At 60.1% G+C, this 57671-nt stretch carries 51 protein-coding genes (2 of these 51 cut by a window edge); 43 read left to right on the top strand and 8 right to left on the bottom strand.

All coding sequences use genetic code 11. The features are described 5' to 3' along the window. From ACYQ2T_RS15665 to ACYQ2T_RS15630, 8 genes are all read left to right on the top strand, one after another. Window positions 1–141, top strand: partial view of a DUF465 domain-containing protein gene (locus ACYQ2T_RS15665; RefSeq protein ID WP_459901844.1) — the 3' portion only. The gene continues 87 nt to the left of window position 1, outside the view; 141 of the gene's 228 nt are visible here — the last part of the coding sequence; its start codon lies off the left edge, out of view; it ends in the stop codon at window positions 139–141. 1 nt (window position 142) lies between these two features. Beyond that, a complete protein-coding gene (gene ilvB / locus ACYQ2T_RS15660; RefSeq protein WP_459901843.1) occupies window positions 143–1840 on the top strand; it encodes a biosynthetic-type acetolactate synthase large subunit in 1698 nt (565 codons plus the stop codon). Between the two features lie 9 nt (window positions 1841–1849). Continuing rightward, complete coding sequence (gene ilvN, locus ACYQ2T_RS15655; RefSeq protein ID WP_404845543.1) at window positions 1850–2329, top strand: acetolactate synthase small subunit; 480 nt, start codon at window positions 1850–1852, stop codon at window positions 2327–2329. Between the two features lie 132 nt (window positions 2330–2461). Beyond that, window positions 2462–3451, top strand: coding sequence for a ketol-acid reductoisomerase (gene ilvC, locus ACYQ2T_RS15650; protein WP_459901842.1), 990 nt, complete (start codon window positions 2462–2464; stop codon window positions 3449–3451). A 520-nt stretch (window positions 3452–3971) separates the two neighbouring features. Next, window positions 3972–4982, top strand: coding sequence for an IS30 family transposase (locus ACYQ2T_RS15645; protein ID WP_459899053.1), 1011 nt, complete (start codon window positions 3972–3974; stop codon window positions 4980–4982). 694 nt (window positions 4983–5676) lie between these two features. After that, window positions 5677–6528 (top strand): AraC family transcriptional regulator, encoded by an 852-nt coding sequence (locus ACYQ2T_RS15640; RefSeq protein ID WP_459901841.1) that lies wholly within the window; start codon window positions 5677–5679, stop codon window positions 6526–6528. A gap of 61 nt (window positions 6529–6589) precedes the next feature. After that, window positions 6590–7282 (top strand): AzlC family ABC transporter permease, encoded by a 693-nt coding sequence (locus ACYQ2T_RS15635; RefSeq protein WP_459901840.1) that lies wholly within the window; start codon window positions 6590–6592, stop codon window positions 7280–7282. Further along, entirely contained in the window at window positions 7269–7577 is a 309-nt protein-coding gene (locus ACYQ2T_RS15630) for an AzlD family protein (RefSeq protein ID WP_459901839.1), read from the top strand. Before ACYQ2T_RS15635 ends, ACYQ2T_RS15630 begins: the two co-directional genes overlap by 14 nt. Before the next feature lie 569 nt (window positions 7578–8146). On the opposite strand, the gene murI is transcribed toward ACYQ2T_RS15630, so the two are convergent. Then, on the bottom strand, window positions 8147–8965 hold the full coding sequence (gene murI, locus ACYQ2T_RS15625) for a glutamate racemase (protein ID WP_459901838.1): 819 nt from the start codon (window positions 8963–8965) through the stop codon (window positions 8147–8149). A 201-nt stretch (window positions 8966–9166) separates the two neighbouring features. Between murI and ACYQ2T_RS15620 the strand changes: the two genes are divergently transcribed. Then, window positions 9167–9787 (top strand): HD domain-containing protein, encoded by a 621-nt coding sequence (locus ACYQ2T_RS15620; protein WP_459901837.1) that lies wholly within the window; start codon window positions 9167–9169, stop codon window positions 9785–9787. 82 nt (window positions 9788–9869) lie between these two features. On the opposite strand, the gene ACYQ2T_RS15615 is transcribed toward ACYQ2T_RS15620, so the two are convergent. After that, window positions 9870–10106 carry a hypothetical protein gene (locus ACYQ2T_RS15615; RefSeq protein ID WP_404845550.1) on the bottom strand — a complete coding sequence of 79 codons (237 nt, stop codon included), beginning with the start codon at window positions 10104–10106 and terminating at the stop codon, window positions 9870–9872. Window positions 10107–10236: 130 nt separating this feature from the next. Between ACYQ2T_RS15615 and ACYQ2T_RS15610 the strand changes: the two genes are divergently transcribed. The 6 genes from ACYQ2T_RS15610 (at window position 10237) to ACYQ2T_RS15585 (ending at window position 14717) form a co-directional block, all read left to right on the top strand. Continuing rightward, a complete protein-coding gene (locus ACYQ2T_RS15610) occupies window positions 10237–11001 on the top strand; it encodes a dimethylarginine dimethylaminohydrolase family protein (RefSeq protein WP_459901836.1) in 765 nt (254 codons plus the stop codon). Between the two features lie 93 nt (window positions 11002–11094). Then, the gene (locus tag ACYQ2T_RS15605; protein ID WP_404845552.1) at window positions 11095–11259 is read left to right on the top strand and encodes a hypothetical protein; all 165 of its coding nucleotides are present in this window, start codon (window positions 11095–11097) and stop codon (window positions 11257–11259) included. A 71-nt stretch (window positions 11260–11330) separates the two neighbouring features. Continuing rightward, window positions 11331–12152 carry a transporter substrate-binding domain-containing protein gene (locus tag ACYQ2T_RS15600; protein WP_404845553.1) on the top strand — a complete coding sequence of 274 codons (822 nt, stop codon included), beginning with the start codon at window positions 11331–11333 and terminating at the stop codon, window positions 12150–12152. A 202-nt stretch (window positions 12153–12354) separates the two neighbouring features. Beyond that, on the top strand, window positions 12355–13362 hold the full coding sequence (locus ACYQ2T_RS15595) for an amino acid ABC transporter permease (protein WP_459901835.1): 1008 nt from the start codon (window positions 12355–12357) through the stop codon (window positions 13360–13362). Window positions 13363–13366: 4 nt separating this feature from the next. Beyond that, window positions 13367–14098: an amino acid ABC transporter ATP-binding protein gene (locus ACYQ2T_RS15590; protein WP_459901834.1), complete on the top strand. Its 732-nt coding sequence runs from the start codon at window positions 13367–13369 to the stop codon at window positions 14096–14098. Window positions 14099–14468: 370 nt separating this feature from the next. After that, window positions 14469–14717 (top strand): hypothetical protein, encoded by a 249-nt coding sequence (locus ACYQ2T_RS15585; protein ID WP_459901833.1) that lies wholly within the window; start codon window positions 14469–14471, stop codon window positions 14715–14717. An 87-nt stretch (window positions 14718–14804) separates the two neighbouring features. Here the strand turns inward: ACYQ2T_RS15585 and ACYQ2T_RS15580 are convergent, their stop codons facing one another. From ACYQ2T_RS15580 to ACYQ2T_RS15565, 4 genes are all read right to left on the bottom strand, one after another. Next, window positions 14805–15776, bottom strand: coding sequence for a GGDEF domain-containing protein (locus ACYQ2T_RS15580; protein WP_459901832.1), 972 nt, complete (start codon window positions 15774–15776; stop codon window positions 14805–14807). A 58-nt stretch (window positions 15777–15834) separates the two neighbouring features. Continuing rightward, window positions 15835–17085: a MalY/PatB family protein gene (locus ACYQ2T_RS15575; RefSeq protein ID WP_459901831.1), complete on the bottom strand. Its 1251-nt coding sequence runs from the start codon at window positions 17083–17085 to the stop codon at window positions 15835–15837. A 94-nt stretch (window positions 17086–17179) separates the two neighbouring features. Continuing rightward, complete coding sequence (locus tag ACYQ2T_RS15570; RefSeq protein ID WP_459901830.1) at window positions 17180–17623, bottom strand: thioredoxin family protein; 444 nt, start codon at window positions 17621–17623, stop codon at window positions 17180–17182. A 637-nt stretch (window positions 17624–18260) separates the two neighbouring features. Beyond that, window positions 18261–18650: a pancreas/duodenum homeobox protein 1 gene (locus ACYQ2T_RS15565; protein WP_459901829.1), complete on the bottom strand. Its 390-nt coding sequence runs from the start codon at window positions 18648–18650 to the stop codon at window positions 18261–18263. Window positions 18651–19188: 538 nt separating this feature from the next. Here ACYQ2T_RS15565 and ACYQ2T_RS15560 point away from each other — a divergent pair. From ACYQ2T_RS15560 to ACYQ2T_RS15550, 3 genes are read left to right on the top strand one after another with little or no spacing between them, the layout of a single operon-like run. Next, entirely contained in the window at window positions 19189–23322 is a 4134-nt protein-coding gene (locus tag ACYQ2T_RS15560) for a right-handed parallel beta-helix repeat-containing protein (RefSeq protein WP_459901828.1), read from the top strand. Beyond that, complete coding sequence (locus tag ACYQ2T_RS15555) at window positions 23319–24008, top strand: polyphosphate polymerase domain-containing protein (protein ID WP_459901827.1); 690 nt, start codon at window positions 23319–23321, stop codon at window positions 24006–24008. Before ACYQ2T_RS15560 ends, ACYQ2T_RS15555 begins: the two co-directional genes overlap by 4 nt. Before the next feature lie 9 nt (window positions 24009–24017). After that, entirely contained in the window at window positions 24018–24707 is a 690-nt protein-coding gene (locus ACYQ2T_RS15550; protein ID WP_459901826.1) for a DUF4956 domain-containing protein, read from the top strand. A 227-nt stretch (window positions 24708–24934) separates the two neighbouring features. Here ACYQ2T_RS15550 and ACYQ2T_RS15545 read toward each other — a convergent pair whose 3' ends face one another. Further along, the gene (locus ACYQ2T_RS15545) at window positions 24935–25873 is read right to left on the bottom strand and encodes a bifunctional helix-turn-helix transcriptional regulator/GNAT family N-acetyltransferase (RefSeq protein WP_459901825.1); all 939 of its coding nucleotides are present in this window, start codon (window positions 25871–25873) and stop codon (window positions 24935–24937) included. A 175-nt stretch (window positions 25874–26048) separates the two neighbouring features. Between ACYQ2T_RS15545 and ACYQ2T_RS15540 the strand changes: the two genes are divergently transcribed. The 18 genes from ACYQ2T_RS15540 (at window position 26049) to ACYQ2T_RS15455 (ending at window position 47725) form a co-directional block, all read left to right on the top strand. Next, entirely contained in the window at window positions 26049–27104 is a 1056-nt protein-coding gene (locus ACYQ2T_RS15540; protein WP_459901824.1) for a DUF6765 family protein, read from the top strand. Continuing rightward, the gene (locus ACYQ2T_RS15535; RefSeq protein ID WP_459901823.1) at window positions 27085–27435 is read left to right on the top strand and encodes a hypothetical protein; all 351 of its coding nucleotides are present in this window, start codon (window positions 27085–27087) and stop codon (window positions 27433–27435) included. The genes ACYQ2T_RS15540 and ACYQ2T_RS15535 overlap by 20 nt, the downstream gene beginning before the upstream one ends. A 545-nt stretch (window positions 27436–27980) precedes the next feature. Then, window positions 27981–28520, top strand: coding sequence for a hypothetical protein (locus ACYQ2T_RS15530; RefSeq protein ID WP_459901822.1), 540 nt, complete (start codon window positions 27981–27983; stop codon window positions 28518–28520). Between the two features lie 18 nt (window positions 28521–28538). Beyond that, on the top strand, window positions 28539–29936 hold the full coding sequence (gene tssK, locus ACYQ2T_RS15525) for a type VI secretion system baseplate subunit TssK (protein ID WP_459901821.1): 1398 nt from the start codon (window positions 28539–28541) through the stop codon (window positions 29934–29936). 27 nt (window positions 29937–29963) lie between these two features. Beyond that, window positions 29964–30659 (top strand): DotU family type IV/VI secretion system protein, encoded by a 696-nt coding sequence (locus ACYQ2T_RS15520; protein WP_459901820.1) that lies wholly within the window; start codon window positions 29964–29966, stop codon window positions 30657–30659. A 17-nt stretch (window positions 30660–30676) separates the two neighbouring features. Next, the gene (locus ACYQ2T_RS15515; protein ID WP_459901819.1) at window positions 30677–34789 is read left to right on the top strand and encodes a type VI secretion system protein; all 4113 of its coding nucleotides are present in this window, start codon (window positions 30677–30679) and stop codon (window positions 34787–34789) included. Window positions 34790–34847: 58 nt separating this feature from the next. Then, the gene (gene tssA / locus ACYQ2T_RS15510) at window positions 34848–35969 is read left to right on the top strand and encodes a type VI secretion system protein TssA (RefSeq protein WP_459901818.1); all 1122 of its coding nucleotides are present in this window, start codon (window positions 34848–34850) and stop codon (window positions 35967–35969) included. A 63-nt stretch (window positions 35970–36032) separates the two neighbouring features. Next, a complete protein-coding gene (gene tssB / locus ACYQ2T_RS15505) occupies window positions 36033–36605 on the top strand; it encodes a type VI secretion system contractile sheath small subunit (RefSeq protein WP_459901817.1) in 573 nt (190 codons plus the stop codon). Between the two features lie 33 nt (window positions 36606–36638). Continuing rightward, window positions 36639–38093 (top strand): type VI secretion system contractile sheath large subunit, encoded by a 1455-nt coding sequence (gene tssC / locus ACYQ2T_RS15500; protein ID WP_459901816.1) that lies wholly within the window; start codon window positions 36639–36641, stop codon window positions 38091–38093. A gap of 26 nt (window positions 38094–38119) precedes the next feature. Then, window positions 38120–38602 carry an Hcp family type VI secretion system effector gene (locus ACYQ2T_RS15495; protein WP_459901815.1) on the top strand — a complete coding sequence of 161 codons (483 nt, stop codon included), beginning with the start codon at window positions 38120–38122 and terminating at the stop codon, window positions 38600–38602. Window positions 38603–38608: 6 nt separating this feature from the next. Beyond that, window positions 38609–39205, top strand: a complete 597-nt coding sequence (gene tssE / locus ACYQ2T_RS15490; RefSeq protein ID WP_459901814.1) for a type VI secretion system baseplate subunit TssE — start codon at window positions 38609–38611, stop codon at window positions 39203–39205. Further along, window positions 39192–41006: a type VI secretion system baseplate subunit TssF gene (gene tssF, locus ACYQ2T_RS15485; RefSeq protein ID WP_459901813.1), complete on the top strand. Its 1815-nt coding sequence runs from the start codon at window positions 39192–39194 to the stop codon at window positions 41004–41006. Before tssE ends, tssF begins: the two co-directional genes overlap by 14 nt. Next, window positions 40970–42142 carry a type VI secretion system baseplate subunit TssG gene (tssG, locus tag ACYQ2T_RS15480; protein WP_459901812.1) on the top strand — a complete coding sequence of 391 codons (1173 nt, stop codon included), beginning with the start codon at window positions 40970–40972 and terminating at the stop codon, window positions 42140–42142. Before tssF ends, tssG begins: the two co-directional genes overlap by 37 nt. Before the next feature lie 17 nt (window positions 42143–42159). After that, the gene (locus ACYQ2T_RS15475; protein ID WP_459901810.1) at window positions 42160–42687 is read left to right on the top strand and encodes a hypothetical protein; all 528 of its coding nucleotides are present in this window, start codon (window positions 42160–42162) and stop codon (window positions 42685–42687) included. Window positions 42688–42704: 17 nt separating this feature from the next. Continuing rightward, on the top strand, window positions 42705–44621 hold the full coding sequence (locus ACYQ2T_RS15470) for a type VI secretion system Vgr family protein (protein WP_459901808.1): 1917 nt from the start codon (window positions 42705–42707) through the stop codon (window positions 44619–44621). 177 nt (window positions 44622–44798) lie between these two features. Beyond that, entirely contained in the window at window positions 44799–45185 is a 387-nt protein-coding gene (locus ACYQ2T_RS15465; protein WP_459901806.1) for a DUF4280 domain-containing protein, read from the top strand. Window positions 45186–45204: 19 nt separating this feature from the next. Next, window positions 45205–46017, top strand: a complete 813-nt coding sequence (locus ACYQ2T_RS15460) for an SPOR domain-containing protein (RefSeq protein ID WP_459901804.1) — start codon at window positions 45205–45207, stop codon at window positions 46015–46017. Window positions 46018–46258: 241 nt separating this feature from the next. Next, the gene (locus ACYQ2T_RS15455) at window positions 46259–47725 is read left to right on the top strand and encodes a S1C family serine protease (RefSeq protein ID WP_459901802.1); all 1467 of its coding nucleotides are present in this window, start codon (window positions 46259–46261) and stop codon (window positions 47723–47725) included. A 229-nt stretch (window positions 47726–47954) separates the two neighbouring features. On the opposite strand, the gene ACYQ2T_RS15450 is transcribed toward ACYQ2T_RS15455, so the two are convergent. Further along, the gene (locus ACYQ2T_RS15450; RefSeq protein ID WP_459901800.1) at window positions 47955–48320 is read right to left on the bottom strand and encodes a carboxymuconolactone decarboxylase family protein; all 366 of its coding nucleotides are present in this window, start codon (window positions 48318–48320) and stop codon (window positions 47955–47957) included. 407 nt (window positions 48321–48727) lie between these two features. Here ACYQ2T_RS15450 and ACYQ2T_RS15445 point away from each other — a divergent pair, with 407 nt between their 5' ends. The 7 genes from ACYQ2T_RS15445 to ACYQ2T_RS15415 all read left to right on the top strand — a co-directional run. After that, a complete protein-coding gene (locus ACYQ2T_RS15445) occupies window positions 48728–49588 on the top strand; it encodes a hypothetical protein (protein ID WP_459901798.1) in 861 nt (286 codons plus the stop codon). 519 nt (window positions 49589–50107) lie between these two features. Continuing rightward, the gene (locus ACYQ2T_RS15440; protein WP_459901796.1) at window positions 50108–50863 is read left to right on the top strand and encodes a DUF1538 family protein; all 756 of its coding nucleotides are present in this window, start codon (window positions 50108–50110) and stop codon (window positions 50861–50863) included. A 9-nt stretch (window positions 50864–50872) separates the two neighbouring features. Further along, entirely contained in the window at window positions 50873–51667 is a 795-nt protein-coding gene (locus ACYQ2T_RS15435; protein WP_404845576.1) for a DUF1538 domain-containing protein, read from the top strand. Beyond that, window positions 51657–52004: a P-II family nitrogen regulator gene (locus ACYQ2T_RS15430; protein ID WP_404845577.1), complete on the top strand. Its 348-nt coding sequence runs from the start codon at window positions 51657–51659 to the stop codon at window positions 52002–52004. The genes ACYQ2T_RS15435 and ACYQ2T_RS15430 overlap by 11 nt, the downstream gene beginning before the upstream one ends. 38 nt (window positions 52005–52042) lie before the next feature. Continuing rightward, window positions 52043–52435 (top strand): CBS domain-containing protein, encoded by a 393-nt coding sequence (locus ACYQ2T_RS15425; protein ID WP_459901794.1) that lies wholly within the window; start codon window positions 52043–52045, stop codon window positions 52433–52435. An 844-nt stretch (window positions 52436–53279) separates the two neighbouring features. Beyond that, window positions 53280–54380: a hypothetical protein gene (locus ACYQ2T_RS15420; RefSeq protein ID WP_459901793.1), complete on the top strand. Its 1101-nt coding sequence runs from the start codon at window positions 53280–53282 to the stop codon at window positions 54378–54380. A 3-nt stretch (window positions 54381–54383) separates the two neighbouring features. Then, window positions 54384–57671: the 5' portion of an ankyrin repeat domain-containing protein gene (locus ACYQ2T_RS15415; protein ID WP_459901791.1), read on the top strand. 81 nt of this gene lie beyond the right edge of the window; 3288 of the gene's 3369 nt are visible here — the first part of the coding sequence; the start codon lies at window positions 54384–54386; its stop codon lies beyond the right edge, outside the window.

Raw genomic sequence — 57671 nt, 5'->3', positions numbered from 1 at the left:
GAAAAGCAGCTCGAAAAGCTTGAGAAGAAAGCCTACCACTCACCCGAAGAAATGCGAGTTATAAAGGACCTGAAAAAGAAAAAGCTTGCTGGCAAGACCAAGTTGCAGAGCATCATAGACCGGGCCACAGCGGAGGGCTGATATGGAGCTGACCGGGGCGCAGATTCTGCTGGAGAGTATGAAACAGGAAAACGTGGAAAGCATTTTTGGCTTTCCCGGTGGGGCTGTCATCGACATTTACGATGAAATCCCTAACCATCCTGAAATCACGCACTATCTCGTCCGCCATGAGCAGGGCGCGATCCATGCCGCGGACGGCTACGCCCGTGCGACTGGCAAGGTCGGCGTGTGCCTCGTTACGTCCGGTCCCGGTGCCACCAACACCGTGACCGGCATCGCCAATGCCTATATGGACTCCATCCCCGTGGTTATCTTCACCGGGCAGGTTCCGTCCAACCTCATCGGTAACGACGCCTTTCAGGAAGTCGACATCGTGGGCATCACCCGCCCATGCACCAAGCATAACTACCTCGTCAAAGACGTCCGCGACCTTGCGCGCGTTATCAAAGAGGCCTTCTACCTCGCCCGTACCGGTCGTCCCGGTCCGGTGCTCGTCGACTTGCCCAAGGACGTGATGCAGGCCAAGACGGAATTCTCCTATCCCGAAACCTGCTGCATGCGGAGCTACAAGCCCACCGTCGAGCCAAACAGAAAACAGCTTGTGCGCGCCTTCGAGCTTGTGCGCGAGGCGCAGCGCCCGTTGTTGTACGTTGGCGGCGGTGTCATCAGCTCCAATGCGTACGAAGAGTTGACGTGGCTGGCGCGCAAAATGCGTATTCCGGTCACTACCACGCTGATGGGCCTTGGGGCGTTTCCCGGTGATGATGAGTTGTTCCTCGGCATGCTGGGCATGCACGGGACCTACGCCGCCAACCGTGCGGTGCAGGAATGCGACCTGCTCATCGCCGTGGGAGCGCGCTTTGATGACCGCGTAACAGGCAAGCTCTCCACATTCGCCTCGAATGCTAAGATTATCCATATCGACGTTGACCCAACGTCCATCCGCAAGAATGTGCTTGTGGATGTTCCCATCGTGGCCGACTGCGCCGCGACGCTGAATGCCCTGAAAAAAGAAGTTGAAGCCGGTATCATCGCCGAGGAGGTTCTGGAAGAGCACGTTCCATGGCTGGAGCGCGTCTCGGACTGGGCCAAACGGCATCCGCTGACCTACAACGGCAAGGATGGTGCAGACATCAAGCCGCAGCAGGTTGTGGAAACGCTGTATGACATTACCGGCGGCAACGCCATTGTCACCACAGAAGTGGGACAAAACCAGATGTGGGCGGCGCAGTTTTTCCGCTATCGCCGCCCGCGGACACTGCTCACATCCGGCGGCCTGGGCACTATGGGCTTCGGGTTTCCCGCAGCCATAGGCGCTCAGGTCGCCTTCCCCGGCGAACTCGTCCTCGATATTGCCGGTGACGGCTCCATCCAGATGAATATCCAAGAAATGGCAACCGCCGTCTGCTACGGACTGCCCATTAAGATCATCATCCTGAACAATGGTTATCTGGGTATGGTGCGGCAGTGGCAGGAACTCTTCTACGCCAAGAATTACTGCTCCACCTGCATGGACTACGCCCCGGACTTTGTGCGCCTTGCCGAGGCCTACGGTGCGTCGGGCTATCGCATCACCAAGCCGGGCGAGCTTCGCCCCATGCTTGAGGAAGCCCTCGCGCTGCCCAAGACCGTGGTTGTGGACATTGCCGTCTCCAAGGAGGAAAACGTGTATCCCATGGTTCCGGCGGGCGCATCGCTGAACGAAATGCTGTTGGTCTAGGGGGAACGGATGCGACACGTACTCAGTATTCTGGTGGAAAATGAACCCGGTGTGCTCTCCCGTGTGTCCGGGCTGTTCAGCGGCAGGGGCTTTAATATCGAGTCCCTCAACGTCGGCCCAACCCTTGAACCCGGCGTTTCGCTCATGACCATTGCCACCGTTGGCGAAGACGCCATCATTGAGCAAATCATCAAGCAACTGCGCAAGCTGGTCACCGTTATCAAAGTGGTGGATATGTCGGAGCACACCTCCGTCGAACGCGAAATGATCCTCCTCAAGGTCAACGCCGCCGAGTCCAGCCGCGCGGAGATACTACGAATTACCGACATATTCCGCTGCAAGGTCGTAGACGTCAGCCCCGACGAAATGACCATTGAGGCCACCGGCACCACGGACAAGGTTCGCGCCATCCTGAATATGCTCCAGCGATTTGGGATTAAGGAAATTGCCCGCACAGGAACGGTTGCCATGCGGCGGAGCATGCAGTAACCTCCCCACTTGGGCTGGGAGGACCAGCCCAACGTCCTTTGATTTTACGGAATCAGTCGCCGGGGGGTGCCGGTGGCTGATTTCTCGTCTCCGAATAGGGGAACAAACGCAAAACGGAAAAAGAGGATACCAATGCAGATCTACTACGAGCAGGACGCAAACCTTGAGCTCCTGAAAGGCAAAACCATCGCCGTCATCGGCTATGGCAGCCAGGGCCACGCACACGCCCAGAACCTCCGCGACTCCGGCCTTGATGTCATCATCGGCCAGCGTCCTGGTGGCGCCAACTACGAGCTTGCCAAAGAACACGGCTTCGAGCCCATGTCCGCCGCTGACGCCGCGGCCAAGGCCGACGTCATCATGATTCTTCTGCCCGATCAGGTGCAGGCCAAGGTTTACCAGAACGACATTCTGCCGAATCTCAAGCCCGGCAACGTCCTGTTCTTCGCCCATGGTTTCAACATCCATTACGGCCAGATTGTTCCGCCCGCAGACGTGGACGTCGTCATGGTCGCCCCCAAGGGCCCCGGCCATCTCGTCCGCCGCGTCTACACCGAAGGCGGCGGCGTTCCCTGCCTTTACGCCGTGCATCAGGATGCCTCCGGCAAAGCCAAGGACATCGCCCTCGCGTACGCCAAGGGCATCGGCGGCGCTCGCTCCGGCGTGATGGAAACTACCTTCAAGGAAGAGACCGAAACCGACCTCTTCGGTGAACAGGTCGTCCTGTGCGGCGGTCTGACCCAGCTCATTCAGAAGGGCTTCGAGACCCTCGTCGAGGCTGGCTATCAGCCCGAAGTTGCCTACTTCGAGTGCCTGCACGAAGTGAAGCTCATCGTCGACCTCATCTACGAGGGCGGCCTCGCCAACATGCGCCACTCCATTTCCGATACCGCCGAGTACGGCGACTTCACCCGCGGACCGCGCATCGTTACCGACGACACCAAAGTCGAGATGAAAAAGTGCCTCGCCGAAATTCAGGACGGCCGTTTCGCCAAGGAATTCATCCTTGAGAACCTCGCCGGACAGGCGCAGATGCATGCCATGCGCAAGCAGACCGCTGACCACGACATTGAAAAAGTTGGCGCAAAACTGCGCGACATGATGTCCTGGCTCAAGAAATAGCGACGCGCTACGCAATACGCCTCCCCGCATTGACTGACTCCGACTGCACCAAGGCCGCGCTTCGCACGAAGCGCGGCCTTTTTTCCTTTTGCGAGGCGGGAGGTCCTTGTGGCGGCGGACGGTGCTTGTGCGGGGCTTTTTTTGCCTTCGGCGACTTAAGGGAATGATTCCCTTAAGAATCCCCACATGGTGGGCGTTTTGGGGTGGTGTGCGAATGGTGTAGTGCCTCTCGCATGACTCCCGAGCGTTCCCCCCCCATAAGAGGATTTTTAAGGATGAAATCCTTAAACCACCGGAGGTAACAAAAGTGGCGCAGCACCACCACGGATGACTCGTCCTCGTGGCGGCGGACGGTGCTTGTGCGGGGCTTTTTTGCCTTCGGCGACTTAAGGGAATGAGGCAGATTGTAATCCAAAACTGAACACTTGGCAGGAAGCCGCCTTCTCAGACTTGAACAAATAAAAAAGCCCATGCTAGCTGCTGGTTACCAGACCAAAACTCCACAAGGGAGCGCAACTGCATGGGCAAAAAACACCTTACGTTAGAGAAGCGCGAAATACTAGCCCGATTACTTTCTGAGGGCATGAGCATCCGAAAGATCGCCCATATTCTTGGCTTTAGCCCCTCAGCGATTAGTCAGGAAGTACGGAGAAACAGCTTGAAGGATGGGCGATATGTTCCAAAGTCGGCGCAGGAAAAAGCGCGGATACGTAGGCTTCGAGCCAACAGAGACCGCCAGCCTGTAGATACGGCTTTGTATGCGTATATTAAGGAAAAACTCAGCTTCTGCTGGTCTCCAGAACAGATCGTTGGCCGTTTGAGAAAAGATTTCCCGACTGCTCATCGAATGCGAATCAGCTTTAAAACGATCTACAATAAGATTTGTCCAGCAAAGGGTGCGCCTCGAACAGATTTTGTCCACTACAAGCAATACCTTCGGCGGAAGCATGCACGCACAAGAAGTTTTAGACATGGCAAGAGCCGAAGCGCTGCAGAGGTGAATCGCACCTTGCCTTCCATTGAACAGCGTCCATCAGTAGTCGATGAAAGAGCTCGGTTCGGTGACTGGGAAGGCGACCTAATATCAGGAAAAAGAGGAACAGGTTTCATTGCCACGTTTGTAGAACGTCTTACCGGCCTTACTTTAGCGTATCGATGCAAGGACAAGTCAAAGGCTACAGTATCCCATGCTATGGAATGTTTTATGAAGGATGTTCCAGGTGACTTGAGACGGACTATGACCCTTGACAGAGGTACGGAGTTCTTTGGCTATGAAGCCCTACAGTTGAAATACGAGACTAAATTCTATTTCTGTCACCCGCAGTGTCCACAAGAACGTGGCCTGAATGAGAATACAAACGGATTACTTCGGCAGTTCTTCCCTCGCAAAATGGATTTCAGAAAAATAAGCGAATTTGAATTAAAACATAAACTCCGACTGCTTGCAGACAGGCCGCGCAAGAAGTTTGGGTATAGCTCGACAATTGAAAAACTGCAGCAGCTTGGGCTTGAGGGCTGTGTTCAGTTTTGAATTGCAATTCACCTGATTCCCTTAAGAATCCCCATATGGTGGGCGTTGTTGGGGTGGTGTGTGAGCGGTGCAGTGCCACTCGCATGACTCCCGACGTTCCCCCATGAGAGGATTTTTAAGGATGAAATCCTTAAACCACCGGAGGTAATACAAGTGGGGCAACGCCACCACGGATGGCTAGTCCTTGTGGCGGCGGGCGGTGCTTGTGCGGGGCTTTTTTGCCTTCGGCGACTTAAGGGAATGATTCCCTTAAGAATCCCCATATGGTGGGCGTTTTGGGGTGGTGTGCGAATGGTGCAGTGCCACTCGCATGACTCCCGAGCGTCCCCCCCCATAAGAGGATTTTTAAGGATGAAATCCTTAAACCACCGGAGGTAACAAAAGTGGCGCAACGCCACCACGGATGACTCGTCCTTGTGGCGGCGGGCGGTGCTTGTGCGGGGCTTTTTTTGCCTTCGGCGACTTAAGGGAATGATTCCCTTAAGAATCCCCATATGGTGGGCGTTTTGGGGGTGGTGTGCGAATGGTGCAGTGCCACTCGCATGACTTCCGAGCGTTTCCCCCATAAGAGGATTTTTAAGGATGAAATCCTTAAACCACCGGAGGTAATACAAGTGGAGCAACGCCACCACGGCCAGCCAGTCCATATGGCGGTGCTGGCCGATTGGCATATTTATAATGGTGGAGAGGAGCGATGGCGGGCGGAAAGACGGGGCAGCCAGCTGGCAAGGTAAACGACGCGCGGATGTTCTGGGTGCCGGGGTTCTCTGGTGTCCGGATGTTGCGGGCGACGTTTACATCGTACGCGTATGAGCGCCACACGCACGGGGAGTACGTGATTGGCGCTGTAGAGCGTGGCGTCCAGCGGTTTTTCCATAAGGGCGATAACCACTACGCCCAGCCGGGCAAGGTATTTTCGATTAACCCGGACGAAGTGCACGCGGGCGAGGCGGCGCTGGAGACGGGATACACCTACCGCGCGGTGTACGTTGGCGAGGATGTCCTCCGTGATGTTTTTGCGGACGTCCCGGGGGCGGAGCGGCCTCGGTATTTTCATGCGCCAGATGTGACGGACCCGGAGCTTGCGGCGCGCCTGACATCGGCGCTGCGGATGCTGGAGAATCCGGAAAGCGAGGCTTTGGAGGCGCAGTCGCGGTTTGTGTTGTGCTTGCGGGACCTGTTCAATCGCTACGCCGGGGCGGATGGCGCGGCGCGTATTGATGGTAGTGGCCGGATGGCGGCGACGCTGCGGGAGTACTTGGACGCCAACGCGGCGTCCGGGGTGAGCCTGGATGCGCTGGCCGAATACGCGGGGTTATCGAAATATTATGTGCTGCGGACGTTTAAGGCGGCGACGGGGATGGCTCCGCACGCGTACCTTGTGCAGCGGCGCGTTGAGCTGGCTCGGCGCGCGCTGGAGCGGGGCGCGGCCCCAGCCGAGGCCGCGCTTTTGGCTGGGTTCACGGACCAAAGCCATATGACGCGGCGCTTCAAGGCGATTCATGGCATCACACCGGGCGCATACCGGCGATTACTGAACGGGTAGAGCAATTTTGTACAAGAAACCCTTGGGCCGGCGGCGTAGCTTTGGTCCCAAGGAGGCAGTAATGCAGAATGGATTTATGCAGGGTATGCGCGCCACGCTCCCGGTGTCCGCCAGTGTGGCGGCATATGGCAGCGTGCTGGGTGTGCTTGCCGCGCAGAAGAGCGTTGCATGGGGCACGCTCATGGCGATGAATGTGTTTATATTCGCGGGCTCGTCGCAGTTCGTGATGATTGATATGTGGAACCAGCCGCTCCCCGTGCTGGAGATGGCCATTGCCGTGTTGGTCATCAACCTCCGCTATCTGTTGGCGGGGGCGTCCATGCAGCCGCTTCTGTACAGCACATCGCGTATTCGTCAGTTTTTGGCCGTGCACCTTGTCACCGACGAAAGTTGGGCCGTGACTATGACGGCGCTGCGCCGCGGCGAAGCTACCGTCAGTTATCTGGTCGGCGCGGGGCTGTGTGTGCTTGGCGCGTGGTGCGCGGGAACCATGGTGGGGATGGGCTTCGGCGCTGTGGTGTCCTCGCCGGAGGCCTTCGCGCTGGATTTTGCCTTTACGGCGGTCTTTACCGCGCTTGCCGTCAGTCTGTGGCGCGGAAACGAAGACGCCTTGCCATGGATTGTGGCCCTTGCTGTCTCCATCCTTGCCGCGGAAGTGTTGCCCGGGAAATGGTACATCGTCATCGGCGCAGTTTCCGGCGCGCTGACGGCGGCAATTGGTCAACCGCAGGAGGTCGCCCATGCTGCCCAATGATTGGCTGCCTTTGGCGGCCGTGCTGGCGGCGGCCATCGTGACCTACGCCCTGCGCGCGGGCGGGATGCTTCTTGCCGGGCGCTTGCCGCAGACCGGGCGCATGCGCCGCGTAATGGACGCGCTGCCCGGGACTATTCTCGTCTCCCTCGTCGGACCCTCCGTCTTTACCGCAGGCGTTGGCGGCGCCGCTGGCGCCGGTTTGACCGCCCTCGTGGCATGGCGCACCGGCAACGTCTTTGTGGCAATGCTCGTCGGCATGGCCGTTGTTGCCGGGCAACGCTACTTCCTCGCCTAAATACTATTTGGCTCCGGCCATCCCCCCCCCCAAAGCCGTATCGCGCGGCGGCCCCGTAGGGCTGACCGTGCGGTGCGGCTTTTGCGTGTGCCAACCCACCCGGTTTGCCAGAAGGACTGGCGAACCGTGGTGGTGTTGCGCCACTTTTGTTACCTCCGGTGGTTTAAGGATTTCATCCTTAAAAATCCTCTTATGGGGGACGCTCGGGAGTCATGCGAGTGGCACAGCACCATTCGCACACCACCCAGCAATGCCCACCATATGGGGATTGTAAGGGGAATCCTTCCCTTTGCTCGCCGAAGGCAAAAAAAGCACAGCCAACCCATCCGGTTTGCCAGAAGGACTGGCGAACCGTGGTGGTGTTGCGCCACTTTTGTTACCTCCGGTGGTTTAAGGATTTCATCCTTAAAAATCCTCTTATGGGGGACGCTCGTGAGTCATGCGAGTGGCACTGCACCATTCGCACACCACCCCAGCAATGCCCACCATATGGGGATTCTTAAGGGAATCATTCCCTTAAGTCGCCGAAGGCAAAAAAAGCCCCGCACAAGCACCACCCGGTTTGCCTGTTATAAATCCACAAGCTCCACATCAGTGGGATTGATGTCGTGTCCGAGGAAGAGGCCGCCAGTTCTGGCGAAGCGGTTGACGCTGTCGGTTGCGAGGAAGTGGTTGGAGCCGCAGCGTTCTTGGCGGCCGAGGCCGATACGCTGGAGTTCGGCGGCGACGGCGTCGGCGGTGGTGGCGGCGGAGTCGACGATGGCGACGCCGGGGCCGACCACATTGGCGATGGCGGCGCTGAGGAGCGGGAAGTGCGTACAGCCGAGAACGAGGCTGTCTGGCGCGGATTGGTTGGTGTTGAAGGTAGGGGCAAGGTAGCGCGCGGCGATGCCTTCGACGAGGGGGCCGTCGGTCCAGCCTTCTTCGGCGAGGGCGACGAACAGGGAACAGGGGATGCCGACAACGTCGGCGTCCGGGCGCAGGCGGGTGATGGCCTGCTGATAGGCTTGTCCGCGGATGGTGCGCTCCGTGGCGACGACGGCAATGTGCCCGGTGGCGGAGGCGTTGACGCTGGCACGCGCGCCGGGTTCGACAACGCCGATGACCGGGATGTCCGGATATTCGGCCCGCAGGGCGTCGAGGGCGACGGAACTTGCGGTGTTGCAGGCGATGACGAGGGCTTTGATGCCGCGTTCCACAAGGCGCGCCGAGGCTTGCAGGGCGTATTTGGTGATGGTGTCCGGGCCTTTGGTGCCATAGGGCAGGCGCGCGGTATCGCCGAGATATATGAGGTCTTCGCAGGGCATGCGGTTGCGCATGGCCTTGAGAACGGTCAATCCGCCCACGCCGGAGTCGAAAAGGCCGATGGGGAGTTCGCTACGGTTCATGTTGAGGCTCGTGTTGGAATGTCATGAAGGCCGAGGCCAACCCCCGGCGGTGGTGGCCGATAGTGCTCCGACGCGCGGCGGGAGTCAATGCCCGAGTGCGGCGCGGGGGCGCATGGGCGGGCGCCGGGTTTGATAGCTGAGGGGGATTACCGTATGCAGGGTGAAGACAAACACGCTGAGTGATTTGAAGGAGTTGGACCAATGCAGACAAACACGCCCCCGCGTGATGAGGAACTCTATGGCCTGTTGGACTTTCTGCGCCGCGCCGAAGCGCTGAAAAGCACGATGCGTACAACGTGGACGCGCACGGGCAGGCAGGAGAGTACGGCGGAACATAGCTGGCGGCTGAGCCTGTTTGCCATGCTCGTAAGCCGCAGATACCCGGAATTGGATGCGAAGCGCTTGTTGGAACTGAGCATCGTGCATGACCTTGGCGAGGCGATCAACGGCGACATTCCCGCGCCGGAACAGTGCGGGGACAAAAGCGATGGCGAGCGCGCGGACTTTGAGGAGCTGATTCGCCCGCTGGATGCTGGAATCCAACGCTGGCTGCTGGAGCTGTGGGAGGACTACGAATACGCCAGAACGGCGGAAGCGCGCCTCATCAAGGCTCTGGATAAGCTGGAAACCGTGCTCCAGCAGGCACAGGGAACGAACCCGCAGAGCTTCGACTATGCCTTTAACCTAGGGTATGGGGTCAAGTATACCAATGTGGACGACTTCATCCGCGCGGTGCGCGAGGCGGCGGACGCGGAAACGCAAAACTGCGTCTACGCACGGCAGGCCGTGCGCGGTGAACGCGTGGAGGAGCCGGACAGCTGAGCGTGGCCTGCGCGTAATGGAAAGGGAGTGCGAGGCGGGCGGGCAGATTTGGGTGCAAGCCGCCGGGGCGCGGAAGGGCGGGCTAGAGCTTGTTGACCTTCTTGCCGGAGTACACAAAGCCCTTCTTGACCATCTTGTAAAAACTGCCTTTGTCGTGCCCCACGATTTGCCCGCAGGGGCAGCGGATGCGGTCGCCGTCCACCTCGGCATCCAGCATTTTATCAATGCGGGCTTTGTGGCAGCGCAGCACTTCGCCTTTGCCGAGCTTGTTGTACTTCCAGAGTTTAGTCTTGCAGCGGGAGCAGCGGATGGTGAGCATGACGGGTGCAGGATGCCTCGTGCGTTACGGTTTGGGGAAATTGGGCCGAAGGCGCTGTAATTTTTGACATGGCGCTGTTTCGGGCATAAGCATGTCGGTTCCGATAACTCAACCGTAGAGGATTTGCCAAATGTTTACGCATGCCATTGTCCGCACGCCTTGCGAGGGGTTTGCAGACGGCATCACCACGGCCTGTGAGCTTGGTGTGCCTGATTATTCCCTGATGCTCAAGCAGCATGCGGCATACGTGGACACGCTTCGGGGTCTTGGCCTGACGGTGGACGTTCTGCCCGCCGAGCCGGACTTTCCGGACGCGCACTTTGTGGAGGACGTTGCCGTGGTGACTCCGGAGGTCGCCGTTATTACCAACCCCGGCGCCACTGAACGCAACGGCGAGAAGGAGCGCATCGTCCCCATCCTTGAAGAACGACGACCCCTTGTGCGCATTGAAGCTCCGGGCACCGTTGACGGCGGCGACGTGCTGCAGGTGGAGCGCCAGTTCTTCATCGGCGTCTCTGGCCGTACCAATGAGGCGGGAGCGAAACAGCTTGGTGATATCCTGACGGCTTACGGCTATACCTGCACGTTGGTCCCCGTCCGTGAAGGACTGCACCTGAAGTGCGGCGTGACGTCCCTTGGTGGCAACGACCTGCTGATAACGCAGGAATTTGCCGCGCGTGAGGAGTTTTCTGGTTATACGTTGCATATTGTGGAGCCGGAGGAAGAGTACGCCGCCAATGCACTGTATATCAACGGCACTGTCATTACGCCCGCGGGCTTTCCGTCCACGCGGAAAATACTTGACGGGCTGGGGCGCAATGTAGTCGAACTGGACATGACGGAAACCCGCAAGATGGACGGCGCGCTGACGTGCCTCTCCCTGCGGTTGTCGTGAAGATAGCGCTTACAAATTTGTCAAATAATGATTAGAACTTGTCAAAAGTGCTTTTGACAGTATATTGCCACTATTTGTCACGGAGTATGAGTCATGGATGCCTTTAAGGACAGATACAAGAGAGAGGCCGTCGAGGTCCACTGCCCGACACACAAGATTTCCCAGGTTATCTACCTTCCGGAAGAGGAGATGCCGGCCTGCCCGGTGTGCAAGAAGAAGATGATCATCAAGGAAATCCTGACAGAAGGGAAGTATTGACCTTTTTGTAGACATCCTGCCCTTTCCCCGCCACGGGAATCACTGATCAACATCGCATAGGAGGTCCGCGGATGCATTTTGCCAAAAAACTGCTTCTGGTCGCCGTCTGCATTTTCGCGCTGGCCGGACAGGCTTTCGCCGCCGACATTGAGCTTGCTCAGAAGTCCACCATCGAGTCCATCCTCAAGCGAGGCACCCTGCGTGTCGGGCTGGAGCCCGGCTATGCACCCTTTGAGATGACCGACAAAAAGGGCCGCATCATCGGCTTTGACGTTGACCTCGCCAAGGAACTGGCCAAGGCCATGGGCGTGCGTCTGGAAATCGTCAACACCGACTTTGATGGCATCATTCCCGGCCTCTTGTCCGACAAGTACGACGTCATCATCTCCGGCCTGACGCTGACGCAGGAAAGAAATCTGCAGATTTCCTTCCCCCAGCCGTACCTGACCATCGGTCAGGCCATTCTCATCAACAAGAACCTCAAGGATGAGATCAAGAGCTACCGCGATCTCAACGACGAGAAGTACACCGTGGCCTCCTGCATTGGCACCACGGGTGAGATGGCCGCCAAGCGTATGATGCCCAAGGCGCGCTACAAGTCCTTTGACAAGCAGCCCGACGCCGCCATGGACGTGGCCAACGGCCAGTCCGACGCCTTTGTGTACGACCTGCCCTACTGCGTGGTCTTTATGGCCCAGCAGGGTGGTAAGAACCTTGTGCTGCTGGACAAGCCCTTCACCTACGAGCCTATGGCTATCGGCATCCGCCGTGGCGATCCGGACTTCCTGAACTTCCTGAACAACTTCCAGGATCAGCTGAAGGCCGACGGCCGCTACGACCGCATCTACAAGAAGTGGATCCAGTCGACCTCCTGGTTCAACAAGATCCAGTAGGCCGCAAAAAAAGCTGACATATCGCCCCGCGTGCTCTTGAAAAGGGCGCGCGGGGCGATTATTGCAGACATCTGCGTTTTGCGCCGGTGTTTTTGCGCATGCCTCCGGAGCTTCCGGGGGCATGCGCAAGCGCGCCGGAAGCGTGCTTGAAGGAAATCTGTGCGCCCCGATGACGCGGGGCGAAAAGGAGCGTGAAGACAGAATGTCACTCTATCCCGGTTTGGACCGGCCCAGAAGCCCGCACTACAAGCGGTTCTGGACGTCCATGTTTTTTGTTTTGGTAGCATTGACGTGCCTCGGATTGTATGGAGCCACCAAGTATGTCGATTACACGTGGCGATGGTACCGAGTGCCCCAGTACTTCTTCTACCAAGATGAGCAGAACATCCGAACCGAGCTCGATGGCGAAGTCACCGCCGTCGAGCAGTCCAAGAAGGGATACGAGGTTGAGGTCACTGCCATGGATGGCACCGTGGAGGAATACTCCGTCCCCGGTCAGGACATCCGCGTCATGGAGGGAGACTTTGTCTACCCCGGCGACACCCTTGGAGTGCATAAGCACTGGAAGGTTGGGCAGTTCCTCATCGGTCTGTGGATAACACTCAAGGTCAGCCTCATGTCCATTGTGATGGGCCTTGTCTTTGGTATTGCCACAGGCTTGTTCCGCATCTCCGACAACCCGCTGCTCAAATGGACCGCCATAACGTATATTGAGTTGGTGCGTGGTTCGCCGCTGCTTGTGCAGCTGATGATCTGGTATTACGTCATCGGAACGCTGGTGAACCAGATCCTAGGCGCGTGGAGCCTGCCCAGTGTTCCCGGTATTTGGTTCGGCGCCGTCGGCCTTGCCGCGTTTACGGGCGCGTACACTGCGGAAATCGTCCGCGCGGGCATCCAGAGTGTGCACCGCGGACAGATGGAGGCGGCCCGTTCCCTTGGCATGAATTACTCTCAGGCCATGCGCCGCGTGGTGATGCCGCAGGCTATCCGCCGCATTTTGCCCGCGCTGGCCGGTCAGTTCATCAGCCTTATCAAGGACTCTTCCCTGCTTGGCGTTATCGCTGTGCGCGAGTTGACCAAAACGACCCGCGAGGTGGTGACAACGTCCTTGCAGACCTACGAGATGTGGTTCGTATGCGCCATCTTGTACCTGCTGATGACCTTCACCCTTTCCGTGATCATCCAGTACATGGAACGCAAGGCGGTTTAGCGATATGATCCGAGTACGCAATGTGAATAAATTCTTCTACGTCCCCGAAAAGATTCAGGCGCTGAGTGACGTCAGTTGCGATGTGGCCGAAGGCGAGGTGGTGGTTGTCATCGGGCCGTCCGGCTCCGGCAAGTCTACCTTCCTGCGCTGCCTGAACCGTTTGGAATTTGCCGACAGCGGCGAAATTGCCATCGACGGTGCGAACGTGCTTGACCCCAAGGTGGACATCAACAAGGTCCGCGCCGAGGCGGGCATGGTGTTCCAGTCCTTTAACCTGTTCCCGCACAAGACCGTGCTGGAGAATCTGGTGATGGCTCCTATGACTGTACGCGGCGAAGGCCGCGAGGAGTGCGAGGAGCGTGGGCGCAAGTACCTGAAAAAGGTGGGCATCGAGAGCAAGTGGAATTCTTACCCCGACCAGCTTTCCGGCGGTCAGCAGCAGCGTGTGGCCATCGCCCGCGCCCTGTGCATGCAGCCCAAGGTCATGCTCTTTGACGAGCCGACCTCCGCGCTGGACCCGGAAATGGTCGGCGAAGTGCTGGACGTTATGAAGGACCTTGCCCGGTCCGGCATGACCATGATTTGCGTGACCCACGAAATGGGCTTTGCCCGCGAGGTTGCCGACCGCGTCATCTTCATGGACGCTGGCGCCATCCTTGAGGAGGGCACGCCGGAGCACTTCTTCCAGAATCCGCAGAACGAGCGCGCGCAGACCTTCCTGAAGCAGATTCTGTAGGTCGCACTGCCGCAAGGCGTTATATGCGATATGCGGGGCCGTATTCCTTTTGGGAGTGCGGCCCTTTTTCGTGAGGCGTCGGGGCGCGCCGTCCTAGAGTGCCGTCGTGAGGTGGCGCGGCTGGCGCGAAGTGGAGCCGTAAAAGGGCGGAGGAAGGGCACGCGCGGGATTGAGATTTTGCTCCACCACAAGGGCGGGGCGCGGCGCAGGTGCCTGACGCTCTGCGGTGGCGCAAAGGCTCGCATGGGAAGGCGTAGAGGCTGGTGCGTTGCGGCGCGGCGAAGTCAGGCAGGAGAAGGCGGTGAGCCAGCGATGCCCCGGGCGCGTTTCCAGACTTGCGGCGGCGTGTGCGTTGGAGTAGCGTTGACTCATGAGTCTCGTCATTAATGACATAGCCCGTGTGCAGCACGATATCGCCTACGGCCTACTGCGCGACTGGGTGCGCATGAGCAAGGTGTGGAACCGCGAGGACGCCATAGTCCGCGGTGTCGCGCACTTTATCCATGGGCTGGATATGCAGCGCACCATACGTCCGCTCCCTACGCCGGGCGGGTTGCCAACGCCGGATGTTTCCGTGCCCGAGGTTGGGGCCGGGACGGTGTGGACCGGGCGCGTGTAAGCGGCGGCACAAGACAAAACGTATGCGGAGTATCTCTAAGAGATGCTCCGCTTTTTTGCGCCTTGTGGGTGGGCAGGGAAGGAGAGGCTAGGCTCTGGGGTGCTGGATGACGGGGGCGGCCTTGGCCGGGCCCATCTCCTCAAGATAGGGGCGGATACAGTTGCGCCCGGCGGCTTTGGCGGCGTAGAGCGCCTTATCCGCCCGCGCGAGAAGGTCGGGCAGGGAGTCGTGCACGGACGTGATGGTGGCAACGCCAATGCTGGCGGTGGCCCCCACGCGTTGGCCGTTGTGCGAGACGGAAATGTACTCCAGCGTGGCGCGCAGGCGCTCGGCGGAGTGCAGCGCCATCTCCAGGTCGGCTTCCACAAGAACGGCCGCGAATTCCTCGCCGCCAATGCGCCCGAAGATGTCGTGTTCACGCATGTTTTCTTCACAGGAGCGGGCAATGGAGCGCAGAATTTCATCGCCTGCAAGGTGCCCGTAGGTGTCGTTGACGCGCTTGAAGTGGTCCACGTCCAGCATCAGCACGGCAAGGGGGCGGTGGAAGCGGATGGCGCGGTCTACCTCGGCCGAGGCGCGGGAGAGAAAGAAGCGGCGGTTGTGGATGCCGGTGAGGGAGTCCGTATGCGCCATGTGGGAGAGGGATTCCACCTGCTGGCGCTTTTCTGTCACGTCCACCACGGTCATGAGGATATGTTCGTCCGGCAGGGTGTTTAGGCGAAATTCCAGATTTTTCACACTGCCGTCGGCAACCCGGGCGCGCAGTTCGCGTACTGCGTGCCCGGGGGTGGTGATATCGTTGAGCCACTTCTCGTGCAGATTCCGGCGCGAGGCTTGGTCCGGGTAGAGGCGTTTGACGCGTTCGCCAGCGTCGGCGATTTTGGTCCATGCGTAGCCGGTTATCCGCTCGTAGGACGAGTTGGCCCAGAGGATATTGGCCGACATGTCCATAATGCAAACGCCAAGCGGCAGTTCTTGGAGAAAGCGAAACATGTCGGTTGTAGTAAGGTGCTGAAATCCCTCTGGTATTTCAGTAATGGGCTGGCATGGATGCGTCATGGATGCTCCGGAGAAGGTGTGGCGCGTAACGTGGCTTTAACAAACACAGAATACCATTCTATGCAAGTTTTTCCGGAGTGGCGGACGCGCGTTGCACCGTGGTGACACTGGCCGCGATGCGGGTAAGAGCGTCCTGTATCATGCTGCGGGGGCTGGCAAGGTTCATCCGTTCAAAGCCGGAACCCTCTTTGCCAAAGATATATCCGTCGTCCAAAAAGACCCGTGCATCCTCAAGCATCAGCCGTTTGAGCGCGAGGTCGTCAAGCCCGAGACTGCGGAAATCCATCCACGCCAGATACGTGGCCTCGGGCAGGCGCATGTGCGCGGCGGGAATATTCTGGACGAGGAAATCGCGCACGAAGATCATGCTTCCTTCAATGTACTCCAGCAACTGGTCCAGCCAGTCTTCGCAGTGGTCGTAGGCCGCCTGACAGGCCACCATGCCAAGGGGGTTGGGGTCGTGCATGCCGTTGGCCGCGAGGGTGGCGCGGAAGGCTTTGCGGCGTTCGGCGTCCGGCACGAAGATGTTGGAGGTTTGCAGGCCTGCAAGATTGAAGGTTTTGCTCGGGGCTGTGCAGATGACCGCGTCGGCCAGCAGGTGCTCGGGCATGGTGGCGTAGGACGTGTGCCGGGTGCCAAACAGCGTCAGGTCGCAGTGGATTTCATCCGAGATGACGGTGACGCCGTTGGCGTGGCAAATTTCGCCAAAGGTGCACAGCTCCTCGGCAGTCCACGCGCGGCCAACGGGGTTGTGCGGGTTGCAGAGGATGGCGCAGGTGACGTCCGGCTGGGCGGCGAGGTGTTTCAGGCCGTCAAAGTCCATGCGGTAGTGGCCGTCCTCTTCGCGCAGCGGATTGCGGACGATGCGCCGTCCTGTAGTCTCTGCGGCGCTAAAGAAAGGATAATAGACCGGCGGCTGGACGATGACGCCCTCGCCGGGGGTGGTGAAGGTTTGAATCAGCCAGTGCAAGGCGGGGACAATGCCGGGTGTGGGGACAATGGTCTCCGGGCGGGCGTCCCAGCCGTGGCGGCGCTGCATCCAGCGGCAGACGCTCTTCAGGTAGTCCTGTGTGGCGAGGGTGTAGCCGAACACGCCGTGGCTGACACGCTGCATCAGGGCATCGGTAATGGCCTGCGGCGCGCGGAAGTCCATATCCGCCACCCACAGGGGCAGAAGGGCGTCGTCTCCGAAGCAGTCGTCGCAAACGCGCATGGTGTCGAGGTTTTCCCCAGAGGGGGCAAGCTGCCATTTGACGGAGCCGGTGCCTTTGCGGTCGATGGGCGTGTCGAAGTCGTAGCGCGTGTTCATTGTGGTGTCTCGTGGCGTGGAGGTGATGCCGCGCAAGCAGGACGTGCGGCGTAACGCCGCGATGATAGACACCTTGCCCACATGGCGCAAGGGTTCAGGCCAGCCGCGCAGTCCAGGCAGCCAGCTCTTCGGCGTCCACGGCGCCGGCAATTCTGCTGAGTTCCCTGCCGCCGCGGAAAAGCACGGTGGTGGGGATGGAGTCGATGCGGTAGTGCGCGGCAAGGCCTTCCTCGGCCTGAGTGTCCACGGAGGCGGTGAGCATGTAGGGCGCAAGCAGCGTCGCCACGCGGTCGAATTCGGGAACCATGCGGCGGCTGTGCGGGCACCATGGCGCGCGGAAGTTGACAAGGACGGGCAGGGAGTTGCGCAGGGCGTAGCGGGGAAAGCTCTCCCAGCGCAGGGCCACGGGACGTGCCGGAATGAGCGGGGCGCCGCACTTGCCGCAAACGGGAGCGCGACCAAGGCGCTGAGGGTCCGCATTGTTGCGGGTCATGCAGGCGGGGCATGGTATGGTCACGGTGGCGTTGGTGGTGCTCATGGCATGCACTCCTTTTCTAAGGAGATAGGCATCGGCTGTGCGTCTGGCAAGCGCTTGGCTTGTCGCCAAAAAACCGAGTGAGCGCTCGGTTTTTAACGTAGTAGAGACCTGTTTCGTCTGTAGTAGTCCGACCAAGGCGCTGGGATTACCGTTGTTGCAGGCGCACATTCTTTGTGGGCGCGGAAAGGGACTGGTGAAAAATTTGGTAAATTCGTTGCCAAGATGTTTTTGCAGTTGTAGTGTTTTTCTGTCGCGTAGAAAGTGCATGTGGACGTTTTTTCACTGCATGTCGCCCCGCCGACGGACGCCGCGTCTCCCGGGCGATATATACACGATGCGCATGCGGCAAAAAATGCATGCATAAGAACGTGGCAGGGCGCAGCAATGCGCGCTGTGGCGAGTGTGGGGCCGGCTGAAGCATGTTGTGCAAGGCCGCGCGCCGCAAAGGAACGATAATCCGGCACCATGGTGGTGTCAGTAGCGCTTTGGCGGTGCCGTACCGAGGCGGTCGGTACGGCAATACAAGAGCGGGGTTGCGACATATGTCGCAGCCCCGCTCTTCGTTGTGGCAGATATGGATGTGGCCGGCACTCCACAGCGCGGTGCGCGCCGCGCTGTGGAGTGCCGGAAAAGGCGTTTAGCTGAGTGTGATGGTCAGCGGTACGGCATGAAGGCCGGGCGAAATCTCGCGGGTGGAGCCGATGGTCCACTCTGCGGCTTCGGGGCTGTGGCCTGCGGCCTCGGCAATGTCCTGTGCCACCTGCGCTGCGTTGATGACGGGGTGGCGGGAGAAAACCTGCGGCAGGCCGTAGGTCAGGTTGCAGGCAAGGCACCGGCCCGGGCGCTGTGCCAGCTGGAATTCAAAGTCAAAGATGCCGTTGTGTTCGCCGCAGAAATGCAGGCGGATGTCGTAAGCGCCTTCACTGCTGTCGCCGAAGAGCGCCTCGAAAAACGCATCGGTCTTTTCGGGCGGGAAGATGGCCCTCAGCCGTTCTTCGTTAAAAACTGTCGTGTATTCGGTCTGCATAGCCTTTGCACCAAAGTGGTTGAACGATACTGGGACTGCCGGAGGCGAGGCGCCGCGCGGCAGACGTGTTGAAAAGCTAGCCCCCGCTACCACGGATGCCGCATGGCGGCAAGTGTGCGGGGGAGGGGCGGACCTATGGCGCGCGGCGCAGCCGTAGCCGGCGTGGTGACGCCCCGAGGTGCCCCGAATGGAGGTCATAGCCAAAATGCGCCTCCCACAGGGGCTACGCCACGGCGTGTTGGTGCCGTTCTGCGCCGGGGAGTTGCAAAGTTGGTGCGATGTCTGCCGATTTTCTGGACATATTCTCCAAGTTCATGTTTAGTGTTGGTGGGGTGTCATCCCCGTGTAACTCTCATGCTACATGGCTGTAACGTGTGGCGTTTTTGTAATATTGGCCTCTGAGTTGTGGTGGGGTTGAGGGGAGTCAGAAACCATATGAAGGACAGGGGGCGCGGTGAGGTTGTCCGTATTGCATATGGCTCGTGTCTGTGGCGCTGCTTTGTGTGTGGTTTTGGTGCTTTGTGGATGCCGCCAGGAATTGCCGCAGAGTATACTGCAGAATGGGTCCTTTGAGCAGGGGCTGGAAGGGTGGACCCTTCAGCGTGGGGTCTCGCCGAAGTTCTCGCGGTTTCACCCCGACGACTCGGCGGGCGTCACTTCCCGCCCCATAGCGTTCCGTTTGCGCCCACGCTTCTACGACCGTCCCATCACCTTTGGCTACCGTCTTGACCAGATGGACGGGAATCTCGCCAAGTTGACTTGTCGGTTTAAAATTCTCACCAAGGACGACCGGAACGTTATTGTCTCGTACGTCCTGTACGGCGCGGGCGACTATTGGGCCAACGAAAATACCTACGCCCACGACCATCTGTTTATAACCCATGTGACGAATGGGACGCTCCATGAAGACCGTGAACTGCGCGTTGAGAGCCTGACGCAGGTGATTGAAACGTTTTTGGAGGAGCATCCGGAGATTGATTTCACCTTCACAGGCATCAAGAACGCCACGTGCAGCATAGAGATTTGGTCCGAACGCGGCGAGGAGCCGCTCCGCGCGGTGCTGACGGGCCTGAAGCGGTATATGGGGCCTGTGTGGCGTGAGGTTGCCAGCAAGGTCATGGATACCAGCGTCATCACCATGGATGCGATGGCCTCCCCGGAGGATCCGCTCATCAAGCGTTTCATCTACAAACCCTCGGATGGAGAGCGGTGCTACAACGCGCATATTTTGACGGCGCGGTGCTTTCAAAACGTGCAGACCACCCCGGGGCAGCGGTACCTGTTGGTTTTCGATACCAAGAACCTGCTGGGGACAACCGGGCCGTATGTTGAAGTGCGCGGCGAGGACGAACGCCGCATTGCCCACCGCAAGGTGACCCTCGCCATTGCGCAGAACGACTGGGTGCGGACGGGGCTGGTCTTCACCAGTCCCGGCGGGGCGGTGAGCGTGGGAATGCCCAATACGCGCGCCTTTAAGCATCAGTATGTGTACGCCAATTTCTTTGACAATATGGCGCTGTATCCGGTGACAGACGACACGCTTCCTCTACTGCTTGAGCGCGAGGGCCTCCAGATGCAGGAGAGCGGCGCGGTCACGGAGCGTCCTCTGTTGATGGACGAGGTGTACACCGCCGAGGAGAGGCGCACCATGCAGGAGGAAGCCGCCTCCCTTGGTGTGCCCGTCTACGCCATCACCGTGGACCTGCCAGAGCTGTGGCGGCCCGAAAACATCCTCGAATGGCGTGGTGACGCCGCGTACAAGATGCTCCCCGGCTACCGGAATATGCAGCCTGCAAAGCTGTCCGTTGGTGGCTCCGCGCCTGTGGACATCCGCATGAAGACGCGCGGGTTTGGCGTGGGGCATCATTTTGCGCGCACCAAGTCGTGGCGTATCAACTTTGCCAAGCGCCACCGGGTGGACCTTATCCGCCCAGTGTGCCGCTCCTTTATCGGCGAGGCGTGGGCGCAGCGCATTGCCGAGAGCATGGGGCTGACTCCTCTCCAAAATGATTTTGTCTACCTCATCATCAACGGCAGGCCGCAGGGGTTGATGTGGCGCATTGACAGGTCCAGCAAAAGTCTGGAGCTGGCGGGCAAACCCGATGGCAGCGTTTCGGACCTGACGGCAAGCCTGAGCAAAGACCCGAAAGCGGAGCTGACCTACGTGGGCGAGCCGTTTCCGTTGGAAGAGGTTGTGTCCGTGGATATCAAGCCCTCCAAATCCTTCCGCAAGCGCTATCCCACGGAGCATATCGTGGGCGCGTTCAGCCAGATGCTGGAGGCGGATGACTACGGCGCCTTCTCGCAGTATTTCGAGCCGGACAATATCATCGACCTCGACGTCCTCTCCAACATTCTGTCCAGTTGCCATATCGACTGGATGCACAACGACGTCCTGTTCTGGAACACGGCGTGTGGGCGGTTCGAGATGCTCCCCTATGACGTGCGCATCCAGAATATTGCCCATTCCCGCATGTTCATCCGGCACAACCCGTTTATGGATTTTGTGTGCCTGCGGCCTGAAAATTACGCCGTCAAGACGCGCCGGATTTGGGAGCGCGTCTCGTCGGAAGCCTTTGTGCAGCGCTCCCTTGCCACGCTGGATACGCTGTACCAGCAGACGGAACGTGCCCATAAGTCGTCCGTAACGTACGGCTACCATGGCCGCATGTTCCAAAAGCAAGGCAAGCTTGCATCGACCTATGCGACCCAGCGGAACCGCTTTGCGGGCCGGGTGCAATGGCTCAGGCGCTTCACCCAGCGCACCGATGCCTACCGGGCCACGTGGCAACGGCTCTCCGGAGGTCCGCCGTGGCGTTATCTGCTGGTTGTGGAGCCGCGTGGGGCGTTGGAGCTTCCCACGTTTTCGCGCGTGAACCTGTACTATCAGGATGCGCTGTTGCTGGCCGAGGATGCCGCCATGAGCCCCGCGCGCGTTGAGGAGATTGGCCTTGCCGGGGACGTCCCCTTCACCGTGCGCGACGCGGCGACAGGGGCGGCGGTTACAGGCGGACAAGGGGGCCCTTCGCGTCCTGATACGTTGCTTCTGCCGGATTTCTACAGGCAGTTTGCCAGCGTGGTGATGTGGCGTTTCCAGTACGAGGCGATGATCCGCGCCATCACCACGCCGCAGGATGTCGACTTTGTGGCCGATTGCTACACGCGGAAGAAATTCTCGTATTATCCGCGTCCGGTGACTTTCCTCTATGTCCTCAAGGATGGCGTGCGGAAGGATGCGAGCCGCTACAGACGCCTAATGCGCGTTTTGGAGCGCTACGGCGTGCTTGCGCCGCGCAGGCGCGCGTTTGTCATTGAGGCGGATGCGCCCGTGCGCCGCGCGGACGTTCGCCTTGCCCTGCGTAGTTCCACCACGGGCGAGGCTGTGCCCTGCGCCGTTACGTCCGCCAAGGGGCGTGAACGTGTGCGCGATTTCGCCGTCGAGGTGAATGCGCAGGCTGAGGCGCGGCGCGTCCAGCGGGCGCGGGAGCGGTACCGCATGCCCTTTGCCCAGTATCGGGACATTTTCCGTACAGCGGAATCCTTTGTGGCGCGGCACCCGCAGTTTGTGGCCGGGGCGGATGGTGCTGTGGTGCTCCCCGAAGGCCAGCATACTCTGGAAGGCACCATCGTTGTGCCGCAGGGGGTGACGCTGCGTATTGCCCCCGGCGCAGATGTGCGGATGACGCCCAAGTCGTCCCTTGTGTGTTACGGCCCCGTGCAAGCTCTTGGCACACCGGAAAAGCCCATTGTTGTGGACCGGGCGTTTATGGGGCGGCCGTGGGGATCGTTTGCCGTGTTGCGGACATCCCGCGCGGACTTTGCCCATTGCGTGTTCCGTGGCGGCACCGAGGCGTACGCCAATGGCGCGTACTTTTCAGGCATGGTTGCCGTGCACTACGCGGATGCCAGCTTCTGGCACTGCACCTTTGAAAGCGCCAGCGAGGGGGGCGGCGACGATAGCTTGAACGTGAAGTACGGCCATGCGGTCATTGAGCACTGCACCTTCGCGGAAAACGGCGCGGACGCTGTGGACCTTGACCTTGTCACGCGTGGGTCGCGCGTTGAGGACTGCCGCTTTGTGGCCAATGCCAACGACGGCGTGGATATCTCAGGCTCCCGCGTTGACGTGGCGCGGTGCACCTTTACGGACCATGGCGACAAGAGCGTCAGCGCAGGGGAGCGCTCCACGCTGCGGGTGGTGGACTGCGTGATGCAGCGGAGCGTGCAGGGCATAACGGCCAAGGACCTCAGCCGCGTGCTTGTACGCGGCACCCGCATAGAACAGTGCAAGACCGGTGTCACGGCCTATCAGAAAAAGGCTATCTTCGGCGGCGGAACGGTGGTGCTGAAGCGGTGCGCGTTGTCCGGCAATACCATGGACATTGGCGTGCAGGACTATGAGCAGGATAGGGCGCTTCCGTCCGCCGTCTACGCGGTGGGGACGGACTTTCGCACGCGGGGTAAGAGCATCTCGCAGGTGGTGCGTCTGCCCAAGAAGCAGCTGAGCAAAAAGAAATTCATTCTGGCCCATGCGGAGGGCACCCTTGGGGAGTTTGGCTACCGGTTTGCCACATTGACGGATGCCAAGAACGTTTTTGTCGCGGACTCGGTTGGCGATGTGCCGCACATTGGAGATTTGACCGTCTCTGCAGCAGGGGAGGGCGCGCCATGATTGAACGTATAGAGTACAAGTATTTCGTGGCGCGTTGGAAGTCCGCGTCTCTGCTGAACGATGTGTTTCCGTTTTGCGTGCCGGACCCGCACGCGGCGGAGGACGACTGCACCTATCATGTGGCGTCCGTCTATTTTGATGACATGGAGATGCGGGCCTATCACCAAAAGCTGAGCGGGCAGACGCGCCGGACCAAGGTGCGGGTGCGTTTTTACCCCCGCTGCGAGAACTCGCCGTACTTTTTGGAGTTTAAGCAAAAGGTGGGGGACAGGGTGTACAAGGACAAGGCCAGTGTTGCCCCGGACATGGTCTTTGCCACCAAAACCTGCGCCATGTCGGGCGAAACCCTCAGTGACAATGTGGCCATCCTTGCCCGGTATTCCGGCCTCAAACCCGTTTTGCGCATTGATTACGAGCGCGTCGCCCTGACCTCGCGCACGGACTCGCGCGTGCGCATTACCTTGGACCGCAACGTGCGCTGCGCGCGTGTCACGGGGGATGAAATGCCGGAGCCCCACCGCCCGGTCCTGCCGGATGACGTGGCGGTTCTTGAAATCAAGGCTCCGTCGTACATGCCGTTTTTCGCCACACGCGTGGTGGAGAAATACCGCCTGCAACGCCGCGCCATCAGCAAGTATGGGAGCGCGGTGCAGAACCTTGCCGTCAACAGTTCCTTTGTCTTTTAAGGAGAGGTTATGTTTGAGCAATTGCAGAATCTTGTGCTTGTGCCCGGTGGTGTGACCCTCAGCCAGATTCTGGTGCGCCTTGCGGTGTCGCTGGTGGTTGGGCTGTGCGTGTGCTTCATCTACCGCTACAACTCGCGCTCCATTAGCGTGGAACATCAGTTTGGCTTTACGCTGGTGTCCGTAACGATGGTGGTGGCAACGGTTATGTCGGTTATCGGCTCCAACATCACGTTGTCCCTTGGCCTTATCGGCGCGCTGTCCATCATTCGCTTCCGCGCGGTCATCAAGAATACGGCGGATATGGCGTATTTGTTTTGGGCCATTGCGGAGGGCCTTGCCGTGGGCGCGGAAAACTTCACCGTGGCTGTGGCCAGCACCATTGTCATCGGTCTGGTGATGACTGTTATGACGCATTTTGGCGCGTTTAGCCTCTCCAACCGCAACTTTATCGTCACCTTCACCACGCCTAAGGACGCTCCCGGTTTCGAGGCTTTGCACAGCCGCCTCAGCCAGTACAAGGACCTGCGCCTTGACCTGAAATCGTCGCTCAGCAACTGCAGCAACGGCTCCTGCGAATACACCTTCGAGGCCAAAGGCCGCCGTGCGGGGAGCATTCAGGCCATGGTGGCCGATATGGAAAAGGAGCAGGGCATCAAGAGCATCTCCGTGCTCAGTCCGGAAACGAATCTGTACGTGTAGAGGGGGGAGCGCCGCGCCGGGGCGTTTTGCGGCCCGCGTAGGTGGAGTGCGTACAGAAAAGGAACTGTTGGCAGATGGTGCATTTCCGGAGCATTTCCGGAGCATGTTCGGAACATTTCCGGGGCAAGCTTGGGGCAAGTTCGGGACAAGTCCAGAACATGTTCGGGCCCGCCGCGCTGTGTGCGTGGCGGGCCCGGTTTGCGTTGGGCAGGTGGCGGCGCGGCGCGCTAGGCCGCGTCTTGCTGGCTTTTGAAGCGGTAGAGAAAGTGGAGTTCGCACACATCGTGCCCGGTGCTGCCAAGGGGGCGGGCGAGTTTTTCAAAGCCAAGGGTTTCGTACAGCGCGGTGGCCTCGCCAAGCTGGTGGGTCGTTTCCAGATAGCAGGCATCGTAGCCGTATTCCCGCGCAGAGGACAGGGCAAGCAGGACCATGCGCCGCCCAAGCCCCCGGCCACGGCACTCGGGCAGGAAGTACATTTTTTGAAGCTCGCAGTAGTGGCCTTCGTCGGTGGGGAGGGGGGCAATGCCGCCACAGCCCACAACGCGCCCTTCACGCTCCAGCACCCAGTAGCGGCTGCCGGGGGCGGCGTAGGTGTTGGTCATGCGGTCCACGCTGGGGTCGCCCACGGCGTAGCCGTCCTCGGCGCGCAGGCCGTATTCTTCCGAGACATCGCGGATGATGGCCGCAACGGCGGCGTCGTCTGCTTCCGTGATGGGGCGGAAGGCGAACCCCTCCTGTAGGCGGCGATAGCGCAGCGCTTTGGCGTAGGTTTCAAGGCCCTGCATGACGGCGGCCTGTTCATGCTCGGCCAGAAGCTCCAATGCACCGGAAACCAACTCGTCGGCCTCGGCGTGGACGGCCTCCACGCGGCGCAGTCCCTCTGGCGTGATGGTGAAGTTCTTGGCGCGCTTGTCGCGGGCATCCGGAGCGGACTCCACCAGCCCCTGTTTGGCAAGCGAAGCAAGGGCGCGGCTGGCCCCGGATTTGTCAATGAGCAGCGTGTCGGCCACGGCCTGAACGGAGAGACTGGTGGAGGAGAGTTCGATGAGGGCGTGTGCCTCGGGAACGGTGAGCCCCATCTGGTCCGCGCGGCCTGCGACCAGCTTCCACTCCCGGGCCAAACTGCGCGATGTGCGCCGGAGTCGGCGTGTGAGATGTGATGTCATGATATCTTCCCTATGAAAGTAGTTGCGATGCGCAACCATAAGAAAGGCGCCCCCATATTGTCAAGGTGCATGCTGATTTCTGCGCAAGCAGTTGTATTTATGTGGCTATAGACAGGTCTATTCTGCGAGTATATGTTCTCCGTACTTTGTGCGGCACCGAGCAGAAGGAGGACATATGCAGCTCGACATGCACTACTACGGCACATACGCCTTGGCCTACGCGGCAGGCCTGAATGAAGAAACGGCGCGGAAAATCGCCACGTCGGCGCAGTTTGTGGATGATAATGCGGAGGAGCGCCCGTGCGACTTTGATGACGGCGCGATGCTCCAGCTTCGCGCTACGGCGCACCACTGTGAGCAGATTGAGAACATCAACGCCGACGACCAACGGCAGGTGTGGGTGCCGTTTCACTTTTTGCCCGGCGCGGAGGGGGCAACCTATGAGGAGCGGCTGATGTGCCGCATGAACAGCCCTGTGGTGCAGGAGTTGGTGGCGCATCATCTGGGGCTGCGGGCCGGGCGGTTTTCCTCGGCGCTTATTGGCGTGCTGGCGCATGTTTTTGCGGATACGTATTCCCATTATGGCTTCTGCGGCATCAGTTGCGCGGCCAATAAGGTGGAGCAGGACAGCATCGACTTTCATGGCGGGGGCAGTGGCAAGGAATGCACCTTGGAATCCTTCTGCGAGAAGTATACGACGCGATGCGGTGCCTTTTTTGCGGAGCAGTTGTCCGGCGCGTTGGGGCATGGCGGTGTGGCGACGTACCCGGACCAGCCCTACCTGAGGTGGGAGTTCGATTACGAGCACCGCGGCAAAGGGCCGAAGGAGCGGGACAATCAGAAGACCTTCCTTGAGGCGTGCCGGGCGCTACATGGCATCTTTGTGCGCTATGGGCACGAGCACCCGGAGCTTGCGTCCGGGGCGGTGCACCCCTTCGACGATATTGAGGACGCCGTGAAGGAGGTGCTGCGCCTTGCGGACGAGAAGGAGGCGCGGTGTGACGCGTGGACCACGCAGGCGGCGGACGGCTCGCTGCTTGGCGGGGACCGTTTTGTCATTCCGGCGTACGACCCGGAGCCTTGGAATGAGGGAATCAAGCTCATGGACGACACGCGCGACTCCAGTCAGGTGCTTGATCTTGACGTCTTCCACTTCTATCAAGCCGCGGCCCTGCACCGGTCCTACGTGCTGCGCCAGCTACTGCCGAAGTATGACCTTGTTGTGGCGTAGGCTGTGGACTGCGGCATTGTGCGCCGGGGTGGTGCTTATTCTTGTGGCCGCGGGAGCGGCGCTGGCTGAGGAGTATGGTTCTGCGCCGCGGCAGCCCGGCCAGTACGGTCAGGACCGTCCCGACGAGCGCCGGTTCCGTAACGACGCCCCCCTTGCTCCGTGGAATCAGCCGGGAAAGCGGGACGACGCCCTTGCCCCGTGGAACCAGCTCCCGGACCGCGATGACCCCGTTGCGCCATGGAATACCCCCGGCGCGGGCCAGCACGAGTCCAACTCCTATCTGGAGCGAAACGGCCACGACGACCCGTGGTACAAGTGGAGTGGTGGCTGATTCAACTGCACGCTGGGGAGGCAGGCCCGAGGTGCCAACCTGTACCACCGTAAGCTGTGACCTCCGTTCCCGGATAGAAGGGGGGCCATGTTTTTTTGGGGGGCAGGACGCACCTCGCTTGCCCAAGGCACTAGGCGCAGGGAGAGCCACGGCGGCCGCGCGCCGGCTAGAGCGGGACTCCATCCCTTCACCCCAGCTTTTGACGGCGTAGGGCGTAGACGGCAACGACCGCCTGACGCCACTTTTCGGCACTGAGCAGGCCGGAGCATCATTGATGCTCCGGCCTGCTTGCGTGTGATGAGCCGCAATGGGGCGGGCTATCCGGGCGAAATATGGAAGAAAACAGTTGGGCGCAGAAGGCTCTGCATGGCCTGTGCAATACATGTTGTTTTGCAAGGTGTTAGCGCGCCTTGCTGACGCAGTATGGCTGAATTGTATCGTTTTTTATGTATGATACTTGGAAAAAAGAAATCTATCGTGGTATACATATAGATGGCGAAAAGTGTTGCTTCTTGGCGTTATTACAGGCGGCTTGCGGAGGTGGAATGACGGCGCGTTTCGGTTTTGGCGCGGGATACTGGCGGGGCAGTGTGGGTGGTCCCGTGTGGTGCGCTGTTTTTTGCGCTTGCGCTGCGTGCCTTGCCCTGTGGGGCTGCTACGGCAACCACCTTGGCATGTGGTCCGCCAAAAGCGAAATAGTCATCACGGTAACCATCGCCCCGGACGCCAACGCGAACACCGCCGTGCCCGTGGATTTCATCATGGTCTACTCGGACGAGGTGGGCGGCCAGCTTGCCGGGTTGTCCGCGCGGACGTGGAACCAAAAGAAGGCGCAGTTCTTTCGGGATTTCACCAAGGGCACGGACTACGACATCGTCCACCGCGAGTACGTGCCGGGGACGACGGTGCCGGACGTGACCGTGCCCACCAAGCTGCGCAGTACAATGCTTATCATTTTCGCGGATTATCTGACGGAAGGCGAACACCGCTTCATAAGCAAGACCGCGGCGGACCTGCACTGTGTGTTCCAGCGGAAAGGGTTTGTGGTTCAGCCTGTAAAGACGACCGCACACGAAGCGCAATGACCACGAAAGAGGTGCCTTGTGGGTAATGGCAATGGGATGTTTGACGCTGTGCAGTGGCATGAGGGAATGCTGCTTTCGCCCCAGCACTTTCAGGTGATGGATCGGCGAAACGAGCAGCTGGTGCAGTACCGGATGAGCGCGGGCGCACCCTTTTCGTGGGGCGTGGTGGGGTGCGAGGTGGACTCGCAGCTGCTGCTTGGCGGCGTCTTCCGCGTACGGGCGCTGGAAGCGGTCATGCCGGATGGCCTTGTGGCGCGGTATGACAGCTCCGACCAGCCGCTGGAAATCGACCTCGCCCCGTACGAGGACGGCATGCGCTCCGGCGGCGTGCGGGTGTATCTGACGGTGCCTGCGTCCATGCCCGGGCGCGAGGTGCGCGGCGAAAATGCCCGGTATGAAAGTTACGAAAGTGGCCCTGTGGTGGATGAAAGCACAGGAAACGCCATTCATGTTCCCCTGCTTCGTCCCCGCATCGCCCTCGCCGCAGGGGGCGCGCCGTCCGCGCAGTATGTGTCCCTTCCCCTTGCTGAAGTGGTCTCCAAGCAGGACGGACTAAGTCTGTCGGACTATATGCCGCCCTCGCTTTTGGTGCGCCCGGGGACGTCCGTGTTTGCGCTGAGTGAGCGCATTGTCCGCATCGTCCGCAAAAAGGCCATGATTGTTGGCGACCGCATCACGTCTGCCGGCAGGAAGGATGCCTCGTACCTGTTGGAGTCGCGCCTTGGGCTGGCGGGGCTGCTTTCGTGGCTGCCGCTGGCGGAATCCCTCCTATACAGTGGCGCGGCGCATCCGTTTTCACTCTTTCTTGCCCTGCAGGGCCTTGCCGGGAGTGTGAGCTCCGTTGGCCGCGCCGTGCTCCCGCCCCGTGTGGAATATCACCACGAAGAAGCCTACGCCGCCTTTGCCAAGGTGGTGGGCTACATCGCCCGCGTGCTCGATCGCGGCGTTGCCGAAAGCTATCAGGAACACCGCTTTGCCCTTGATGGCGAAACGTTTTCGCTGGACCTCAGCGGGCTGGATATTGGCGAAGAAATGCTGCTTGGCGTCGTGCCGCGCTCCGGCCAGCGCGCCGAGGATGCGGAGCGCTGGATGCGGCAGGCGATTATCGGCGCCAGCGACGGCTTTGAGCACTTTACGGACCGCCGCGTTTTGGGCGCCACCCGCCGCAAGGTGCAGCGCGAGGGCGAATTTGTTGCGCCAGCGAATACGGCGCTCTTTGCCGTGAATGTCGACCCCGCCACCATCGACCCACAGGGCGTGGTGCAGATTGCCGGAAGCGTGCAGGGCGGGGCTGTGCGTCCGCCCGCAGCCATTGTGCTGTATCAGCCCTGCGCGGCAGACGGGCACTCGTCCCGCCCCAGCGGCGCAGGAAAGCGGCAGAAGACCAAGCGCCCTGAACCCACGGGCGAAGTGTAGGGAACCGGTATGCAAGTGGATTCGCCAATGGAGCAGGTTCGTGAATTTTACCGGGCGCTGGAGAGCGTCATGGATGAGGCCTTCGCGCAGGACGCCGAGGACGCTCCTCGCGCGGCTGCGGAGCACCACGCCCGCCTGCTGGGCATCCTGCAACGGCAATTGGGCGGGCGCGCCGCAAGCGGAGAGCATGAACAGCCCGGCTGCGCAGGCTCCGGCGGTGTGCTGACGCAGTACGCCCTTGCGGCGTTGGCGGATGATCTTTTGCTCTCGCGCGCGTGGGCGGGCCGGGCTTTTTGGAAGACAAACCTGCTGGAGGAGCGCCTGTTTGGCACCCGTGAGTCCGGCGAGCGGATATTCAGTATTGCGGACCGGCTGCTTCAGCGCCGTGACGCCGCGGATGCGCCGTTGATGGAGACCGTGCTCCTTGTGTTGGGGCTGGGCTTCAAGGGGCGCTACGCCGCGCCGGAGGACGCCCCGGCGTTGGCGCAGTACCGCAGGCAGCTGGAGGAGGCCCTTGGCGGCGCGCGGCAGGGCGGCGAGATGCTGTTTGCTGATGCCTACGGCCGCGTGCTGCACCCGGCGCGAACACAGAATTTGCCCTCACTGAGGAGGTGGTGGGCGTGGGTGGCCATGGTGGCCCTGATGCTGGTGGCAGTCTCGCACGGCGTCTGGGTATGGGAGACCGCAACCATGCGGCAGCTTCTGCTTGAAATCGTTGGCTGACGAGGCGGAGACCACGGATGAGCATAGCGCATCTGCTCGATGGCTTCATGTACACCGTGTACAAGTACTCGCACGTCCTGTTTGCCCTCGTGGGCATGCTGACGATGCTGTCTGGTGTGCTGCTCTCCGTGTTTGTTGCCACGCAGAAAAAGCGCAAAAAGGCCAAGGCGGAAGAGGAGGCGGCAGAGGGCGGGGCCGACGGTGAGGCCCCGGCGGCGGGCGAGGGCGATCCCGAGGACGCCGCGAAGGGCGTTAAGGGAGCATTCGGTCAACTGCGCAAGGCCCTTGGCTTTGCCAATATGTCACGCCGCAAGAAGTACAGCGTGCCGTGGGTGCTGCTGCTTGGTGATGAGGGCGCAGGGCAGAGCGACGTGGTGGCCGAGCTGGCGCGCCTTGGCGTGGAGGACGACCAGTGCCACTGCCGCGCCGAGGCGCTGCACTTTGCCGTCCTGCGTGATGGCGTGGTGTTCGCCCCGTCGGCGCGGGCGTTTTTTGCCCATGGCAAGGCCGGGGAGGCGTATGCTTTGGCGCTGCTGCGGGCCTTTCGCGCGGTGCGTCCGCGCCGCCCGTTGGACGCCGTGGTGGTCACCCTTGGCGCGCAGGAACTGTGCGGGCAGGAGCCGGGTACCTTTGAGGCCGAGCGCGCGGCCGAGGCCGCAGGGCACCGCATAGCAGAGCGGTTGGAGCGGATTCAGGACGCCCTTGGTATGAGCCTGCCCGTGTATGTGCTTGTGACGGGGTGCGAGCAGGTGCCGGGGTTCGATGCCTTGCAGCGCGCGGTGGGCGATGAGGCCCTTCGGCAAATGTTCGGCTGGACCAGCCCCAAAACGCCGGACACCGCCTACGCCAAAAGCTGGGAAGACGACATTTGCGGCAGTATTCTCAGCAGTTTGGACAGCGCCACCCAGAGCGTCTTTGCCGCGCCGCAGCCTCCGGACGATGCCGGGCGCATTTTCCGTCTGCGTGAATATTTTGAGGATCTCTTCCCCGCGCTGACCCTGCGCCTGCGGACCATCTTTCAGCCCCGCTCCCAGATGCAGAGCGTGCCCTGTCGGGGCGTGTATTTTTGCGGGCACTACGGCGAAGGGCGAGGACGCCGCACCACCTTTGTGCACGATGTGTTTTCCAAGCAAATCTTTGGCGAGATGGGCCTTGCCTCGCCAGCGGACAGACTGATGGTGGCACGCCGCCGCACTGTGCGCGGCATGCAGGCCGCCGTGGTGGGGATTATGGCGGTGTGGGTGCTGGGGATGGCGGTTGGGCACTACCGGGTATGGAAGGAATCGCGCGACGTTATCACCGTGCAGGAGTCCCTGAAGACCGACTTTGAGCGCTATCAGCTCCTTGGCCGCACTGGTGCCGCCGCGCCGGACATGCACATGACGCCGGAGGAGTTCAAGCAGCGGATGGAGGGCTATATCTCGGGCTTTAACTCCATTGACCCGGAGCTGTTCTTTTCCGTTTTCATTCCGTCTTCGTGGGAGAGCGAACTGCGCGGGCGAATCCTCAGCATGGCGCGCAAGGCCGTCGGCTCGGTCTTGCTCCGTGGCATCCGCGGCGACCTGATGAACAGGGCGGCGCATCTGGGGCTGGCCGAAGGGTTGCCCGTTGCGGAGGGCGATGTGCGCCACCGCGCCCAAAGCCTTGAGGAAAGCCCGGAATACAGGCGCTTTGCCCTGTACGCGGACAAGGTGCTGGAACTGACGGGCCGCTGCCTCATGTTCAACGGCCTCAGCGCCTCCACAAGCGCCAAGGACTTTGCGGAGCTGACGGAATATTCCTTTAACGCGACCATGCCCAAGGACTTTGCCAAGTACGCGCACATCGTCCTTAAGGACTTACCTTACGCCAAGGTGGACCTGACGGCGCAGGCGGCCGCGCTGGAGCAGCAGGAGCAAGCGAATCTGCTTGGCGTGTTTGCCCGGGCGTTTATCCACAACGACGTCCGGCAGGAACTGCGCGGCGTGCAGCGGCTGTTGGATGCGCTGCGAAGCGGCGGGCAGCAGACCGGCGGCAACTCCCTTGATGCATTCATTGCGGCGGTGGATGCGCTGGGGGTGTTTGCCACCTCTCCGCAGTGGGCGTGGATGCAGGGCGATACCTTTACCCCCGGCAAGGGGATTGTGGATAAGCATATGCACGTGCGCCAGCGCCTTGCGGAGTTGTCCGGCCAATCCCTTGACCCGCGCCAAGCGCAGGCCATGGCTGAGGGCAAGTTGGAGGAACTGAGCGGGCGGCTGGTGAGCCTGCGCGATGATGTGCAGGCCATGCGGGATGAGGACCTTGGCCCGCTGTTGACCTTTGACGACGAGGGGCACTTTGCTCCGGCCGCATGGCTGATAGAGCTGCGCGACGTGCTTGCCGATGCGCGCACGCGCGACTTTATGCAGCCTGTGCCCGAAGGCGTGGTGAACGAGGACGTGCCGCCGGAGGACATCGCATGGGACGTCTCTATCCTCAGCCGCGCGGTGAAGCTGCTGGATTCCTACGGCGGCTATGACGCCCAGCTATCAAAGAAATTGCCCAAGCCCTCGGCGCGGCAAGTGGTGACCACCGCCATGAATGAGCGAGTGGCCGAAAATGTCTACCGTCTTGTGGGGCAGGCGCAGGTCTATAGCCCGTATCCGGCGGGGATGACGTCGGGCTGGGAGCATACTTTGGAGTCTGCGGCGGTGAATTTCAGCAAGGCCAGCCCGTACATTTTGCGCGCCGTACAGTCGCTGCGGACCATGGGGCAGGTGGCCCTGGCCGACGCCGTGGGAAGTATCCCAGGTGCGCAGGCCGTGCGCCTTTTGGATATGAGCCGCATGCTGCTGGAGCGCGACGCCCTTTTTGCTCCCCAATCGACCGCGCTGGCGCAGTGGCAGGGCACCACGCCCGTGCTGGCGGGCGTCTATGGACTGACCACCAACGACGAGGCCGTGGCGTATATGACTGCGCGCCTTGGCCGGGTGCGGCATGTGGTGTCCGTCTTTGTGGAGCCGAGCCTGACCTATGTCTATAAACAAGGGCGGCGCGATTTCGCCGGCGATGATGACCTCATCACGTATTGGGAATCCATCGTCGCGGCGCTGGAGGCCTACGACTCCAAGCGTCCCGGCAACAGTGTCGCCAACGTGGAAACCCTCATCATGCAGACCTTTGGCAAGACCACGGCCAAAACCTACGCCACCACCCTCAGCGCTGTGGAGCCGCGCTTTGACGGGCCGGGGTACTTCGAGCGGCGGGGGCGGGCGCTTATCAATACCGTCCGCGCGCGGTGCCTTGAGGCGGACCTGACGACCTTTGCCTCGGGGTACGGCGCGGCGTCGGCCTTTTTTGACGAGCATCTGGCCGGGCACTTCCCCTTTGCCCCGGTGCGCACCGGCGGACCGCAGGCAAGCGTTGAGGACGTGATGGCCTTTTTGAATATGCTCGATGGCGTGGCCGGGGCCATGCCCGCTTCGGCGGCGCGTCTGCACGCCCTTGCGCCGCAAAAGCGTTTCCTTGACGCCGTGGCTGGAGCCGAACCCTTCCTGCGTAGCCTTGTGGCGGGCAAGGACCAGTCCTCCCAGTGCGGCTTGACCGTGGACTTTCGCACCCAGCGCGCCAGCGAGGTCGGCGGGGAGCAGATTGTGGACTGGACCCTCACCGCCGGGGAGCAGTCCGTACATTTTCGCGATGCGGAAACCGGGCTGACATGGGGACCGGGGCAGGCCGTGCAGTTCACCCTTGAGTGGGCGCAGGATTCGGACCGCTTCCCGGTGCTGGCGCAGACCCTGCCGCCCGGCGCGGCGGTGCAGGAGCGCCGCGTGGTGTGGCAGTACACGGACCTGTGGGCGCTGTACGCCTTTGTGCGCGCCAACAGCGCGGCCGCGGGCGATGTGAAGGGCGACGCGCCGCCCCCGCCGGGGACGCTGGTTTTTCCCGTGGCGACCAAGGCGGCAGACTCCGCTGTGCGGCGGTCCGTCGCCAGCGCGCCGGATGGCGAGACGGTGACGGTTTTTATGCGCCTTCATCTGACGCAGGCAGGCGTGGATGAGAAGGGGAAGCCAAAGGTGACGCCCCTTGCATGGCCGACGGACCTGCCAAAGACTATGCCGGAGTTGGACGCCAATAGCGTACGTGATGAGTTGTACAAGGCGCTGTAATCAATGCTGGAACTGAAGCGCAGCCAGCGCTATGACGTGAGTGTATGTGGAGTGCAATATGGATGAAGCCATTTCCGGCGCGCCGGACGCGCCTTTTTCACAAGACCTGTCGGAATGGGGCGCGCGTCTGCTCGCTCCAGTCTCCGAGGACGCCCCGTGCGGGGAAGCCTTGCTGTACGACGTGGTCTACGACCAGATTCGTGAGGCCAGACGCGAGGAGGACCCGGACCTGCCGCAGGGCGTGTGGGAGCGTGAGGTCAAGCGGGCGGACTGGGCCAAGGTCCGCGCCCTGTGCGAGGGCGCGCTCCAGTCGCGGACCAAGGATGTGCAGATTGCCGCATGGCTGACGGAGGCGCGTCTTGCCCTTGATGGCGTAGCGGGGCTGGTGGAGGGGCTGGAGGTTCTCCTTGCCCTTGCCCAGACGTATTGGGACGACATCCATCCCCGCATGGAGGAGGGCGACGTTGATGCCCGCCTTGCGCCGTTTCGGTGGGTGAGTACGGCGCTGGCATTTCGGTTGAAGTTTGTGCGTCTGACGGTGCCCGCGCATGGTGACGGCCGCTCCTATACCTATGCGGAATGGGAGGAGGCCGAGTACTACGAGCGTCTCGCGGCCCGAGGGCGCAAGGCGGCGCGTGCGGTGGACGAAAGCCGCCCCACGCGTGAGGCCATAACCCTGTCCGCCCATGCGACGGACGCGGCCTATCACGCCGCCATGGCATCCGGTTTGGAGCGGGCGGACGGCATTATTCAGGCGCTGGCAACTTTTTTGGACGAGCGGTGCGGCGATGAGGCGCCAAGCTTTGGCGCGCTGCGCGAAGGGGTGATGGCGATTCATGGCCGCGTGCTTTCGTGGCGCGGTGAAGACATTCGACGCGTGGAAAGGGAGGAGGCTGATGTGGCGGAAAAAAGCGAGACTGTGGCCCAGACCGAGGGAGCGCCCGCAAAGCAGACGGCAGGACCAATCAGCAGCAGGGCGGAGGCGTACGCGATGCTCGCCATGGCGGCGGAATATCTGATGCGTACCGAACCGCACAGCCCCACGCCCTACCTTGTGCAGCGGGCCGTGGCGTGGGGGGATATGAGCCTTGGGGAGCTGTACAGCGAAATTCTTGGAGAAGGAGCGGAGCTGGGAGGGATTCTCGCTCTGCTGGGAATACCGAAAAAACAGTCCGAATAGGCGGCATTGGCTACGCGCCCGTGAATGCCCGGCGCATCAATCAGCAAGCGGAGGAGCATGAACATGGCTGAAAGCATTCAGCATAAGCTCGACAGGGTCAGACCGCCGCGCGTCCAGATCACATACGATGTGGAAATAGGCGGCGCCATTGTGATGAAGCAGTTGCCCTACGTGGTGGGCATCATGGCGGACCTCACCGCCAAGCCTGTGGACCCGCTTCCGCCGCTCAAGGAGCGGAAGTTCGTCTACATCGATAGGGACAATATCAACGACGTGCTGAAAAAGAGTGCCCCACATATCGCCTACAACGTGCCCAATACCCTTGGCGGCGATGACGAAACGCTGGGCGTGGACCTCAGCTTTGCCAGTATGGACGACTTTGAGCCTGCGCAGGTCGTAAAGCGCATTCCCAAGCTGAACGAACTGCTGGAGGCGCGCCAGAAGCTGGTGGACCTCTTGGGCAAGCTGGACGGCAATGACGACCTTGCCGCCCTGCTGCACGACACCATTGGCGACGAGGCGAAGCTGAAGGAGCTTTTGGATCTTGCCAGCGCCGACGATGGCGGCGGTGAAGAGGACGCCAAGAAGGATGACAAGGGCAAGGACGACAAGAAGGAAAAGCCTGCGAAGAAGTAGCCCCACGCACCTCAACCCGTGAGGGAGTCAGCTATGAGTCCTGAAAATGATGCCGAGAGAAACCTGCTGGAGCAGTTTCTCTATGACGGAAAGATGGTCAAGGATGAGTCGCAGATACCGAACAGCAAGAGCATCCTCCGCGAGCTGGCCTCGCAGATTCTGGACAAGAAGATGGAGCCTCTTGATGACCCGGCAGCGATGCTGGTGGAGCGCATCTCGCGCATAGACGAGCAGCTTTCCATTCAACTGAATGAAGTCATGCACGCCGAGGACTTTAAACGGTTGGAGTCCACTTGGCGCGGTCTGCACTATTTGGTGATGAACACCGAAACCGGCGAAATGCTTAAACTGCGGGTGCTGAACGCCTCGCGCAAGGAGCTTCAGGCCGACCTCGACAAGGCTGTGGAATTCGACCAGAGCAACCTGTTCAAAAAGGTGTACGAGGAAGAGTACGGCACCTTTGGCGGTGCGCCCTACAGCTGCCTGCTGTATGACTTTGAGTTTGGGCGGCATCCGCAGGACATGGCCTTTTTGGAAAAGCTGTCGCAGGTGGCCGCTGCGGCCCATGCGCCGCTGATGGCCTCAGCCTCGCCCCGGCTGTTCGACATGGAGAGCTTTACCGAGCTGGCTGGCCCGCGCGACCTTGCCAAGCTCTTTGAGAGCAGCGAGCTGATCAAGTGGCGTTCGTTCCGCAGTAGCGAGGATTCACGCTATGTGGCGCTGTGCATGCCGCACGTGCTTCTGCGCTTGCCCTATGGCCCGGACACCCAGCCCGTTGAGGAGTTCCAGTTTGTGGAGGACGTGGATGGGCGCGTGCACGTCAAGTACTTGTGGGGCAATGCGGCGTGGGCCATGGCCCAGCGCATCACCGACGCCTTTGCCAAGTACGGCTGGACAGCGGCCATACGCGGCGTGGAGGGCGGCGGCGTTGTGGAAGGCCTGCCTACCCACACCTTCAAGACCGACGACGGCGACATCGCCGTGAAATGCCCAACGGAAATTGCCATCACGGACCGGCGCGAGAAAGAACTCTCGGATCTTGGGTTCATTCCGCTCATCTACTGCAAGGGCACGGACTATGCCGCCTTCTTTGGCGGGCAGACCACCAACAAGCCCGTGCTCTACAACACAGACGAAGCCAACGCCAACGCGCGGCTGTCCGCTGTGCTTCCGTATCTGCTCAATGCCTCGCGCTTTGCGCATTACATCAAGTCCATCATGCGCGACAAGATTGGCAGCTTTATGACCGCCGACAACGTTTCGGACTATCTGAACACGTGGATATCCAACTACGTCCTGCTCAGCGACGACGCCGGGCAGGAAGTGAAGGCGCGTTACCCCCTGCGCGAGGCACGTGTGGACGTAAAGGACGTTCCCGGCAAGCCCGGCGTCTATACGGCCACCATCTTCCTGCGTCCGCACTTCCAGCTTGAGGAGCTGACGGCCAGCATCCGCCTCGTCGCAGAACTGCCGCCGCCGGCCGCATAATGGCCTGACCGTACAAGGAGTCTCAAATGCAGAATATGTTTATGAAGATCGATGGAATTGACGGTGAGAGCACGGTCAAAGGCTATGAAAAGCAAATCGAGATCTATTCGTTCTCGCACAACTTTTCGCAGCCGACATCACCGCTGCGAAGCTCCGAGGGTGGCGGCACGACGTCGCGCGCGCAGCATGGGGAGTTTTCGGTATCCAAGCGTACCGACCTCTCTACTGCCGACCTCTGCAAGGCGCTGTGGAGCGGTAAGCACATCTCGGAGATTGTGTTCACCGCTTGCCGTATGGATGGGGACGATGTGGTGGCCTATCTGGTGGTGACCATGAACGATGTGGTCATCTCCAACTATAGCATCAGCGGCGGCGGAGACCTGCCCATGGAGACGTTCTCCCTCAACTACGGCAAGATTAAGTACGAGTACAAAAAGCAGAAGGAAGCCGGCGGCGCGGAAGGCACCAAGGCCGGTATGCACGACCTCGAAACCAACCAGATATCCTAATCCGCCATGTCGGCGAAAGGCAGATATCTGGCGCCGCTTCTGGACCGGCTGGTGGACGATGCGTCCGCCGCCGGTCCAGAAACCGTGCCCATGCGCAACGTCAGCGCCGAGACCTACCGCCGCATCATCGTGCGCGATGTGCTGTGGCTGCTTAACACCCGCGCGGCTGGGCGGACGTGGCTGGAAGGTCCCGGCGCGCCGGACGTTATGGACTACGGTTTGCCGGATTCCGGCACCGTGCTGGTGGAGAGCGAAGCGGACATGAAGGCCCTTGCGCGGCGCGTGGGGCAGGCGATTCGCGCGTTTGAGCCGCGTTTGGCGGATGTGCGGGTGCGTGTGGTGAAGTTGCCGCCGCGGTCCTACGTCGTGCCCCTTCGCGGTGGAGCTGCCGGAGAGTTGCCCTTTGCCAACCCCCGCCTTGGGCAAGGGGCGCAGGTGGATTTTTCCGGGCAGGACGCCGCAGGGCGCAGGTTCCGGGGCGGGATGATGATTTCCGCGCGCGTTGTGGGCATGCCCCGGCGTGAGCCGTTGGCCTTTCTGCTGGGCTACGACGCGGGCGACGGCACGCTTGCCGTGATGGAGGTTGACGATGACCAAGGATGATGCGGCCCGGACATACTACCAAAGTGAGCTTGCCTACCTGCGCAAGGCCGGGGTGGAGTTCGCGCGGCGGTATCCACGCATCGCCAGCCGCCTTGAATTGGGGCCGGACATTACGCCGGACCCGTTTGTGGAGCGGCTCATTGAATCCTTTGCGTGGCTGACGGCGCGCATCCGCCGCAATGTGGATGCCCAGTTGCCACAGCTGTCCGGCGCACTCTTGCAGGTGCTGTATCCTGGGCTGGCGTGTCCTTTGCCCTCGCTGAGTGTGGCGGAGTTTGCGCCGGAGGCCAAAAAGGCCGCGAATATGCTGGCCGGGTACGAGGTGCCGCAAGGCCTTGCCCTGCACTGCGACAGCACCGACGGCAAGGCCACCCTGCGCTGGCGGACCTGCTGGCCGCTGCAGGTCTTGCCCATCAAGGTGACGCAGGCGGCGTTTGAGCCGCTGGCGCAGTACAATCTTGGCCGCGCGGGGCAGCAGGCGGGGGCCGTGCTGCGCTTTCGCATCGAGGGGGACGGCGTTCCCCTTGCGTCGTGCGATTTCGATTCCGTCCGGCTGTTCCTGCATGGCGACAGGTACGAGACCTTCCAACTGTATGACCTGCTGCTGGCGGACGCGCTGGATGTGTGCCTGCGCAACCCGGCGGACCCGGTGGAGCGCGCGCCGCTGTCCCTTGGTCCCCGTGCCATTCGGCCTGCGGGACTGGGCGCGGACGAGTTGGCCTTGCCGCGCGCCGCGCAGGGACCGCCCGCCTACCAGATGGTGCAGGAGTATTTTGCTTTTCCGGAACGCTTCCTGTTTGTGGAGGTGGCGGGCCTGTCGCGGCGCGGCGACGCTTCGGCTGTGGACGTGCTGGTCCCCCTCGCCCGTAGGCCGCGCAAGCTGGGCGGGCTGTCGCGGCATATGCTGCGGCCCAACGCCGTGCCCATCGTCAACCTCTTCTCACGCATTGCCGAGCCTATCCGCCTTGATGAAACCCAGAGCGAGTATCGCCTTGTTCCCGATGCCCGCCGCAGCGCCACCACGGAAATCCATTCCATAGAGTCCGTAGCCGCTGTGGAACCGGGGGGCGCGGGAATGGTCCCCATGCATCCGTATTTTAGCCTGTCCCACGCCGCGGCCCAGCAACATGATGAGCCGTTTTGGCTGATGCGCCGTACCCCGGCGGCTGGCGGCGGCGAGGGGACGGACGTGTATCTGTCCTTTGCGGACCTCTCCTTCAATCCGGCGCGTCCGGCGGCCCGGTCCGTGGTGGCGCATGTGCTGTGCACCAATCGTCACAGCGCGGTGGAGGCGCAGGCCGGGACCCTTCTTGCGCGTGATAGCGACCTGCCGGTCAGCGCCGTGCGCCTGCTGACGGCGCCGACACCCCAGCGGAATCCGCCCCTTGGAGGCGAGGTTATGTGGCGTTTGGTGTCGCACTTGGCGCTGAACAAGGTCTCTCTGTCCGGTCCGCAAAGCGTGGAGGCCCTGCAGGAAATTCTGATGCTCTACGCCCCGGACGGCGACGCCGCGGCGGTGCGTCAGGCCCGGGGCATCAAGGCGTTGACCCGCAGGCCGGTGGCGCGGCGTCTGGGGAGCGAGGCGTGGCGAGGTTTTGTGCGGGGGACGGATATTGGCCTGACCCTTGACCCCAGCGCCTTTGCGGGGGGAAGCGCCGTGCTTTTTGCCGGGGTGATGAGCGCGTTCTTTGGACTGTATTGCAATGTGAACACGTTTTCCCAGCTGACGCTGCGCAGTGAGGGGACAAGGGAGGTCTGGCACAGGTGCCCACCACAGTCGGGCAGTCGGCCCATTCTGTAGCAGAACGTTTCCTGCGCGAGCCGTGGCGGTTTGACGTATGGAAGGCCGTGTGGCTGATGCGGGCCATCCACGGCGGAGACGTCTGCGCCGATGACCCGGAGAGCGAGCGGTTTTCCTTTGCCTCGTGCGTGTCTTTTGCCTTTCCCGCCAGCGAGTTGCAGGAGGTGCGCGGCGTGGCGGCGGATGCGCTGGATGCTGTCGCGGATTCCGGGTCGTCTGCGGATGGTGCCTCGCGTTCTGCGGCGGGCTGGGGGCGGGCTCCGGAGATGCCTCGGGCGCTGGGCGCGGTGGAGGTGGCTGGGCGGGGCACAGCAGGTGGCAAGCCTGCCCTTGCAGTGAATTTCCTTGGCCTTGCGGGCGCGGCGGGGCCGCTTCCCGCTCCGTATACGGACGTGGTGCTGGAGCGCGCCGGGGCGCGGGATACCTGTCTGCGCGATTTTTTGGACCTGTTTAATAACCGGCTGGTGGCGCTCTTTTATGCCTCGGTTGGTGCGTACCGGCCCGTGGCGGGGCACGATTGCCACCCGGCGGACAGCCCTATGGCGGGGTTTGTGTTCTCGCTTATGGGCATGGGTACCCCGGGGTTGCGGCAGTCCCCAGCGCCGGATGCGCCGGGAGCCGCCGGCGTGCCCGACGCCGTCCTGCTGCGGCACGCTGCGCTGTATGGGGCGTATCCCAAGTCCGCGGCGGGGCTGGAGCGCGTGGTGGCTGATGCGTTTGGCGTGCCAGCGCGGGTGGAGGAGTTTCGCGGCGCATGGCTGGACATTGAGCCGGAGGACCAGACCCGCCTTGGCGTGGCGGGCGCGAATATTCGGCTTGGGGAAAACGCCGTGCTGGGCACGCGCGTGTGGGAGCAGAGCGCGGGCGTGACGCTGCGCCTTGGGCCGCTGTGCTGGGAGGACTACCGCGCCTTGTTGCCCCAGCCGCCGGGAACGCGGCGGACGGCCCTTGAACAGCTTGTGGCGTTTTATGTGGGCGAGGGCGTGGACGTGCATATCGCCTTGGAGCTTGCCGCCCCAAGCGCCATTGCCCCCAGCCTTGGGTGCATGGGTGATGCGTGGCTTGGGTGGAGTAGTTTTTGCGCAGCGGCGCAGGGCGGTGAGGACCGCGCGCCAAAGGGGCGCCCGCACGGCTGACCGAAAAAGGGAGCGACATGTCGAAAACGGAAGTGGACAACCTGCGGTACGCGGCGGGCCGGTGGATTCGCGAAATGCGTCTTGAGGATCCAACGCGGGAAAAGCGTGATGATCTGCTTGGGGCCATCAACAATTATCTGGCCGCTATTGGTTCTGTGGTGCGGGTGCAGGGCAGTTGGTTTCAGGCATCGGAGCTTTTGGTGAAGGTCGATGGCCGCAGACCGCCGCGCTACGGCGACCTTGTGGCGCCCTTTGTCAGTGGCGACAACGCCCTTGCCCAGAATTTCGCCACGCGTCTTTTGGCGTGGAGCCGGAACAACGGGCCGGAGCTTCGAAACTATACACCCGAGGAACAGTGCCTGCTTGTGGTGGTGGCGCTTGCGGAGGTGTCACGCCTGTATCTGGACGCGCTGTCCCAGTTTGAGGATTGGATGCAGGAGGTGCTGACGGCGGTGAATCCCCGCGCTGTGTGGCTGGACTACAATCAGCAGTTCGTCCCCTCGCTCACCGCAAGGCAGGATGAAGCCATGGAGTGGGGCCCGTAGTCATGAAGGATGCCATCGTGACATTGACCACTCCCTTCGGCGACGGGACGCTGGTGCTGGAAAGCTGTTCCGGACAGGAGGCCCTGTCCGAGCCGTTTGTCTACTCCATTTCGGCCTACAGCGAGGACAACGCGCTGGCCTTTGACACCATCATCGGCAAGGACATCACCGTGGGCGTGGGGCTGCCTGATGGTTCGGCCACGCGCAATATCAATGGCGTGGTGACGCGGTTTTCCATGGGGCAGAGCACGGCGGAGGCCACGCACTATCATATGGAGGTGCGCCCGTGGCTGTGGCTGCTTGGTTTGCAGGCAGACTGCGCGGTGTTTCAGAACATGAGCGTGCCGGACATCGTGAAGCAGGTCTGTAGCGACGCCGGGTTTACGGATGTGGAGGATAAGCTATCCGGCAGTTATTCGGCGCGCGAGTACGTGGTGCAGTACAATGAGACCGCTCTCGCCTTTGTGTCGCGCCTGATGGAGGAGGCGGGGATGTTCTATTTCTTCACCCACACGGCAAACGCCCACACCCTCGTCCTCGCAGACAGCGGCGACGCATTGGAGGAGTGCCCGCAGGCGGCGACGCTGGAGTTTCAGCCCAAGAATACCAGCGTGGTTCCGGCCTCGCAGGTTGCAGATGTGTCGCTGGAGCAGTGCTCCGTTACGGGCACCTTCGCCGTTGGCGACTACAATTTCACAACGCCGGAGACGGACCTTACGGCGTCTGCCCCCGGCGGCAATGCCCGCACCGTGTACGAGTATCCCACCGGCCACACCGTAAAGGACGACGGCGAGAGTCTTGCGGGTATGCGCCTTGACGCGCTGGAGGCTGAGCAGTGTGTGCTGTCTGCGTCCTCGCCTGCATCGGGGCTACATCCCGGCGGAACCATGACCATTGAAGGGCACGACCGAAACGACATCAACGCCAAGTGGCTGGTGACGTCCGTGGCGCTGACGGCGTCCAAAATGCGCTACAGCTCAACCTTCACCGCTATCCCCGCTACGGCGACGTACCGCCCGCGCCGCCGTCACCCCCGGCCGTCCGTTCCCGGTCCGCTGACCGCGCTGGTGGTAGGGAAAGACGGCGAAGAGATTTGGACCGACGAATACGGACGCGTGAAGGTGCAGTTTTACTGGGACCGCGTGGGCGAGAAGAATGAAAAAAGCTCCTGCTGGGTGCGCGTGGCCCAGCCATGGGCGGGCAAGGGCTATGGTGCGGTGTTTTTGCCACGCATCGGGCACGAGGTGGTGGTCAGCTTTATAGACGGCGACCCGGACCGCCCGCTGGTGACGGGGTGCGTGTACAACGCCACGCAGACCCTGCCCTACGACCTGCCCGCCAACGCCACGCGAACGCTCATCAAGACGAATTCCAGCAAGGATGCCGAAGGTTCCAACGAGCTGCGCTTTGAGGATAAGGCGGGCGAGGAGGAGGTCTACATCCACGCCCAAAAGGACATGAACACCGTGGTGGAAAACGCCCGCACAACAACCATTAAAACAGCGGACGACACTGTGAGCCTGGAGCAGGGCAACCGCACCTTCACAGTAGAGCAGGGCACGGAAACGCACAGCGTGAAGGGGACGCGGGATATCACTGTTGAGGGCGATGAAACCCGGAGCAATTCCGCCAATTATGACGCCACGACAGAGGGTGACCACTCCCTGAGTGTGCAGGGCGCGCTGTCCACCTCGTGCGACGGCGCAGAGACCCACACCGCGAACGATACGCGCGACATTACCGTGGGCGGCGCGGAAACCCGCACCAACAACGCGGACTATTCCATCACAACCAGCGGCAACTACACCCTGACGGTGCAGGGCAACCTGACCATAGACGTCACTGGGACCTTTTCCATCAAATCCAGCAGTTCCGGCACCATCGACGGTGGCGGCCAGCTGCAGGTGAAGGGCGGCATGGTGCAGATTAATTGACCCTTGGGGCACGAGCAAGGAGCGCGGCGGTGAGCATTGCAAGCGGGCAGGCCTATGCAGCCAGTGGATACTGGGCACACAGCAGAAGCTTCAGAAGTGGAAGGAAAGTTTGGATAATTATCTTGGGAGCCTCAAGGTCATGTAACCGGCCGCGCTTTGTGTGGTGAAGGGGGCAGTATGTCGCAACTTGTTGTGAGCGGGGCGTTATTGCAGTGCAGTTTTGGTGCGGCTCCATCGTCGCTCACTGTGCTTCCGGCCAAGCGCGTCATGTCCGGAGCGCCTGCTGCGACAATTATGGATTATGCGCCCATGGTGAACATTATGCCTTTTGGGATGTGTTCCTGCCCTGCCAACCCTCTGGTCGCGGCGGCCACCGCTGCCGCCATGGGCGTGCTGACGCCGCAGTCGTGCATTCCGGCCACTGCCGCGCCGTGGATTCCCGGCAGCCCGACGGTGCTCATTGGCGGGGAGCCGGCGCTCAATGATTCCTGCACGCTGATGTGCAGTTATGGCGGCGTGATCAGCATACAGATGGCGGGTCAGATGACAGTTTCCGTTCCGTAAGCACTGTGAGGGGGATGCCATGTCTCCGGTAACCGCAAAGAATGGGAATGTACTCGTGCTAACAGGGATTTTGCTCCTTTTTGGTGTGGCGCTGTTTGTTGGCGGGTTCGTGCTTGGTTCGTACATGACTATGCAGTCCGTGGAGAGGAACCTTGCGGCCCACGGCATCGCATTGCCGCAGGACACACCCGCCAGTACGACTGTACCCGCAAATGAAGCTGCTCCCGCGCTTCCCGCAGGGGATTCCGGAGTTGCCCCAAGCTCTGGTCCGGCTTCTGCTCCCGCCTCTGCTCCTGCTCAAATGCAGGGCGGGGGTGGAGATGACTCTCAAGCCAATGTCGCCCGGTTTGCGGTGGTGGAGAGCGCGCCCCGGCAGGCCGCACCGCCACAGGAGGAAGCCGCTGCGGTCCAGCGCGAAGCCGCCGCACAGGGGCGTGAGCCACAGACGGGCGCGCGGCGTAAGGCCTCGCCTCACCACATCAAGGTGCCGCCCGGGGATGAAGCGTCCGTGCAGTTTGTTTGGCTGGTGCGCGCCGGTGCCTACCTGACGCGAAGGAATGCCGAAGTGGAGGCCAAGAAGCTGGCGCGGCTGGGGTATCAGGCGGACACGGTGTATATGTTCGATGAGGCGGGGCGCAAGTGGCACGTGGTTGTGGTTGGCGCGTTTGATGAGGAAGAGCAGGCCAATGCCTTCAATTCCGCGTTTTTGGAGCACGCACACCGGGCGAGCGTTGTGCAGTCCTTCCGCCGGTCACTCTTTGAGGAACGGGTGAAGCACTTTGGCGGCGGCGTCCCTGCGGAGGATATGGACGCCACCGTTGCCGCCAAGTGAAGGGCGCGGCGATAAATGGTGTATAGCGGTGTCTATGAAAATTGACACAGATTCAGTTGCCGATTAATCCGTATGTGTTTTTCGATTTCCATGCGCATGGGTACAGCGTGCTGCGGACCGGGAGACACATCATGACTGGGACTCCATCTCCACTGCGGGATGGGGCGCATGCGCGCTCTGCACTATGGCAGGAGGCGGGGTGCGCCAATTGGCACTTATCCGTGAAGGGAAGACACCGCAGATGAAGAAATTTGTGTTCGTTCTTTTGGCCGTGCTGCTGACGTCCTGCACGGCGCATCGGCAAGGCGGCGGCGTGGTGCAAGGGCCTGACACCGGCGCCATCAAGGCGTTGGACGTAGATTTCGACAAAGCCCTTGAGATTGCCTGGGACATTGCGGAGGACCGCTTTCTGGATGTTGAATCCTGGGGCCGTGGCGACGGCATCAAGACCAAGCACAGAGATATGCTCATGGGCGGGGCGGTCTCCATCATCAAGCCCGTTCTTGTCCAGTCCAAGGACGATCCCTCAAATTACGGCATCATTTTTGATATTACATCCCGCCCCTACGGGCCGGATTTTTCCATGGCTCCCGGGTACATGGGAACCGAGTTCCTTGAAGCCCTTGAGGAGTACGTCGCCTTCAACAACATTCCCCAAAAGACGTTCAGCGCGTATCGCCGCATGCCGAACAAGGGCATGGTCGCCACTATGCCGCCGTCCTATCCACGTACTATTGAAGGGTTCAAGGAATTCCTTGATGGACGCCCCGCGAACCGCTTTGAAGGCATCTGGACGGATGACCAATCCCGGTACGTCATGGGCCTTGTCCACGACAAAGAGGACATTCGCTACCCCTACAAGGCGTATGTACTCACCTCCGAAGAGGTGGAGTGGCGGCCCGGCGATGTGAAAATCCAGTTCAACAAGCTGAAAAAAGATGAGGCGTGTACCAGTACCTATTCCCGGCGCAAGAAGGATTCCCAAGGCGTGCTGTGGCGGGTCGGCAAAAGTGAGATGCTGGCCTTGAACCTTGGCAGAAGGAATAGGCTGGCGCTGATGAAGATGTACCCGGACAAGGACGCCGGAGAGGTCACCGTGTACACGGGAACGTGCTGGCTCTTGGACGACAAGGGGCACGCCATGACCTGCGCCCATGTTGTGGATGGTGCCAAGCAGATTCAGGTCTATACTTCGCCGACAACGTTCACGAGCGCGCGGGTTTTGCTTGTGGACGAAGGGCTGGACCTTGCTGTTTTGAAGATTGACGCCGTCCCCTCACACCTCAAGCCGCTGCCTGTGAAGCTGACGGGTATGACCCCTCAGGGCGAAGATGTGTTTGTGGTTGGGTATCCTATTGCGAGCATCATCGGCACGCAGCTCAAAATGACGGAAGGCATCATTAGCTCCACACGGGGCTATGAGGAAACCGCCTCCCAGTATCAGGTGTCCGCTATGGTGAACGGCGGCAACAGTGGCGGGCCGCTTTTTGATTCGTGCGGGCGTGTGATTGGCGTTGTGAGTGCCAAAATCACTTTGCAGAATGTCGAAGGCATCGCCTACTCCGTGAAGTCCAACTATATCGGCCTGATGCTGGACCAACTGGGCATCCCCCGCCCAGCCCCCGCCCCCGCCCACCCCATGACGGGCAAGGAACTCTTTAAGAAGTACTCCAGTTCTATCTTCTACGTCGAGGTCGAGACCCGGTAACCAGCCCCCCCCAAGCGCGCCACCACGCGACTGCGCCGCCCCGGCGCGACTGCCCAAGGCGCAGACAAACGTCATCATCCAGCCCCCGGACAGGCCAACCTGTCCGGGGGCTGGTGTTGTGTTGGGGGGAACGGGTTCTCTGCTCCTTAAGACGAGAGGGGAGATGATAAAGGCCTCGCGATGCGAGGCCTTTGATAACTGGACGTAGAGTCTCTTGTTTTGAGTTGCGCTACGCACCTTCTGGCGTATCCAGCAGGTCCTTGGCGCGGAGGTAGTCGAAGACGGGGAGGCAGTTGGACCAGGCGAGGGTGCCGCCCATGGAGATGGCGACCTGGCAGGTTTCCACGATCTGCTGAACGCTTGCGCCGGACGTGAGGGATTGGTCGACCTTGGAGACGATGCATGGGCCGCACCCCTGACTGATGGCTATGGCCAGCGCCATCAGGCTTTTATCGCGCCGCGCAAGGGCGCCGTCGTCGTAGACCTCGGGAGAGATTGTTGAGTACACCGCCTCGTTGAGCTTCGCCATGTGCTCGCGGCTTTCATTGGTCAGGTCCCAGATATGTTCTTCGTAGTCCAGAATACTCTTGTCCATGAAAAGCTCCTTAGTGTGATGTGAGGCGTCTGCGACGCGGTGATACTGGCGGCGTGAAGCATCTGGAGCCGAGGTACAGGGTGGCAGCCCCGCGCGGTGTTGTCCATCGCAAGGAGTTTGTGTCTGGCGAAGCTGAGGGCTGGTCTCTATCGCCCATGGCCAGGGTGGGCCATTGAAGAGAAAAGGCTGCCGCGCCAGAGAATTCAAAAGTTCGGTGAGCCTGCTCCAAAAACGTGTTTTCACGCCTTGCCAACAGTTCTTACAATATTCTAGAGGCTGTTTGCAAACATGATATTGGGCAGTTTGAGGAGTGGCGCTGCGGTGTCGTTTATAAACCAGAATACTCCTCGTCGGGGAGACAAAGACAACAGTGGGTGACATGTATGAGAATGAGAGCAAGAGAGTGTGTGAATGGTGGCGTGATGTGTTGTGTGCTCTGTTCTCCGCTCGAATATACTGTTTTGCTGCGGGCAAAGGATGAGGTGCTGCGCGTTCTGCACGATATGGAAGAGGACTTGGGGCTTGGACTGTCGAAGGCGGATGGGGAAGATATAGAAAGCGTTTTGCCGTGCTCATTTGAGGCTATTGCATGGGACGGAGTGGAACTCCATTGCGAGAGACGTACGCTGGAACGTGTACAGCGGCTTCTTTTGGCATTTATACGTATTTATCCGGAGTTTGAGGCCTACGAAAAGCGCCTCAAGCACGATTTCTACACGTTTCTCGACGTGCTTTGTGGTGTGAACCTGATGCTCGAAGAGAGCCGCGTCTTAACTTGTCAATGCGTGGATAATGCTGTTGGTGAGGATCAGGAGTTGTGTTCAGTAGCGAATTGGAAAGGTGATGATTGCTCAGGTATGCGCCTACAGGAAGTAGGCGTTGATAAGCAGAATATGTGTACTGTATGCATGACGAAGGATGAGTTTTGTTTTCTTTCGAATTCGTTTCTCATGGTATGTGGAGGGTTTCATAATGTGGATTATGAATTCGTTCTTGGTGTGAAGAAGGGGTATGCTAAGAAGTGCTTCGACTGTTTTTATGCTAATCATGGCGTAATTGTCGGCGGCGAGGCAAATGTATGCTTGCCGCGCGAAATTTTTGTCCTTTTGCAGAAGGCAATCGTCGCTGTTATGTATAAATTTCATGATGATGATGTCTACCATACATACTTAGGGGCGTTTTTTGAGGAGGTTCTTGACCTCCTCTGTAGCGTGAGTCGTGTGTTAGAAGAAAGCTATGAGCTGTTGTCCTGTGGGGGGCGCGGGTAGGGGGGATGAGTGTTATGCGGGCTTCTCACGCACGAGCCACAGTCGAAGAGGTTCGCCTCGTGCTGCTAATGAAAAGGCTTTTCGCTCCAATTCCTAAGGGGCGCGTGTGGTCTAGGGGGCGTGGCATTTCGGTTCAGGGCCTGTAAAAAATCGCCCGCGTCGCATGGATACAGGCGAGGGTGCAGGACGAGTGGCAGAGGTATCGCTCTCTGCAGGGCCGTCCCGCGAGTTTTGTCCCTGCGCGTATGACGATAGTGCAGGCTGCGGAGCTTTTGTCCCTGTGTTGTTCTCTTTGCCGCGATTTGTATGAAAAGACTGCATCTTACGTTTTATCGCGTCGTCTCGTGCGGGGTGAGGTCTTGCTTTTCTCCCTTTTTGTCCGGCAAGCGACAGTATCCACCTGACGATTTCTGTTGAAAGTCAAGCGATCAGCCTATAGGTATAATAGGAATCGTTGTAGCTTATCTATATGATAGCGCTCCTCATAAGAGCGGAGGGTGGATGGACAAGCAGAGTACATTGGCAATTGTAAAATCCGCATCGCGAACTGTTGGGCTGGGATTTTGGTCGTCGCTGAAGGACCTGCTGCCCATCATTTTCGTTATTGCCTTCTTCCAAGGCGCAGTGCTTCGCCAGCCTCTGCCCAATGTTCTTGGAGTGATGGAAGGTGGCTTGCTGGTGGTCTTTGGGCTGGCGCTTTTTGTGGAGGGGCTGGAAATTGGCCTGTTCCCTATTGGCGAACAGATGGCGCACGCCTTGGCCCGCAAGGGGAGCCTGTTTTGGCTGCTGGCGTTTTCTTTTGCCTTGGGGTTCGCCACCACTGTTGCGGAGCCCTCGCTTATCGCCGTTGCGGATGAGGCCGCAAGCGTTGCCGCGCAAGGCGGGCTTATTGAAAGCGGCGAAAAGGCCATGAATGATTATGCCATGGGGCTTCGGCTGTCCGTGGCCCTTTCCGTTGGGGTGTCTATTCTTATCGGTGTGCTGCGTATTCTGCGCGGCTGGCCTGTTCATTATCTGATTATCGGCGGCTATGTCGTCATTATGGTGATGACCATCTTCGCCCCGCATGAAATCGTTGGTATTGCGTACGATGCGGGCGGTGTGACCACTTCGACGGTGACCGTGCCGCTTGTTGCCGCGCTTGGTGTGGGCCTTGCCTCGATCATCAAAGGGCGAAATCCGCTTGTTGACGGCTTCGGACTCATTGCCTTTGCTTCACTGTTGCCCATGATTGCCGTTATTGGCTATGGGCTTGTCCTTTTCGGAGCCAAATAAGGGGGCCATGTGCAGTTCTTCACCGAATTTTCAGGCGCATTTTTGTCGACCTGTCGCGATGTCCTGCCGATTCTTGCCCTGCTTGTGGGGTTTCAGCTTTTTGTGCTCCGCCAGCCTGTCCCGCACCCCAAGCGGATGATTGCCGGGGGCGTCTATGTTGTGATTGGCCTGACGCTTTTTCTGCTGGGGCTTGATAAGGCGCTGTTCCCTCTTGGCAAAATGATGGCGACACAGTTGACGGAGCCGACGTTTCTGCTTGGCGGGGCAGAGGCGGCCTCGGAGTGGTCGGCGTATGGCTGGATTTATCTATTTGCCGCGCTTATCGGCTTTTCCACCACCATTGCCGAGCCGTCGCTGCTTGCGGTGGCTATTAAGGCAAAGGAGGTGTCCGGCGGTGGCATCAGCCAGTGGGGCTTGCGGATAACTGTTGCCATTGGCGTGGCCTTTGGCATTGCCCTCGGAGCCTTCCGCATTGTAACCGGAACCCCGCTGTATCTTTACATTCTTGTCGGATATGTCATTGTCATTATACAAACAATTTTTGCACCAAAGATGATTGTCGCCCTTGCCTACGACTCGGGCGGCGTGACCACATCTACGGTGACTGTTCCTTTGGTGGCCGCCCTCGGACTGGGGCTGTCGGAAGCGGTGCCGGGCAGAAATCCGGCCCTTGATGGGTTTGGCCTTATTGCCTTTGCCAGTCTGTTTCCGATAATTTCAGTGATGGGATATGCACAGATGACCCAATGGATGACAGCGAGAAAGAGCAAAAAGAGCCTGAGGGAGGCGCAGCGTGAAGTTTAAACTGATATTGGCACCAGTGAAAACATACAAGACGGACCCCATCGTTGATGCCGCCAAGGCCGCCGGGGCGACCGGAGCGACCATTATCCCCAGCCGCGGCACCGGCATGCGCGAGGCCAAGACCTTCTTTGGCCTGACGTTGGAGGATCAGACGGACATCGTCATGTTCCTGATAGAGGAGCACCTTGTGAAGCCCGTTGTTGCCGCCATTGAAGAGGCCGGGGAGTTCCATAAACCGGGCACGGGCATCGCTTTTGTGCTGCCGGTGGAGCAGGTTGTGGGCATGGAGAGCCAGATTGAGCGGTTCAAGGAAGAGGTACGGGAGAAGTACCTGTAAGTTCTTTCACCACGGATGGGACGTGAGAGGGAGGAAGCATGTCGGCAATCGTACGTGTGCGCGATGTGATGAAGCGAGAGATAGTGAGCGTTGACGGCATGGCCTCGGCCAAAGAGGTTGCGGAGCAGATGCGCAGCAAGCGTATTTCCGAAATCCTCGTGGCGCGTCGTCATGACGATGATGCGTGGGGCATGGTAACCATTACCGACTTGGTGGAGCAGGTTATCGTTCCCGGTCTCGATGCCGGGGACGTCAGCGCCTATGAAATCATGACCAAGCCCATCATTACGGTGCCCGCCAATATGGACATCCGCTACGCGGTGCGGCTTATGAATATGACCAGCATCAAGAGCGCTCCCGTTGAGGAAAACGGGGAGGTCGTCGGCGTGGTGTCGTTGTCGTCGCTGGTTTTGGACAACAACCTGCTGTAGCGGCAGGTGGGGCGTACTGCCAACGCCAAAGGGGCGCAGCTATGTTGCAGATTTTGTCAGCGATTCAATCCGCGCTTCACCTACGGCGCGTGTGCTCCCGTTGCGGCGCAAGCCAGACGGTGCGCTTGGAAGAGCGAAATAAGCCTGTCGTCTGTAAAGAGTGCGGCAAGACGCTTCCGCCTCCCAAGAGCTAGGGCCTTATTGCAGAGCTGTGTTCTGCTGTGCCCGGCGCTGGTCAGTCGTAGGCCCATTCCTTCGGATGGTCCGGCGTAAGGCTGTTGCCCTTGGCGCGCCCGGTTTGACATTCTCCTTCCCGTAATAGTTTCTGGTGACTCCCTGCGCGGCACTGTGTGACGGTGCCGCGCTTTGTGGTGTGTGGGGGCGTTATTATGAGGTCGCGTCACGCCCCGCCCCTGTCAGAGGGGCCTTCCGCCGTCGCCGAAAAACCACTGCAAGACGTTTGAAAGCGGACTTTGGGCATTTGCCCGAGGTCCGCTTTGCCATTTGCAGTGGCCTTCGGTCATGCTTTCCTATGGCGCACATGCTCCACCATGCCTTAAAATACGCCTCGAAATGCGTGGATGGGCTGGTGTTGGACTTTTGACGGTTTAAGATCGGCCTTGACATAGAATGGGAATCGTTTGGATAAGCTGGGACCGCAGTTATTGCGAAGAGCAGGGAATTTGTGGGTGAGGGGCGCTGGGCGCTCTGGGTGAGGAGTTTGGCGGCGCTTTGGAAGTGGTCGCTAGCGCTACGCCGGGCGGCGCTTGCCGCCCCCCTGTGGTCCCTGCTGTGGAATCCGGCGATAATGCAGGCTGCCCCTGTTCTACAAGGTGATAGGCATATGATGAGCATGATTAAAATAGGGCTGGTGGTTCTTCTCGGGCTGCCTGCTGTTCTTTCCGTGATGACGCTGCCTGCGACGGTGATGGCCCTCAGTGGCATAAATGGCGTGAACCTTGAGTCGAGGCTGTCGTTGTGCTTTGCGTTTTTGGTTCTGGTCTATCCGGCCGTTTACGGGATGAGCGTTGTGTTTTTGTACACAACGGGCAGATGGGGATTCCTGTACATCCCGGCCGCGGCGCTTGTTGTTGCGGGGCTTTTGTGGGGGGCGGTAACTCTGCTTCAGACCAAGGAGCAGGCCCAAAGGGACGCGCTGGAGGAGGCTGTTGAGGGTGTATTGCATGAGCAGTACGCGGGCGCCGTGCAGCTTAGGACCGACTATTCGAGCCATGGCAAAGGCGACGGATACCTGTGCCGACTCTATGATGATGAGGATGGGAACGTTTTCCTTGTACAATTCGAGACGCTTGAGCCGGAGCGCATCGCCGCTGCGGTAGAGCGCGAGAGGGAAGCGAAGAACGCCTATGTGGCGCGGCATGAGGCCTTGGCGGCGCGGTGCGCGGAATATGTGGATACCTCCGTTGTTGTCGCCTCTGATGATGGGCACGTGGCGCTATACGTGTACACAACAACGACGGAGTTCGTTACTGGCGATATGACGCCCGTTGGGCAGGCCATCAATGCCGCGAAAAATTGTGCAGACGATGTTTTCATTGTTTTGGGCGGCGTTTCCAACGACGCACGTTCCGGCTATGTGCACTATGCGTCGCGCAGTAGTGCGACACCGCTGCAAGACCGGATACGCCATATAGCTGACAGCGCATCATTTCGAATTGTACAGGCAGGCGAGGAGCATGCGCAGAACGTTTTTGCGCGTCACTCTGGCATGGTGCCAGCTCTTGTGATGCGCGAGGCACAGGACAATACCAACGCCTCCCTTGCCGCGTTTGCGGAAGAGCAAGGCGTTCGCATTGTGAATGGCGCGCTGGATTACGCCGATGGGCAGATTGTTGTCCGCGGCGAGTATGCGAAGAAAGAATCCGGCGAGACAGGGAAATATACGTACCATTTCATGACACTACATATACTTCTTGGTGAATAATATATGTTCTTTAGAAAAAAAACGATTGAGGCAATGGTAAAGTCCGGCGATGTAAAGCGGCTTGCAAGTGTTCTGGCAGAGCAGACCGTGGGCGACGCTGATGAGAAGGGCATAACGCCGCTCCAATATGCTGTGCAATACGAAAAGTCCAAAGTGGCGCGGATGCTCCTCGGTATGGGTGCGCCAATCGGCAGGAGTGATGATGAGGCCGCGTCTTTGCTGGAGCAGGTTGCGCGTACGTGTAATGAAAATGTGTGGAAAGCCTTTGTTGAGCACGGGCACCACTTGCCAGCCACCATTGATGGCGAGCCACTCCTGCATTGGCTCGTCACCCAGAAATATTACGCAAAGGACTTACTGGATGTTCTGCTGGCAACAGGTGTGGACATCAATGCCCTGAACTCGCGCGGGATGACAGCACTTGCCTTTCTGCTTGGCCGCGAAACCTTCTCGCTGAAGGCGCTGGACCATCTTTTGGAGGCGGGAATTGATGTGAATTATGCGGCAGAGCCTAGAGCCACCCCGCTCATCGTGGCCCTTGAAAACAGGGAACTGCCCTGCACGTCGTCTCTGGGGAGTTGGAACTTTGAGAGGGTGCTGTCGCGGCTGTGCGCGCATGGTCTGGACCTTTTGAATATCCGAAAGCCCCTTGCGACGGGCTCGAGCATTTCTCTGGCGGTGCAAGCGCTGCAAGCCCGCAACTCGGACCGGTTCATTGCGCTTTTCCGCGCGGGTCTTGCCTTTTCTGATGATGATATCCGTCAGGTTAAGGGCTTCCTGCGGAAGGATTGCTTTGACGAAAAGCAGCGCAGGCAGCTTGTCCTCGTGAATGAGGAACGCGGCAATGTGTTGCCGGTGCCTGTCGATTTTTATGACAAGGCAACACTGAGAAAAATGGTGCAGAACGCGGACTGTACTGACGCCAGCATCGAGATGGTGCGCCAGATTGCCATGAGCGGCGAGTACTTCACGCGCGAGAAGATTTTATTTATCACGCCGCTTCTTGATCGGGGTGTGGACCTCAATGCCCCTGTGGAGCACGGCATGCGTGAAATGACGCTCCTCTGCGCCGTTGTGGGGTGGAGCGACATGCTCAAGGAGCCGGAAGCGCTTGTGCAGTGGCTTCTTGAGCGCGGCGCGCGCATTGAGGCGCATGGGCATTCCGCATTGTTGTACGCCGTGTGGTTCAACAAGCGAAAGATGGTCACCTTGCTTGTTGACCGGGGCGCAGACCTTGATTTTGTGGACAAGCATGGTTTGAGCTTTGAGTCTATGATCATGACTCCGTCTCCGCGTGGGGATCTGTTCCCTTCCGACGATGAAGTGTTCGCGATGTTTGCCCATATCGCCGACCTCTACCGCATGCAGGGCAAGCCCTTCCCTGTGGACCGGAGGGTGCTGAGCGGGAAAAGCCCGCAGGAACTGACTAGTAACATGCTTTTCATGTGCGTGATTGTCGCGTATCACGGCCACCATCAGCGCCGTCTTTTGAAGCTGTATGTTGACAACGGGTGGGATATAAACAGGAAGTTTGAGCTGGTTTACGCGGATGGCACTGCCGGTTATCTCACCTTCTTTGACTTTATGATGTCTTGCTGTGACCCAGATCAAATTGATTTTGTTTTCTACCTCGATACGTATCCACACTTGAAGTGCGGCACGGCCGATTATGAGTCGGCCGATTCGTTGCGCCTTGCGTTGTTAAAAAAGCACTCCGTGGATGTGATTAGACGAATCATTGCGCGGACGGAAAATATACAGCGCACCTTTACACGGAAGTTCAAGGACGATGTCTACACGCACCGTGTGGAAAACTACCTCTCCCTCGCGCTTGATTGGGGTCACCGGAGGAATCCTGATGTCCGTGTCGAGGAGACGTTGCAGATTTTCAAGGCCCTTATCGAGGCTGGGTGCGACGTAGAGTACATCGTCAAGTCCCGCCTTATAGATCAGTATAAAAATACAGGTCTGTATCGCAACGAGGACTCGATCCTTGAACACGTCATGGACGTATGGTCCGGCGACTTGCCGGCGCTGTCTCTTATTGAGGTTCTTCTTGATGCCGGGGCGCCTGTCCACACGCATTTAGGCTGTTTTGGCGAGGCGTTTGTTCATAAGATTTGTGGACGCATTAAGAATCAGTACTATCCGTTTGTGATCGGTGTGCTTGAGATTCTCGAAAAGCGGGGGCTTCTTGAGATTGAAGAGGCATCCGATAATGGAGCGACGGCTCTTCTGCACGCCGCGGGCTCGTCGAATCCTCATGTGACGAAGTGGCTGGTTGAGCGAGGCGCCAATGTTATGGCTATTGGCGGCTTTGACGACAGTACAGCCCTGAACCGCAACATAACGAACTTTGCGTATCACTCAAAACAGGACAGGCTGGAGACGACACGTATTCTCCTCGATGCGGGAGCGGACATCAATTACGTGGACAATGACGGCTACACGCCCCTTATGTGCGCGGTGCATTTCGGGTGCCTTGAGGTTGCCCGCGAGCTTGTTGACCGTGGCGCGGACCTGAGCCTTGTGCACGGTATAAGTGGCAAGACGTTGATACATTTGGCTCTTGATATGCAGGACCAATATGACCTGCGCGAGAGGGGGGCGCCGCAGTACACCAGTGTCGATGTGGATGAGCTGCGCAAGAATATGATCTCATTGCTGGTTGAAAATGGCGTCGATATCAACGCGCCGCAGGATGGCGGAACCACGCCGCTGAATCATGTTATCGTGTCCAATGACGTTGAGATGTTTAAATTCCTGACTGCACGCGGCGCAGACAGCAACCGCGTGGACTTCTCCGGACGGACAGCGGCTATGTTTGCGTGCATGAGGGGCGGTTTTGGGTTTGTGAACACCATCTTCAGGCGCAAAAAGACGGCTGATGTGATTGCGAATACCGATAATGACGGCCTCAACGTCATCCACTACGCGGCCCGCCGCTTTGTTGACGAGCGTGATGATATGCTGGCGGCAAACTTTATTCAGCAATTCGTCCAGAAATTTGATGTCCCCTTGGTCGCAAATTGCGATGGAGTGACCCCGCTGCATTATGCGTGCATCGATGGAAAATCCAAGACCGTTGAAAAGCTCCTCGAATTGGGGAGCGACATCAATGCGAAAGATAACTCCGGCAATACGCCTCTCCACTATGCCGCTGAAGTCACATATGAGACCGATTTGAATGAACGCTACGCGTTTGTGCGAATGCTGTTGGAGCAAGGGGCTGACCATAGCGCCCAAAATGAGAAAGGCTATACCGCCGCAGATTATGCGCGTATGTGCATT

Source organism: Desulfobaculum senezii (genome assembly GCF_054657395.1).
Note: the sequence above shows the minus strand (reverse complement) of the source record. Positions and strands in the feature narration are given on the sequence as shown.

Bases quoted from the DNA above. Each gene is read 5' to 3' on its own strand.
- ilvB (WP_459901843.1), top strand. From the start codon at position 143: ATGGAGCTGACCGGGGCGCAGATTCTGCTGGAGAGTATGAAACAGGAA.
- ilvN (WP_404845543.1), top strand. From the start codon at position 1,850: ATGCGACACGTACTCAGTATTCTGGTGGAAAATGAACCCGGTGTGCTC.
- ilvC (WP_459901842.1), top strand. From the start codon at position 2,462: ATGCAGATCTACTACGAGCAGGACGCAAACCTTGAGCTCCTGAAAGGC.
- ACYQ2T_RS15645 (WP_459899053.1), top strand. From the start codon at position 3,972: ATGGGCAAAAAACACCTTACGTTAGAGAAGCGCGAAATACTAGCCCGA.
- ACYQ2T_RS15640 (WP_459901841.1), top strand. From the start codon at position 5,677: ATGGCGGGCGGAAAGACGGGGCAGCCAGCTGGCAAGGTAAACGACGCG.
- ACYQ2T_RS15635 (WP_459901840.1), top strand. From the start codon at position 6,590: ATGCAGAATGGATTTATGCAGGGTATGCGCGCCACGCTCCCGGTGTCC.
- ACYQ2T_RS15630 (WP_459901839.1), top strand. From the start codon at position 7,269: ATGCTGCCCAATGATTGGCTGCCTTTGGCGGCCGTGCTGGCGGCGGCC.
- murI (WP_459901838.1), bottom strand. From the start codon at position 8,965: ATGAACCGTAGCGAACTCCCCATCGGCCTTTTCGACTCCGGCGTGGGC.
- ACYQ2T_RS15620 (WP_459901837.1), top strand. From the start codon at position 9,167: ATGCAGACAAACACGCCCCCGCGTGATGAGGAACTCTATGGCCTGTTG.
- ACYQ2T_RS15615 (WP_404845550.1), bottom strand. From the start codon at position 10,106: ATGCTCACCATCCGCTGCTCCCGCTGCAAGACTAAACTCTGGAAGTAC.
- ACYQ2T_RS15610 (WP_459901836.1), top strand. From the start codon at position 10,237: ATGTTTACGCATGCCATTGTCCGCACGCCTTGCGAGGGGTTTGCAGAC.
- ACYQ2T_RS15605 (WP_404845552.1), top strand. From the start codon at position 11,095: ATGGATGCCTTTAAGGACAGATACAAGAGAGAGGCCGTCGAGGTCCAC.
- ACYQ2T_RS15600 (WP_404845553.1), top strand. From the start codon at position 11,331: ATGCATTTTGCCAAAAAACTGCTTCTGGTCGCCGTCTGCATTTTCGCG.
- ACYQ2T_RS15595 (WP_459901835.1), top strand. From the start codon at position 12,355: ATGTCACTCTATCCCGGTTTGGACCGGCCCAGAAGCCCGCACTACAAG.
- ACYQ2T_RS15590 (WP_459901834.1), top strand. From the start codon at position 13,367: ATGATCCGAGTACGCAATGTGAATAAATTCTTCTACGTCCCCGAAAAG.
- ACYQ2T_RS15585 (WP_459901833.1), top strand. From the start codon at position 14,469: ATGAGTCTCGTCATTAATGACATAGCCCGTGTGCAGCACGATATCGCC.
- ACYQ2T_RS15580 (WP_459901832.1), bottom strand. From the start codon at position 15,776: ATGACGCATCCATGCCAGCCCATTACTGAAATACCAGAGGGATTTCAG.
- ACYQ2T_RS15575 (WP_459901831.1), bottom strand. From the start codon at position 17,085: ATGAACACGCGCTACGACTTCGACACGCCCATCGACCGCAAAGGCACC.
- ACYQ2T_RS15570 (WP_459901830.1), bottom strand. From the start codon at position 17,623: ATGAGCACCACCAACGCCACCGTGACCATACCATGCCCCGCCTGCATG.
- ACYQ2T_RS15565 (WP_459901829.1), bottom strand. From the start codon at position 18,650: ATGCAGACCGAATACACGACAGTTTTTAACGAAGAACGGCTGAGGGCC.
- ACYQ2T_RS15555 (WP_459901827.1), top strand. From the start codon at position 23,319: ATGATTGAACGTATAGAGTACAAGTATTTCGTGGCGCGTTGGAAGTCC.
- ACYQ2T_RS15550 (WP_459901826.1), top strand. From the start codon at position 24,018: ATGTTTGAGCAATTGCAGAATCTTGTGCTTGTGCCCGGTGGTGTGACC.
- ACYQ2T_RS15545 (WP_459901825.1), bottom strand. From the start codon at position 25,873: ATGACATCACATCTCACACGCCGACTCCGGCGCACATCGCGCAGTTTG.
- ACYQ2T_RS15540 (WP_459901824.1), top strand. From the start codon at position 26,049: ATGCAGCTCGACATGCACTACTACGGCACATACGCCTTGGCCTACGCG.
- ACYQ2T_RS15535 (WP_459901823.1), top strand. From the start codon at position 27,085: ATGACCTTGTTGTGGCGTAGGCTGTGGACTGCGGCATTGTGCGCCGGG.
- ACYQ2T_RS15530 (WP_459901822.1), top strand. From the start codon at position 27,981: ATGACGGCGCGTTTCGGTTTTGGCGCGGGATACTGGCGGGGCAGTGTG.
- ACYQ2T_RS15520 (WP_459901820.1), top strand. From the start codon at position 29,964: ATGGAGCAGGTTCGTGAATTTTACCGGGCGCTGGAGAGCGTCATGGAT.
- ACYQ2T_RS15515 (WP_459901819.1), top strand. From the start codon at position 30,677: ATGAGCATAGCGCATCTGCTCGATGGCTTCATGTACACCGTGTACAAG.
- tssA (WP_459901818.1), top strand. From the start codon at position 34,848: ATGGATGAAGCCATTTCCGGCGCGCCGGACGCGCCTTTTTCACAAGAC.
- tssB (WP_459901817.1), top strand. From the start codon at position 36,033: ATGGCTGAAAGCATTCAGCATAAGCTCGACAGGGTCAGACCGCCGCGC.
- tssC (WP_459901816.1), top strand. From the start codon at position 36,639: ATGAGTCCTGAAAATGATGCCGAGAGAAACCTGCTGGAGCAGTTTCTC.
- ACYQ2T_RS15495 (WP_459901815.1), top strand. From the start codon at position 38,120: ATGCAGAATATGTTTATGAAGATCGATGGAATTGACGGTGAGAGCACG.
- tssE (WP_459901814.1), top strand. From the start codon at position 38,609: ATGTCGGCGAAAGGCAGATATCTGGCGCCGCTTCTGGACCGGCTGGTG.
- tssF (WP_459901813.1), top strand. From the start codon at position 39,192: ATGACCAAGGATGATGCGGCCCGGACATACTACCAAAGTGAGCTTGCC.
- ACYQ2T_RS15475 (WP_459901810.1), top strand. From the start codon at position 42,160: ATGTCGAAAACGGAAGTGGACAACCTGCGGTACGCGGCGGGCCGGTGG.
- ACYQ2T_RS15465 (WP_459901806.1), top strand. From the start codon at position 44,799: ATGTCGCAACTTGTTGTGAGCGGGGCGTTATTGCAGTGCAGTTTTGGT.
- ACYQ2T_RS15460 (WP_459901804.1), top strand. From the start codon at position 45,205: ATGTCTCCGGTAACCGCAAAGAATGGGAATGTACTCGTGCTAACAGGG.
- ACYQ2T_RS15455 (WP_459901802.1), top strand. From the start codon at position 46,259: ATGAAGAAATTTGTGTTCGTTCTTTTGGCCGTGCTGCTGACGTCCTGC.
- ACYQ2T_RS15450 (WP_459901800.1), bottom strand. From the start codon at position 48,320: ATGGACAAGAGTATTCTGGACTACGAAGAACATATCTGGGACCTGACC.
- ACYQ2T_RS15425 (WP_459901794.1), top strand. From the start codon at position 52,043: ATGTCGGCAATCGTACGTGTGCGCGATGTGATGAAGCGAGAGATAGTG.
- ACYQ2T_RS15420 (WP_459901793.1), top strand. From the start codon at position 53,280: ATGATGAGCATGATTAAAATAGGGCTGGTGGTTCTTCTCGGGCTGCCT.